General features: G+C 40.6%; 43 protein-coding genes, 1 pseudogene and 1 riboswitch. Of the genes and pseudogenes, 22 read left to right on the top strand and 22 right to left on the bottom strand.

Annotated elements, in window-relative coordinates; genetic code table 11:
• The 9 genes and pseudogenes from ACNAV8_RS08860 to ACNAV8_RS08820 all read left to right on the top strand — a co-directional run.
• Window positions 1–169 (top strand): annotated as a pseudogene (locus ACNAV8_RS08860) (IS1595 family transposase); the annotation flags it as partial.
• Window positions 159–803 (top strand): bacteriophage T4 gp5 trimerisation domain-containing protein, encoded by a 645-nt coding sequence (locus tag ACNAV8_RS08855; protein WP_415777592.1) that lies wholly within the window; start codon window positions 159–161, stop codon window positions 801–803. The pseudogene ACNAV8_RS08860 and the gene ACNAV8_RS08855, both read left to right, overlap by 11 nt.
• Window positions 804–2,228, top strand: a complete 1,425-nt coding sequence (locus ACNAV8_RS08850) for a hypothetical protein (protein WP_415777591.1) — start codon at window positions 804–806, stop codon at window positions 2,226–2,228.
• 916 nt (window positions 2,229–3,144) lie between these two features.
• Window positions 3,145–3,714, top strand: coding sequence for a hypothetical protein (locus tag ACNAV8_RS08845; protein WP_415777590.1), 570 nt, complete (start codon window positions 3,145–3,147; stop codon window positions 3,712–3,714).
• Between the two features lie 862 nt (window positions 3,715–4,576).
• The gene (locus ACNAV8_RS08840) at window positions 4,577–5,134 is read left to right on the top strand and encodes a tyrosine-protein phosphatase (protein WP_103855046.1); all 558 of its coding nucleotides are present in this window, start codon (window positions 4,577–4,579) and stop codon (window positions 5,132–5,134) included.
• 171 nt (window positions 5,135–5,305) lie between these two features.
• Entirely contained in the window at window positions 5,306–6,262 is a 957-nt protein-coding gene (locus ACNAV8_RS08835) for an ABC transporter permease (RefSeq protein ID WP_103855045.1), read from the top strand.
• Complete coding sequence (locus tag ACNAV8_RS08830; protein ID WP_103855044.1) at window positions 6,255–7,223, top strand: iron chelate uptake ABC transporter family permease subunit; 969 nt, start codon at window positions 6,255–6,257, stop codon at window positions 7,221–7,223. Before ACNAV8_RS08835 ends, ACNAV8_RS08830 begins: the two co-directional genes overlap by 8 nt.
• Window positions 7,214–7,987 carry an iron ABC transporter ATP-binding protein gene (locus tag ACNAV8_RS08825; RefSeq protein WP_103855043.1) on the top strand — a complete coding sequence of 258 codons (774 nt, stop codon included), beginning with the start codon at window positions 7,214–7,216 and terminating at the stop codon, window positions 7,985–7,987. Before ACNAV8_RS08830 ends, ACNAV8_RS08825 begins: the two co-directional genes overlap by 10 nt.
• Window positions 7,988–8,001: 14 nt before the next feature.
• A complete protein-coding gene (locus tag ACNAV8_RS08820) occupies window positions 8,002–8,916 on the top strand; it encodes a siderophore ABC transporter substrate-binding protein (RefSeq protein WP_103855042.1) in 915 nt (304 codons plus the stop codon).
• 67 nt (window positions 8,917–8,983) lie between these two features.
• On the opposite strand, the gene ACNAV8_RS08815 is transcribed toward ACNAV8_RS08820, so the two are convergent.
• From ACNAV8_RS08815 to ACNAV8_RS08795, 5 genes are all read right to left on the bottom strand, one after another.
• Window positions 8,984–10,084, bottom strand: coding sequence for a Gfo/Idh/MocA family protein (locus ACNAV8_RS08815; protein WP_415777588.1), 1,101 nt, complete (start codon window positions 10,082–10,084; stop codon window positions 8,984–8,986).
• Between the two features lie 20 nt (window positions 10,085–10,104).
• Window positions 10,105–10,938 carry a carbohydrate ABC transporter permease gene (locus ACNAV8_RS08810; protein ID WP_103855041.1) on the bottom strand — a complete coding sequence of 278 codons (834 nt, stop codon included), beginning with the start codon at window positions 10,936–10,938 and terminating at the stop codon, window positions 10,105–10,107.
• Between the two features lies 1 nt (window position 10,939).
• Window positions 10,940–11,818, bottom strand: coding sequence for a carbohydrate ABC transporter permease (locus tag ACNAV8_RS08805; RefSeq protein ID WP_035685882.1), 879 nt, complete (start codon window positions 11,816–11,818; stop codon window positions 10,940–10,942).
• A gap of 178 nt (window positions 11,819–11,996) precedes the next feature.
• On the bottom strand, window positions 11,997–13,343 hold the full coding sequence (locus tag ACNAV8_RS08800) for an ABC transporter substrate-binding protein (RefSeq protein WP_415777587.1): 1,347 nt from the start codon (window positions 13,341–13,343) through the stop codon (window positions 11,997–11,999).
• Window positions 13,344–13,372: 29 nt separating this feature from the next.
• Window positions 13,373–14,473 carry an ABC transporter ATP-binding protein gene (locus ACNAV8_RS08795; protein ID WP_103852661.1) on the bottom strand — a complete coding sequence of 367 codons (1,101 nt, stop codon included), beginning with the start codon at window positions 14,471–14,473 and terminating at the stop codon, window positions 13,373–13,375.
• 156 nt (window positions 14,474–14,629) lie between these two features.
• Between ACNAV8_RS08795 and ACNAV8_RS08790 the strand changes: the two genes are divergently transcribed.
• Both ACNAV8_RS08790 and ACNAV8_RS08785 read left to right on the top strand, forming a co-directional pair.
• Window positions 14,630–15,346, top strand: a complete 717-nt coding sequence (locus ACNAV8_RS08790) for a FadR/GntR family transcriptional regulator (RefSeq protein WP_103855040.1) — start codon at window positions 14,630–14,632, stop codon at window positions 15,344–15,346.
• Complete coding sequence (locus ACNAV8_RS08785) at window positions 15,333–16,400, top strand: Gfo/Idh/MocA family protein (RefSeq protein WP_103852663.1); 1,068 nt, start codon at window positions 15,333–15,335, stop codon at window positions 16,398–16,400. Before ACNAV8_RS08790 ends, ACNAV8_RS08785 begins: the two co-directional genes overlap by 14 nt.
• 64 nt (window positions 16,401–16,464) lie before the next feature.
• Here the strand turns inward: ACNAV8_RS08785 and ACNAV8_RS08780 are convergent, their stop codons facing one another.
• The 10 genes from ACNAV8_RS08780 to seqA form a co-directional block, all read right to left on the bottom strand.
• Window positions 16,465–17,952: a carbon starvation CstA family protein gene (locus ACNAV8_RS08780; protein ID WP_103855039.1), complete on the bottom strand. Its 1,488-nt coding sequence runs from the start codon at window positions 17,950–17,952 to the stop codon at window positions 16,465–16,467.
• Window positions 17,953–18,224: 272 nt separating this feature from the next.
• Window positions 18,225–20,378: a DNA polymerase III subunit gamma/tau gene (dnaX, locus tag ACNAV8_RS08775; protein ID WP_103855631.1), complete on the bottom strand. Its 2,154-nt coding sequence runs from the start codon at window positions 20,376–20,378 to the stop codon at window positions 18,225–18,227.
• A 21-nt stretch (window positions 20,379–20,399) separates the two neighbouring features.
• Complete coding sequence (apt, locus tag ACNAV8_RS08770) at window positions 20,400–20,942, bottom strand: adenine phosphoribosyltransferase (protein ID WP_103852691.1); 543 nt, start codon at window positions 20,940–20,942, stop codon at window positions 20,400–20,402.
• A gap of 81 nt (window positions 20,943–21,023) precedes the next feature.
• Window positions 21,024–21,980, bottom strand: coding sequence for a lauroyl-Kdo(2)-lipid IV(A) myristoyltransferase (lpxM, locus tag ACNAV8_RS08765; protein WP_103855630.1), 957 nt, complete (start codon window positions 21,978–21,980; stop codon window positions 21,024–21,026).
• A 10-nt stretch (window positions 21,981–21,990) separates the two neighbouring features.
• Complete coding sequence (locus tag ACNAV8_RS08760; protein WP_415777586.1) at window positions 21,991–22,755, bottom strand: TSUP family transporter; 765 nt, start codon at window positions 22,753–22,755, stop codon at window positions 21,991–21,993.
• A gap of 41 nt (window positions 22,756–22,796) precedes the next feature.
• Window positions 22,797–23,654 (bottom strand): penicillin-insensitive murein endopeptidase, encoded by an 858-nt coding sequence (mepA, locus tag ACNAV8_RS08755; protein WP_103855629.1) that lies wholly within the window; start codon window positions 23,652–23,654, stop codon window positions 22,797–22,799.
• Window positions 23,651–24,733 carry a chorismate synthase gene (gene aroC / locus ACNAV8_RS08750; protein ID WP_103855628.1) on the bottom strand — a complete coding sequence of 361 codons (1,083 nt, stop codon included), beginning with the start codon at window positions 24,731–24,733 and terminating at the stop codon, window positions 23,651–23,653. Before aroC ends, mepA begins: the two co-directional genes overlap by 4 nt.
• 20 nt (window positions 24,734–24,753) lie before the next feature.
• Window positions 24,754–28,065 (bottom strand): mechanosensitive channel MscK, encoded by a 3,312-nt coding sequence (mscK, locus tag ACNAV8_RS08745; RefSeq protein ID WP_415777585.1) that lies wholly within the window; start codon window positions 28,063–28,065, stop codon window positions 24,754–24,756.
• 1 nt (window position 28,066) lies between these two features.
• Entirely contained in the window at window positions 28,067–29,485 is a 1,419-nt protein-coding gene (gene menE / locus ACNAV8_RS08740; protein WP_103855627.1) for an o-succinylbenzoate--CoA ligase, read from the bottom strand.
• A gap of 11 nt (window positions 29,486–29,496) precedes the next feature.
• The gene (gene seqA, locus ACNAV8_RS08735) at window positions 29,497–30,126 is read right to left on the bottom strand and encodes a replication initiation negative regulator SeqA (RefSeq protein WP_103855626.1); all 630 of its coding nucleotides are present in this window, start codon (window positions 30,124–30,126) and stop codon (window positions 29,497–29,499) included.
• 79 nt (window positions 30,127–30,205) lie between these two features.
• On the opposite strand from seqA, the gene ACNAV8_RS08730 reads away from it, so the two are divergent.
• The 4 genes from ACNAV8_RS08730 to fur all read left to right on the top strand — a co-directional run bounded on the left by ACNAV8_RS08730 (window position 30,206) and on the right by fur (window position 32,405).
• Window positions 30,206–30,991 carry an alpha/beta fold hydrolase gene (locus ACNAV8_RS08730; RefSeq protein WP_103855625.1) on the top strand — a complete coding sequence of 262 codons (786 nt, stop codon included), beginning with the start codon at window positions 30,206–30,208 and terminating at the stop codon, window positions 30,989–30,991.
• A 126-nt stretch (window positions 30,992–31,117) separates the two neighbouring features.
• Window positions 31,118–31,405, top strand: a complete 288-nt coding sequence (gene ybfE, locus ACNAV8_RS08725) for a LexA regulated protein (RefSeq protein ID WP_103855624.1) — start codon at window positions 31,118–31,120, stop codon at window positions 31,403–31,405.
• Between the two features lie 2 nt (window positions 31,406–31,407).
• A complete protein-coding gene (fldA, locus tag ACNAV8_RS08720) occupies window positions 31,408–31,935 on the top strand; it encodes a flavodoxin FldA (RefSeq protein ID WP_415777584.1) in 528 nt (175 codons plus the stop codon).
• Window positions 31,936–31,964: 29 nt separating this feature from the next.
• Window positions 31,965–32,405 carry a ferric iron uptake transcriptional regulator gene (fur, locus tag ACNAV8_RS08715; protein ID WP_103852677.1) on the top strand — a complete coding sequence of 147 codons (441 nt, stop codon included), beginning with the start codon at window positions 31,965–31,967 and terminating at the stop codon, window positions 32,403–32,405.
• A 777-nt stretch (window positions 32,406–33,182) separates the two neighbouring features.
• On the opposite strand, the gene ACNAV8_RS08710 is transcribed toward fur, so the two are convergent.
• Together ACNAV8_RS08710 and ACNAV8_RS08705 are read right to left on the bottom strand one after the other, a co-directional pair.
• The gene (locus ACNAV8_RS08710) at window positions 33,183–36,200 is read right to left on the bottom strand and encodes a chondroitinase family polysaccharide lyase (protein ID WP_415777583.1); all 3,018 of its coding nucleotides are present in this window, start codon (window positions 36,198–36,200) and stop codon (window positions 33,183–33,185) included.
• Between the two features lie 10 nt (window positions 36,201–36,210).
• Complete coding sequence (locus tag ACNAV8_RS08705) at window positions 36,211–37,275, bottom strand: porin (RefSeq protein ID WP_415777582.1); 1,065 nt, start codon at window positions 37,273–37,275, stop codon at window positions 36,211–36,213.
• 290 nt (window positions 37,276–37,565) lie between these two features.
• Here ACNAV8_RS08705 and ACNAV8_RS08700 point away from each other — a divergent pair, with 290 nt between their 5' ends.
• Together ACNAV8_RS08700 and ACNAV8_RS08695 are read left to right on the top strand one after the other, a co-directional pair.
• The gene (locus ACNAV8_RS08700) at window positions 37,566–38,369 is read left to right on the top strand and encodes a sulfite exporter TauE/SafE family protein (RefSeq protein WP_415777581.1); all 804 of its coding nucleotides are present in this window, start codon (window positions 37,566–37,568) and stop codon (window positions 38,367–38,369) included.
• Window positions 38,370–38,387: 18 nt separating this feature from the next.
• Window positions 38,388–38,936, top strand: coding sequence for a Crp/Fnr family transcriptional regulator (locus ACNAV8_RS08695; protein WP_245872521.1), 549 nt, complete (start codon window positions 38,388–38,390; stop codon window positions 38,934–38,936).
• A gap of 54 nt (window positions 38,937–38,990) precedes the next feature.
• Here ACNAV8_RS08695 and bioB read toward each other — a convergent pair whose 3' ends face one another.
• The 4 genes from bioB to thiB all read right to left on the bottom strand — a co-directional run bounded on the left by bioB (window position 38,991) and on the right by thiB (window position 43,406).
• Window positions 38,991–40,025, bottom strand: a complete 1,035-nt coding sequence (bioB, locus tag ACNAV8_RS08690) for a biotin synthase BioB (protein ID WP_103854970.1) — start codon at window positions 40,023–40,025, stop codon at window positions 38,991–38,993.
• A gap of 39 nt (window positions 40,026–40,064) precedes the next feature.
• Window positions 40,065–40,718 carry a thiamine ABC transporter ATP-binding protein gene (gene thiQ / locus ACNAV8_RS08685; protein ID WP_415777580.1) on the bottom strand — a complete coding sequence of 218 codons (654 nt, stop codon included), beginning with the start codon at window positions 40,716–40,718 and terminating at the stop codon, window positions 40,065–40,067.
• Between the two features lie 76 nt (window positions 40,719–40,794).
• Window positions 40,795–42,366, bottom strand: coding sequence for a thiamine/thiamine pyrophosphate ABC transporter permease ThiP (thiP, locus tag ACNAV8_RS08680; protein WP_415777593.1), 1,572 nt, complete (start codon window positions 42,364–42,366; stop codon window positions 40,795–40,797).
• 35 nt (window positions 42,367–42,401) lie between these two features.
• The gene (gene thiB / locus ACNAV8_RS08675; RefSeq protein ID WP_415777579.1) at window positions 42,402–43,406 is read right to left on the bottom strand and encodes a thiamine ABC transporter substrate binding subunit; all 1,005 of its coding nucleotides are present in this window, start codon (window positions 43,404–43,406) and stop codon (window positions 42,402–42,404) included.
• A gap of 42 nt (window positions 43,407–43,448) precedes the next feature.
• Window positions 43,449–43,537: riboswitch (TPP riboswitch) on the bottom strand.
• 117 nt (window positions 43,538–43,654) lie between these two features.
• Between thiB and glnE the strand changes: the two genes are divergently transcribed.
• Window positions 43,655–46,645 carry a bifunctional [glutamate--ammonia ligase]-adenylyl-L-tyrosine phosphorylase/[glutamate--ammonia-ligase] adenylyltransferase gene (glnE, locus tag ACNAV8_RS08670; protein ID WP_415777578.1) on the top strand — a complete coding sequence of 997 codons (2,991 nt, stop codon included), beginning with the start codon at window positions 43,655–43,657 and terminating at the stop codon, window positions 46,643–46,645.
• Here the strand turns inward: glnE and pepT are convergent.
• Window positions 46,642–47,892 carry a peptidase T gene (pepT, locus tag ACNAV8_RS08665; RefSeq protein WP_103855556.1) on the bottom strand — a complete coding sequence of 417 codons (1,251 nt, stop codon included), beginning with the start codon at window positions 47,890–47,892 and terminating at the stop codon, window positions 46,642–46,644. The genes glnE and pepT overlap by 4 nt on opposite strands.
• A 208-nt stretch (window positions 47,893–48,100) precedes the next feature.
• Between pepT and potA the strand changes: the two genes are divergently transcribed.
• From potA to ACNAV8_RS08645, 4 genes are all read left to right on the top strand, one after another.
• Window positions 48,101–49,216: a spermidine/putrescine ABC transporter ATP-binding protein PotA gene (gene potA, locus ACNAV8_RS08660; RefSeq protein ID WP_103852693.1), complete on the top strand. Its 1,116-nt coding sequence runs from the start codon at window positions 48,101–48,103 to the stop codon at window positions 49,214–49,216.
• Window positions 49,203–50,063: a spermidine/putrescine ABC transporter permease PotB gene (gene potB / locus ACNAV8_RS08655; protein WP_103855555.1), complete on the top strand. Its 861-nt coding sequence runs from the start codon at window positions 49,203–49,205 to the stop codon at window positions 50,061–50,063. Before potA ends, potB begins: the two co-directional genes overlap by 14 nt.
• The gene (gene potC, locus ACNAV8_RS08650) at window positions 50,063–50,830 is read left to right on the top strand and encodes a spermidine/putrescine ABC transporter permease PotC (RefSeq protein ID WP_103852687.1); all 768 of its coding nucleotides are present in this window, start codon (window positions 50,063–50,065) and stop codon (window positions 50,828–50,830) included. The genes potB and potC overlap by 1 nt, the downstream gene beginning before the upstream one ends.
• Window positions 50,831–50,967: 137 nt before the next feature.
• Window positions 50,968–52,044 (top strand): extracellular solute-binding protein, encoded by a 1,077-nt coding sequence (locus ACNAV8_RS08645; protein ID WP_415777577.1) that lies wholly within the window; start codon window positions 50,968–50,970, stop codon window positions 52,042–52,044.
• Window positions 52,045–52,246: the final 202 nt, after the last annotated feature.

Raw genomic sequence — 52,246 nt, 5'->3', positions numbered from 1 at the left:
TATTAATGGCATTGAAAATTTTTGGAATCAGGCGAAGCGGATACTGCGAAAATATAATGGAATTAACCGAAAAAACTTTCCTTTATTCTTGAAGGAATGTGAATTTCGGTTTAACTTTGAGACACCAAAAGAGCAGTTAAAAATATTGCGAAAATGGTGTGAAATTTAGGGCTAATCTACTACAGCCCCATGAGTTATTTGCCCTACACGCTGAAAAGGATATGACAACCCTTGTTAAACATGACCAAAAAAATCACATCGAAAACCACCGCACTTTAACGGTTAACGGTAACCAACGTACTCAAATTGACCAAGGCAGAACCACCCAAATCACCACCGGTAATGACATCAAAACCGTCTTAGCGGGAAACAATCTTGAAACCATCAGCTTACTTAAAGCTATCCAAGCGAAAGAGATTTTCAACTACGCTCACGACCGCATTGAGCTTGAAGTGGGCAAACAAACCAGCCTGACGATGGACAATGAAAAGATTCTCCTTCGCTTTGGTAAAAACACGATTTTGATGAATGAAGAAGGGATTTGGTTGGATGGCGTGCATATTGGGATGCAGGAGACAGAAGTCGAATTAGCCTCAAACCAATCGCAATATCAAGATAAAAAAATGACTTTACAATATGCAGATATCTATGGAAAATCCCCACAAGGAGAAGAAATCACCCTCACCCCCTCTAAATCGGGTCAGTCGCTTCAACTTACTGCAGATAGCCAAGGGAAAATAGAGATAGAAGACACGAGTCTCAACTTTTTTACTGCAACTCAGTCAACAAGGGAGAAAAAGTAGATGTCATCAGCAGCGCATCACAATGAAACTTCAACAAGAAGAAAAGAAGTTCGTTATATTTTCTTACCTGGAGAACCTGTTGAAAAGCTCGCTCGTTCTTGTGATTACACTATTTTATTAGGCTCTGTACAAGAAGTTGTGTTCAACTTCCAAACGAAATTATTTACGGATTTAACCGTTGAAATTCTCCCAAGTGAAAAAGATAGTAACAATTTTAGACTCAATGCCGTTTATGATAAACAAACCAAGAAATTAATACATGGTAACTTCTCTATTTCAAATCAAGGCATTCCCTACCGTGTCCAAGTGAGCCGATTTTTTGATGGCACATTTATTGTTCGCTCAAAAGATAAAGAACTGGGACGATACAAAACCACCAGAATAGGCATTCAGACCGAAGAAATAGAAAAACCAGATTTATGGCTAGAGCCTATGTATATTGGATTTTCAGATGTGCCCGACATTAATCAACTACATGGCATTCATAAGGACCATCAACAAAGTGCTTATAAATGGGTAAAAACGCTTGATCAATTTAATCATCAGGATGTATTTAACCCCCTCTATCAACCTGAACGCGTTCTTCAGGCTTTTGATGAATTATGGAAAGATAATGGTTATGCTTGCATCAAAAATGAACCTGAGGAAGTTGGTGTATTCATTTTTTTAGAACCTAAGAAAATATTCAAAAATAAAATCAATGTTCCTCTATCAATTGATCCTTATGGAAGTATTGCCCATAAATATAAAATCGCTCAAGAGATTTCATTAAATGAATTAGATGAATTGAAACTAATTTTAAAACAAGGAGAATATGATGAATTAGAAAATATTTTGCAATACTATGGATTAATCTATCCGACTATTGATTATCTTTCATCTAATAAAAAGTTACTTTCTCTATCTAATAGAAAAATTCAGATAAAATGGGTTAAAGGATACGTTTGTATTGCATTTAAAGAAAGTATCCCAGCCCCTTTGCCTAGTGGAGGACTATCTAGTAAGAGCTATTCCAGTTTAGGAGGTTTTCATATCAGTAAAAATATGACAAGAACGAAATTCGCATTCCAAGAAGTAACAAATTTATCTAACACATTAAAAGGAACTTTTAGCAAATTGTCGACTCTTGCATTTTTCTTAGATGTATGGGGAGATTATGAAGATATTATGAATTCTCAAGAAGGGTCAAAAAGTATTGTTGAATTGCTTGGAATGGTTGGCATTAATTTAATATCTGCTATTTTAGGATATTATTCATCTTCCTTTATAATATCAACCATTATGGCTGGATTAGCTACTGTAACTACGACAATACCAATATTCTTTGTTATTATGGGCGGCGCACTAATTATAACAGCCATATCTATAATATACTCCAAAGTTTCTAACCAAGGAAAAATCATTCTACACAAAGCATTTGAGTAACATAGTATGAGCAAATCAAAAATAATATTATTACCCCATAATAGAATATCTAAATACTCTTTAATTGCATTTTTTATGATGTTTACATTTGTATTTTCACATCAGTTAATTATATATAATAGCTTTGAACATGGCCGATTAAAGCACATACTTTATACATATGTAACATTTGAGGGGATATACCTTTCATGTTTTTATCTACTACTTAATTTCCTGAATAAAAATGGCAAGGTAATACCCTCCATGATTATAAGAAGTGCATTTTTCAACATGCCAACCACAACTTTCATCTTGTTTTTCCCAACTGTTTTAATTCAGATTATCAACAACAAATATTTTTTAATATTCTTTCTTCTATACTTATCACTCACTCTCTTTATATCTTTTCTCTATACATATGAATATAATGATAACAATCTCATAGAAAGAAGTAAAAAACATTGGTTAAAAAAAGAAGAGAAGAATAACGAGACGCTATTTATAAATGATTACTCATTACCAAAACTACTACAGTGGAATAACATGTTTTTCTTAATTTGGTTTCTTCCATCAACAGCATTAATCCTTTTTTATTTCATAGTGAGATTTAATCAAAAATATGACATCTATTATTCTACTGGCATAATGTTATTCACCACTACCTTTATATATCCAACATTTTGTTACTGGGGAATAATAATAAAAACCTATTTAAACAAAAAGAAAAAACACTAATAAAAAATAATAGATTGAGTTATTTAAAGTCAAAAAAGAGTCTAATCTCTCAAAAATCCCCTTACAATACTATCCTTTTGGAACACCAGTCGAGCGCTATAAAACAGCACAAACAGTTGAAGTAAGGGAATTAGAACATATCCTTGAAGATAAAGAATATAAGGAGCTTATAGAGATTCTCCAATATTACTCTAACGATGACATGACTTTAGTTAAAGATACAATTGATTACACATTAGAAAATAAACATTGGATAAAAGCAATAAATCATAAAGTCGAAGTAAAATGGATAAACGGATATTTAGCCATTGTATTTAAAGGAAAAACTCCTGCTTTTGGATTTAGATATGCGGGATTAGCGCATGAAAAATTAAAAGGTATAACCGGAGGGCTTCATATTAGTAAAAATATTAAACGGGTTTGGCTATCCGCAAAAGAAGTACTATCCATCAAATCATTAGCTAAAACAAATTTCTCCGGCCCATTAGCCGTAACAGGATTCGTGATTGATGTCATTTTGGATTATGATACAGTGATGTTGGATGAATCAGGGAGTCGAGATATTGTAGAGTTATTAGGAAGAATTGGATTATCTTTTTTGGGCGGAATGGCTACTGTATCAATAAGATCTATACTAACACCTTTACTAATAGCGGTGATTAGAACTCCTCATGCTGCAATAGTTTTTCTTATTGGTGGAGCAGTAATAGTTATTACAGGCTATTTTATAAACAAATCAGTTAATCATATTAAGGAGAAAATATGGGAATAAAATATTTTAATAGAGAAAATAAATACATTTTCAATATACATGGAGAAATACCTTTCCCGTTAAAATTTACTTTCCTAGCCTTATTATTTATAATTTTTCTGCACATTATAATGCTTCTTGCTATCGACTTAAATATTCCTAATACAGAGAAAACCTATTTAACTTTTTATCTGGTTATATTTGATTTTTATGTATAGGAGGATATTATTTCATCACCAAATATTTAAAAAGAAAAAAACATATCATTACTTTAATGTATTTACATTCTACTTTTCTTGGCTTTGGCGTTAAATTTATCTTTATGTTCCTTCCGCTACATATTGCTGTTTTCTTTCTACACCCAGAATTATATTTTAATATATCATACATGTTACTTTTTTATTTTTTATTGCAACTGGTTATGTAATAATGATAGATGACGATAAATTTTTTAATGACAGCCTACTAATTTATAAAGAAAAAAAGAAAGATGAAGGTTATAGACTTTCTCTAGAAAACTTATTTACAAACCCAATATTAAAATATATTACTTATGGATTACTCCTATTTTTTTATTTTTCTTATGTTTAAATCAACCCAAAAACGTCATTCCAATGAGGAACTTTATTATGTTCTATATACTGTCAGCATGGCCACTTGTTATATATTATATTCTGAAGTCTGCTATCTATTACTCATAATCAAAATAGAAACAAAAAGATTAATAAAAATATGCAAGAGAGATAATAAAAATTCAAAGATAAAATGAATACTGTAGAAGTTAAAACTTCTATATAAGCCACCTTTAACTAAGGTAAAAAACAAACCAACCAAATTAGGAACTAAAGCATATCTATGAAAAAAAATTTATATAATCATTTTAATGTTACTTATTTCTTCCTGTACAACTACGCCTACGGAAACACCGCAGAATACACAGCATTGGGCTGTATTGCAGAACCAAGAAACAAACCTTTATAACATAGATAATAAATTATTTCGTAGTGAGCAACTCACCTCAGAAAACTATAATTTAATTCAAAAATACAATATAAAAACCATTGTCAATTTACGTTTTTTTAATCGTAATGAAGACAAGAATGCTTTTCAGCATACCAATTTAAAACTTATCAATACACCATTACTTTCTTGGGCAATAACTCCTAAAGAAGTCGCCAATGTACTATGGGAAATTGAACAAGCACAAAATCAAGGCGCGGTATTAGTGCATTGTTATCATGGCGCAGATCGTACAGGTCTAATTTCTGCTATGTATCGAATCATATATCAAAATTGGGAGCTTAACGAAGCAAAACGAGAAATGATTGAAGGTCCGTATGGATTCCACTCAATTTGGAAAAACATCGAAAGATTTTTTACCCCAGATAATATTAATCAAATTAGAGAAAACCTAATTCAATTAAGAATGAATAAAAACTAGCACAAGCTTTTAACAAAAATCTGCACCTTAATAAGTTGGCCTCTTAGTTCAACTTTTGGGGTGCTGATCAATTTTTTACACCGCACTTTGATTTTCCTTTGCAGTACAGCCCTGACGTGATAATATTTGGCATAATTATGCTAATTATTCTCATTTGTAAATTCTATTAATATGGTTAAACGCCGTTATTTGTTTATCTTATTATTGTTGCTTTCGGGTATTTCGCTGTTTTTGGGTGTGAGTACGGTTAATTTGCAAGGCTTGCTGGCCTTTGATTACGCCCAGTGGCAGATCTTTTTAATCAGTCGTGTGCCGCGTTTGGTGAGTATTTTAATTGCAGGATCATCATTAAGTATTTGTGGTTTGGTGATGCAGCAGTTGAGTCGCAATCGTTTTGTATCCCCAACCACAGCAGGCACAATGGACAGTGCAAGGCTTGGCATTTTAATTGCAATGTTACTGTTTCCTTCTGCGTCAATGTTGCTCAAAACCAGCGTGGCGATTCTGGTTTCTTTTCTCGGTACGTTATTGTTTATGACGCTACTCTCTCGCCTCAAATTTAAAGATACCATTTTCGTGCCGTTGGTGGGCCTTATGTTTGGCAATATTATTAGCTCGATCACCGCTTTTATCGCCTACCAACAAGATCTGTTGCAAAATCTCTCTGGTTGGTTGCAAGGGGATTTTTCTTTAGTGATGGCTGGGCGTTATGAAATGTTATATTTCAGCGTGCCAGCACTTGTTCTTGCCTATGTGTTTGCCAATCGCTTTTCTATTGTGGGAATAGGGCAAGACTTTGCCGTTAATCTCGGTTTGAACTATCAGCAAGTGCTGTATTTAGGCTTAGCGATTGTGGCAACGGTATCATCGATCATTATTGTCTCTGTGGGAGTGATTCCCTTTCTCGGGCTGATTATCCCTAATATTGTTACCCTTTATTTAGGCGATAATTTGAAAAAAGTGCTTTCTCACACCGCGCTACTGGGTGCTGTTTTTGTGCTTTTTTGTGATATTTTAGGGCGTTCGCTGATTTATCCTTACGAAATTTCCATTAACGCCATTGTGGGCGTGTTCGGCAGTGCCATTTTTCTTTATATGCTGTTAAAACAAAGGATTCAAAATGGCTAAGCGTTTCTATAATCCTAAAAAATCGTTGATTTTACTCAGTATTTTTGCCTTGCTGAGCGTGGTGCTGTATGTGTTCTATCATCTGCCTAGCCGTTGGGAATATGCCTTATACAACCGCGCCCTTGCCGTGCTTGCCATTGTAATGACGGGCGTGGCCATTGCACTGGCGACAATGATCTTTCAAACTATTGTGAATAATCGCATTTTAACGCCAAGTATTTTGGGCTTGGATAGCCTTTATTTACTTATTCAAACCCTGATTATTTTTCTCTTTGGGTCTAGCACCTTAACCTCAATGAACCCCATTGTGTTATTTTTTGCTTGCACTGGTTTGATGATTTTATTCGCAATGGGGCTATATCATTTTCTATTTAAAACGGAGCAGCAAAGCCTGTTTTTCCTGCTTTTAGTGGGGATCATTTTTGGTACATTTTTCCAAAGCTTAACCTCATTTATGGAAGTGCTGATCGATCCGAATGAATTTCAGATCGCGCAAGATATTGGCTTTGCCAGTTTTAACCGCATCAATGTTGATATTTTATGGATCGCACTGGCTGGCTTGCTCGCCACCATTCTTTATACCCTGCGTTATGTGCGTTATTTTGATGTGCTTGCCCTTGGGCGTGAACAGGCGATTAACTTAGGCGTAGATTATCTGGCGATTACTAAACGGTTACTCATTGTCGTGGCAATTTTGACTTCAATTTCCACCGCACTTGTTGGGCCTTTAACCTTCTTAGGCTTATTGGTAATGAACGTTACCTTTGAATTTATTCGCACTTATCGCCACGCGGTGTTAATCCCCGCAGCAATGTTGATTGCGGTGATCACCCTTGTTTTCGGGCAATTATTGGTTTCCCAAGTTTTCACTTTTAATACAACCCTAAGCATCATTGTGAATTTTGTCGGTGGGGCGTATTTCCTCTATCTGTTATTAAGAGCAAATAAAAAATGGCAATAGAAATTAAAAATATTCATAAAACCTATGGCACGAAAAAAGTGGTGGATAACCTTTCGGTAAGCATTCCGCGTGGAAAAATCACCTCTTTTATTGGCCCAAATGGTGCAGGAAAAAGCACGGTGCTTGCCATTATCAGCCGTTTACTGCGCGCCGATAGCGGTACAGTGAGCCTAAATGGCGTGCCGTTAGATCAACAAAAAAGCAGCGACATTGCCAAGCAGCTTTCTATTTTGAAACAATCCAACCACATTAATTTGCGTTTAACGGTGGAAGAATTAGTTGCTTTTGGACGTTTTCCTTATAGCCAAGGAAATTTAACCAAAAACGACCGCACTTTTATTGATAATGCCATTGAATATATGGATTTAGGCGAGTTTCGTCATCAATATATCAATCAGCTCAGCGGTGGGCAGCGTCAGCGCGCTTACATTGCAATGACCTTGGCGCAAGATACCGATTATATTTTGCTTGATGAACCGCTGAATAATTTGGATATGAAACATTCCGTGCAAATTATGCAGGTGCTACACAAGCTCACCAAAGAATTAAATAAAACCGTGGTGATTGTGATCCACGATATTAATTTTGCGTCTTGCTATTCCGATTACATTATCGCAATGAAAGACGGCAAATTGGTACATCAAGGGGACGTTGCCACAATGATGCAAGAGCCGATTTTAGCCAGCATTTATGATATGCCAATTCCAATTCAACAAATTAATCAGCATAAAATTGCTGTGTATTTTCGACATCAATCAGCTTAATACAGGAGTATGCTATGAAAAAAACCTTATCAACCCTTGCCCTTAGCCTTTGTGCGTTACTCGGTGTTGCCAGCGCCAATGCGGCAGACATCACGGTAGAAAACGCCGCGGGCAAACAAGTTGTGCCACAAAACCCTAAGCGTGTGGTGGTGCTTGATTTTTCTGCGGTGGATACCATTCGTGCCTTAGGGGCGAAAGACAGCATTGTCGGCATTAGCAACGCGGGAAAAGTACCTGACTATTTGAGTGAATTTGGCAAAGAAAATTACCCAAGCGTTGGCGTGCCACCAGAACCCGACTTTGAGAAAATCAATGATCTTCACCCTGATCTGATCATCGCCACAGGTCGCCAAGAAAAGGTGTTGGATCGCTTAAAAGAAATTGCCCCCGTGTTTTTCGTGAAAGTGGATTACGCCAATTTCTATCCAAGTTTTCAACAAAATATCCACGCCTTTGTACAAATTTTTAATAAACAGCAACTGGCCAATGAAAAACTGGCACAGCTAGACAAGCAAATGAAAGCCCTTGCCGAGAAAACCAAAGGCAAAACCGCCCTACTCGCTTTAGTCAATGAAAGCCGTATAAGTGCCTTTGGCGAAAACTCACGCTATGGCATTGTGTACAGCGGATTTGGCTTCACCCCAATTGATAAAAACATCAAATCGTCCACCCACGGAATGAGCATTGGCTTTGAATATGTGCTAGAGAAAAATCCAGATTATTTGTTGGTCGTCGATCGCACCGCAGCCATTACCGATAAAGCCAACAACGCAAAAACCGTGTTAGACAACGCCATTATCCAGCAAACCCAAGCCTATAAAAATAACCACATTGTTTACTTAAACGCAGCAAATTGGTACTTAACTTTCGGAGGGCTGGAAAGTATGGGCATTATGATTGATGAAGTAAAAAGTGCGGTGGAAAAATAAGAGATTTTTCTTATAACAAACTGGACTATATAAATTTCCCCCTTAAAAGGGGGAAATATTTATCTCTCTACATCACTTCTCGCACTTCCACCTTACGATTTTCATAACGAGATTTTGTACAAGCATCCGCAGTGGCAATCGCCGCTCTTGCTGCCTCTCCTGTCAATAATTTCTCAAATTCTTGGCTTGGTTTCATACCGTGCATAATATCGTTTAAGTATTTCATTTCTTTTCGCATGACAGAGTTAAGCCACAGTGGCGTGCGTTTGCCGGGGTGACCGTATTGAATTGCTCCGTCCATTTCGGTTCCCATATAAATACGCGTGCGGTCATCGTCTTCTTCTTGGCTTTCGTGGATTAAGAAATGGCTGTCTTTGCCGTCCACTCGTAACGTGCCGCCACAGTGGAACATATCCAGCTTAATCGCCCCTTTTTCCCCTTGAATTAACACATAATGCTCTCCCCAGCGAAACGCCGATCCCCACTCTAATACCGCAAATCGCCCGTCTTCAAATTCCATATTCACAAATAACATATCATCTTCATCACCAAACCCTTCGCCTTGATGAGCCACGTTACCTGCTGTCATCGTTACCGTTTTCGGCATTCCCCCCATTAAAAACTGCACACAATCTAATTCGTGGATATGATGATACAAATGTCCGCCCGATTTCGACCGCACTTTCTTCCACGACACATTCGGTTGTAAATCTTCCCAACCATTGCGTGCGGTGTGGCAATAAAGCACTTTGCCAATCACCCCTTGATTAATCAATTCTTTGGCATAATGCACGCCATTGAAGAAATTCATAATATGCCCTGCCATAAAAATCACGCCATTATCTTCACAAGCTCGCACCATTTCATCACAATCTTGATAGCTTAATGCAATGGGCTTTTCGCAAAAAACGTGTTTTTTATATTTTGCCGCCAGTAAAACGGGTTCTTTGTGTAAATAATTTGGCGTTGCCACGATGACACAATCCACATCAGGGCGATTAATCGCTGCTTCTAAAGAATGGGCTTCATCACAGCCCAATTCTTGTGCAACGGCGGTTCCGTTTTCAGGATCATAAACCACCGTTACCCGTGCATTTTCGGTTTCATTCATAATTCTGGCTAAATCTGCACCAAAATAGCCGACTCCAATGACTGCATAATTTTTCATATTATTTTCCTCAATAAATGTTATTTGACTGAGCCTTCTGAAAGCCCACCTGCAATTTTGTTTTGAATAAAGGTGAAGAACAGCACTGATGGCAACACAACCAATACGGAAGCCGCCATCATATCGCCCCAATCTAAGATTTCTGCCCCGTTTAATGAACGCAATGCCACTGCCACCGTCATTTTGCTGGTGTCATTGACGAGAATGAGGGCATATAAAAACTCATTCCACGCATTAATAAAGGTGTAAATGGCGGTTGCCACAATGCCGGGTGCAACCAGCGGTAATACAATTTTGAAGAATACGGTGAATTTATTTGCCCCATCAATGCGTGCGGCTTCTTCAATTTCGATCGGTACGGTACGGAAAAAGCCCACCAATAACCACACCGCATAAGGCACACTAAATGAGAGATAGACCACAATCAGCCCTGCCATTGTGTTGGTTAATCCCACTTTTGCCATTGCGATGGAATAAGGAATGGCAAGCAGAATCGGTGGAAAAATATAAGTGGTAACCAACAATTTCGACATTACAGCTCCCAATTTTGGGAAAAATCGTACGATACCGTAAGCTGCCATTGCCGAGATAACAATCGCAATCAGCGTGGTGATTAAGGCGATAAACAGACTATTTTTAATATTAACGATGAAATGTAAGTCATTGATAACGTGTTCAAAATAATCCAACGTAAAGATTTTTGGCAAGAACCTTGTTGGCTCGCTGGTAAGTTCTCCTTTGCCTTTAACCGATGAAATCATAATCCACACTAAGGGAAACACCGCAATAATCGTGGTGATAATGAGGAAAAGATGTGCGGCAATATCACCTAACATTGATTTTTTCGTTTTCATTTTATTCCCCCTCTTTTTCCCAACGGCTAATCACTTTGAAATAGATAAAACAAACTAACAGTAGGAAAAGGAACAACAGCACGGTTACCGCTGAAGAGCGTCCGAGCATTTTAGTTCCCCAGCCCATATTGTAAGCATAGATTGGTAATGTCATTGTTGAGTTAGCTGGCCCACCACCCGTGATGAGGTAGATAATGTCAAAGTTATTAAACACCCAAACCGTGCGTAACACCACTAATAATCCAATCACCACTTTGATATGTGGCAGCGTAATATGGCGGAACACTTGCCACGCATTCGCACCGTCAATCTTAGCCGCTTCGTATTGTTCTTGTGGTACGGTTTGCAAGGCGGATAGAACATTCACCATAATCAGTGGTGCACCAAACCAAACGTTAATAAACACCAAACTGATAAACGCCCAAGTGCTATCAGAAAGAAAGTGCGGTGCAATTTCCATCAGATTTAATTGCACTAAAATATTCGGCAAATAGCCATAAACGCCGTTTAAGATCCATTGCCACGAAAAGGCAATCACGATAGTTGGAAACGCCCAAGGAATAATCAAAAGGATTTTATAAAGCCATTGTAGATGACGAATGCGATGCAATGCCATTGCGAGGGCAAAGCCAACTAGCACTTGTCCCACGAGAGAAAAAAGCGTCCATAAAATCGAATGGGAGAATGCCAGCCAGAAATTAGGATCATTGATCACAGCAATGTAATTATCAAAACCGACAAACTTCCAATTCGGCATAATCAGATTTTTGTTGGTAAAGCTATAAAAGATGCTCGAGAGGAAGGGATACACAAACAGCACCGAAACCACAATCATCGCTGGCAACACAAAAATCCATCTTGTATAGTTTTTTTGATACATAAAGCCTCCTTCTCAATTATTGAGAATGTGCGTAGTCGTTTGTTTTTGTAGTCGTTTAAGTTCAAAATAAGACAAGGCAACAAGCCGTAGACAGTACAAGAGTACAGCAGGGCGAAGTAACGCAGTATTATTTTGAAATCAAACGACTATGAATCGGGCGGCGAACCGCCCCTAATTCTTATTGCGAAATGGTTTCAAATAAGGTGTTGAGCTGTTGCTCTGCTTTTTTCGCTGCCACCATCGGCTCTGTGCCATTCACCACAATATCTTGGAACATCGCTTCAATAATATGTTGGTTCGTCAGCAAGCCTGCATATACATTTGGGCCATACTCATAACCAATCGCAGAACCAAGATTCACCGCCTCTTGGATCACTTTCTCCGCGTGTTTAAATTCTTGGCGAATCGGTAAATCTTTATAGGCAGGGTCGTCATCAACGCCCGTAACCGCTGGCAACATTCCGACTGGCACGGCATTTAAGAACTGAATATAGCGATCTTTTTGGTAAATGCTTTCGATAAAGGCTTTAGCGATCTCTGGGTGTTTTGAGTTTTTCCATACCACAAGCGGAAAACTCAAGGTTTCAGACGCACCTTGCGGATCATTAATATTCCGTTTTGGTACTGGATAGGCATCAATATAAGGCAAAAGATCAGGTGAGTTCGCTTGCACCCCACCAATATGGAAGCCCGAATTGAAATCAAACGCCGCTTTGCCTTGATAATATAAGGTCGCTTGTTGCAAAATGTTGTAGTTTACGGCATCTTTCGGTGAAGTTTCTTTGTACATTTTCACCCAATAATTAATCGCTTCTTGGGCTAATGGGCTAGTCAAATCCACTTTATGATCTTTGCTCAACAACGTACCGCCACCGCTTCGGATATAAAGATCAAGGAAAATTGTTGCCACATAATCATTCGTTCCCATCGGCACAGAAAGCCCATAAACGCCATCTTTGGTTAAAGCTTTCGCCGCTTGATAAAGCTCTTCCCACGTTTGTGGCACGCTCAAGCCATTTTTCTCTAACAAATCTTTGCGAACCCAAAGCACTTTAGCGTGTGAATAAAGCGGAATGGAATAATTATTTTCCCCCACCGTCCCCTCTTTAATCGCATTAGCAGAAAAGCGATCACGCCCAATTTTATCAATCACATCATTAATCGGCGTAAGGGCATCAACATTGATCATTTCGATCACTTGATTCGGCAAGGCGGAGCTTAAATCAGGCACATTGCCCGAAGCTAATCCCGTTGTCCATTTAGTATAAAAATCATTCCACGAAAATGTCTCAATTTTGATCCGCACTTTTGGATTTTTCTGCATAAAGTCATTTGCGGCTTGTTGGATCACTTCTAAGCGTGGGCCTTGTGTAAAAGAATGCCACATCGTGATATTGCCCGCTAATTCAGCAGGATCATTTGTTGCCACCGAACTCGCTACCTGTTTTTCATCTTTACAACCATTTAGCACTAACGCACCTAACACCACCGATGCGGCTACGGTTAATAATTTTTTCAGTTTCATAATTCACCTCATTGTTATCGGAGAAGCAATTAAAACAACGCTTGCTCGCTGATTGGATCAAAAAAATGTGCCCGTTTCATATCAAAGGCTAAAGTAATTTGTTGTTCCATTTCAATTTTTTGTCGTGAATGAACAATCGCTTTAATGGGTTGCTCACCTAGTCGGGTATGCACGATATATTCCGCACCAAGCAATTCCGCCACATAAACGGGAGCAGTTACCCTTGCATTTTGATAAGAGCCAAGCAACAGCGGTTCGTTAGTAATATTTTCAGGGCGAATGCCTAAAATAACCTCTTGATGCTCCTTACCCAATGCCACTAAGTGCTGCCAAATCTCGTCAGGAATGGCTAATTGCTGCTGATCTGCGGTCAAAAACGCCCGATTTTCCAACCGCCCTTTTAAAAAATTCATCGTTGGTGCCCCAATAAAGCCTGCCACAAACAAATTGGCTGGACGATCATAAATTGCTTTTGGCGATCCGATTTGTTGCACTACGCCCGCATTCATCACCACAATGCGATCCGCCATTGTCATCGCTTCCGTTTGATCGTGCGTGACATAAATGGTGGTGGCATTGAGTTTTTTATGAATGCGAATGATCTCCGCCCGCATATTACTGCGTAGCTTGGCATCAAGATTGGACAAAGGCTCGTCCATCAAAAATACTTTTGGTGAACGAACAATGGTGCGTCCTAATGCCACTCGCTGCCGTTGCCCACCTGATAAGGCTTTCGGTTTACGATCTAGTAAACCATCTAGCCCAAGTATGGCTGCCGCTTCACGCACTTTGCGATCGATTTCCGCTTTGGCAACATTGCGTAACTTCAAGGCAAATGCCATATTTTCATAAACCGTCATATGTGGATAAAGGGCATAAGACTGAAACACCATCGCAATATCCCGATCCTTTGGCTCAACCTCATTGACACGGCGATCGTCAATATAAAAATCCCCTTCTGAAATGGCTTCCAGCCCTGCGATCATTCGCAATGTGGTTGATTTTCCACAACCCGAAGGTCCAACTAACGCGATAAATTCTTTATCTGCCACCTCAAGATTAAAATCTTTCACCGCCTCAAAACCATTGCGATAGCGTTTATAGATATGTGTTAGAGAAAGTGTTGCCATAATCTCTCCTTTTGGTTTAATTGTTCAATTATTCACTGACAATGCCATTAAAATAAGTTACTATTTAATCAATTAAGAGATAAGACATCAGATGTCTTAAATTTAGATATATGATGTCTTATTCTGTACAATATTTCTGCGATAGAGATCACAAAAATGACAAAATCTGAAAAAAAAGTGAAAAATCTCGCTTTACAAGAAGAAATTAAGCAACTGATTTTAGATCGTGGCTTAAAAGAAGGGGATTTAATGCCTACGGAAAATGAGCTAATGGAAACCTTAGCTGTTAGCCGTTCTAGCTTGCGTGAAGCGATTAAATCATTGGAAGCCTTGCATATTTTAGATATTCGACACGGTGTCGGCACATTCATTAGCCCCTCTTCGCTCACCCCGATGATCCACAGTCTCGCCTTTCATACTCAGCTACATTTGCAGAATAATATGAAATATCTGCTAGATATTTTAGATGTACGGGAAATTTTACAATACGGTTTTGCTCCCCTTGCCATTGCCCATATCAATGAACGCCACATTGAGGAATTGCAGTCAATGAGCCTTGAGTTACAACGGCTTGCACGCAAAGAGCAATTTTCACTGGAACTGGAATATCAAATTCATCTGCAAACTTATCAAGCCATTAAAAACCCCTTATTGTTGCAATATTTAGATGCCTTTTGGCAAATCTTTCAACAGCAAGAAGCCAATTTACCGCCACCACAACTTTCACCAACGGACGTTGCTTTGCAATATCGAGAATGGGTTGATGCTGTTGAAGCCCGAGAAGTCGATCGCTTTCAGCACGCCCTGTTACGCTATTTCCGAGCCTTACGCCAACGCTTACAACAAAAGGAGAAAGAGAATGGATCAAATTAATGTTGCTTTAGTCGGCTGTGGCTTTTTCGGACAACAGCTCGCCGCAATTTTTAACCAATCCCCAGCCAAACTCGTGGGCGTAACCGATTTGCAAATTGATCTTGCACAAAACTTAGCAGAAAAGCACCGCACTTTTGCTTACGCCGATTTAGCCAGTTTATTGGCTCAACAAAAAGTCGATTTGGTCTTGATTGCCACCTATAATCAAAGCCATCGGCAGCTTGCCGAAATCGCCATTCAACAAGGCTGTGCGGTTTTTATTGAAACGCCTTTTACCATCAACGCACAAGACGCAACGGATTTACTCCAACAAGCCAAAGCCAAAAATGTCCCATTGTTTGTCGGGCATTGCTTACGAGTATTGCCCGGTTTACAACAAGCCAAACAATTTTTAACTCAGCAACGATTAGGTAAAATTACTGTTGTACGAGCCAATCGCCAACGTTGGATCAACCCAATTTATCAAAAAGATTGGTGGAAAAATGATATTCAACTCACTGGTGGTAAACTCTTTCACGAAATTCATGAACTGGATTTATTAGCGTGGCTGATCGGTGAAGTGGACGCTGTTTTTGCTCAATCCACCAATCGTGCCCACCTTGAAACGCCCGATCATCACGACATTATTCAATTATTACTCCAATTTAAAAACGGCGTATTCGGCTCGCTGGAAATGGGTACAGCCTATCGCTTGCCTAAATGGGACATCGCTATTCACGGTGAACTAGGCTCAATGCTCATCAATTTCTTTACCTCAACCGTAACACTCACCTTTGCTAACGGCAACCGAGAGCATTTCAATATGTATAATGAATTTGAAGCCGATCTTTCATTGCGTGAAAGTAGCAAAGGCATTCAAAAATACGGGCAACCAAACGAACATTGCCCTTATTGGATGACCCGTGCGATTGAGCTGGAAGCTGAGAGCGTTCTTCAGCACTTATTAACTGATAAACCTAGCATACTGAGCGAATTGCCTGCAAACGCAGTTTATATTGCCAGTGCGGCAATGCGATCAATGCAAAATAAATCTTTGGTTTATATTGATAGATAAATTTCTCAGAAAAAAAACCGCACTTAAATAAATTAAGTGCGGTTAAATTTTTGCGTATTTTTAATTAGCTTTTAACACTTTCCGAATCAGGATCACCGTTAGCAATCGGTTTTAACAAAGTAAAGAAACAAATCACTGCTAATACTGTTAAACCTGTGCCAACCCAAACAGATACATCGTAGCTTAAGCCTAAACCGATTTTCGCGTAAGCAAGGAAAGTGGCTGATACCATTGTCATAAAGATCGCTGGAATAGTACAAATCCAGTGGAATTTATGATAGCGGTATAAATAAGCGGCAGCTGTCCATAACATTACCATTGCGGTAGTTTGGTTCGCCCAGCCGAAATAACGCCAGATCACTTGGAAATCAAGTTTAGAAATAATGAAACCTAGCACGAATAATGGAATTGCAATCATTAAACGTTTTACTAAGTTTCGTTGATCGATTTTGAAGAATTCAGCGATAATCAAACGTGCTGCACGGAATGATGTATCCCCAGAGGTGATTGGTAAAATCACCACACCAAGAACCGCTAAGATACCACCAAAATAGCCAAGCATATGGGTGGCAGAATCATACACCACTTTTGAAGGCGTACCAGCTGTGATCGCATCATTCATTAATGCTGGGCTATCGTAGAAAGTTAAGCCTACCATACACCAAATTAAAGCAATCACACCTTCACCAATCATCGCACCATAGAAAACAAAACGACCTTCTGTTTCATTTTCCATACAACGCGCCATTAATGGAGATTGTGTTGCGTGGAAACCTGAAACCGCACCACAGGCAATAGTCACGAAAATTAACGGCCAAATTGGTAAATCTTTTGGATGCATATTTTCAAAGAATTTCGAGAAGCTCATCTCACCAACTGTGTGGAATAAGGCTTTATCTTCAAACAATAAGGCAAATAACATTCCGAAAGACATAAATAGCAATAGCGCCCCGAACAGTGGGTAAATACGACCAATAATTTTATCCACAGGTACTAAGGTTGCAATGATGTAATAACCAAAGATGATTGCCGTCCAAACTAATAAGGTGCTTTTCATCTCTAAGTTAAACATTTCACCCACATTATCCACCGTTAGGTTGGTTAATAAGCTAGCTGGTGAAATAACGAATACTACCCCAACAAGAATTAATAATACGAGGGCGAGCGCATTCATAAAATGCTTAACAGGTGAGCCTAAATATTTCCCTGCGAGGTTAGGCACAGATTGACCGCCATTGCGAACACTCAACATTCCGCAGAAATAATCGTGTACCGCTCCAGCAAAAATGCAACCAAACACAATCCATAACATTGCAACAGGTCCGTACAATGCACCAAGGATTGGACCAAAAATCGGGCCTGTTCCTGCAATATTTAATAATTGGATAAGCCAGATTTTCTTTTTAGACATCGGCACATAATCCACGCCGTCTGCCATTGTGTGAGCAGGTGTTGCACGGTTTGGATTAATCTTAAAAACGCGTTCAACCACAGAACCATACAAAAAGTAGCCCAACAAAAGTAAGGCTACGCAAGAGAGAAACCATAACATAAAGAACCTCATAAAAATTAAACATAAAATTTCGTGCGCAAGTTTAACAAGAGTAAATCTAGTGTAAATATATTGTTGCAGTTTATGTGATCTTCCGCACAGTTTTTATGCAGGGATTGAGAAAAAAGATCATCTAATTGGATCTATATACTTATTTATGAGTATTTAGGAGAGTAAATATAAAAAAATAAGGTGATGATTTATTAAACGATAAAAAATATCAGAATTTTTCACCGCACTTTATTTTTAGGTATAAAATGCGTTTCAAATGCTTAAACTGGTCGAACACTATCAAGCTCTAATACGCCACCAAATTCTTCACAAAGGCGTTGCAAACGTTCATCTGCTTGTAAATTTTCTCGCGCTTGATCGCTTAGCTCTTGGTAGATTTGTTTGCGATAATCCATTGGTGTGAGTTGCTGAAAATCGGTATTCACGTCCACAGAAACAGCCATATCTTGCTGATAAAATTGGCTGAGGGCATTTTGTAATTGAATACGCAGTTTTTCATTATTGAGGTGCAATTTATCTTGACGCAAGCCTAAGCGAATTTGCTTTTCATCTTGGCTTAAAATCACGCAATTCATTGCCATTTGCTTTGCCAAGCCTGAAATATCTAGTTGCTCAATAATTTCCGTCCATTTGTCCTGTGCTTTTGCCATTGTAAGCACTTTTTCTTTTAATTCTGGTGTGGTGTTTTCCAAAATGGCTTTGCGGATTTCTGACGGGCTGGCACTATCCTGCTCCTCCGCCATTGCTGGATTGCTCCAATTCCAACGGTAGTTTTCGGGCAAATTGAGATCTTCTTCCTGATCAAGATCAGGAGAAAAATCTGACGAATTTTGCACCGCACTTTCACCCACAGGCTCACTCACTAGCGGAATCATTGCCGCTGATTGAGATGGAGCTTGAGAAATAGAGGAGTGAGAAACAGACGGCTGAGAAACCTGATGAGTAGCTCGTGCCGTATTTTTTTGCTGAGTAAATTTGCGCTCTACCACAGGCAAGCTGATCTCTTGCGAATGAGAAACCGCTGGCTCTGAAATTAACTTTGCGTTATTGGCATTAGTGTTTTTTTTTTCGCTCGTTGTAGGCTTAGAAAGCTGATCTAACGCATCAAGCACATCTAAAGTAGAGTTGCTTACTGGCGAAGATGAATGACTTTGTGTGGAACGAATTGGCTGTCTAGCAGACGGCATTGTTTTGGTTTGTGGCGCTGAATTTGCTTTGATCTGTTGTGATACAACAGGCATCTCCACTAATTTTGCCGGATTTTGCACCGCACTTTGCGCAGAATGATTACGCTCATTCACTTGTTCCACTGGCTGCATAGCAGGAGCTGCTTGGATTAATTTAGGGTGGAAAGCTAAAGCACGCAATAAAATCATTTCCACACCCATTCGCTGATTTGGTGCGAAGGCAAGCTCTTTTTGTCCGTTTAAAATAATCTGATAGAAAAATTGCACATCTTCTGGTGGAAGATGTTTCGCCAAAAAGCCGATATAGCTTTCATCACTAATTTGCGCTTGTGGTAATAATTGACACATTGCAATTTTATGCAGATTTTCGGCCACCGCTTTTAGCAGTTCATTCCAATCGCTGCCTTTTTCCGCCACCGCTTGAATGGCTTTCATTAAGGCTTCACCATTGCCCTGCTGTAACGCGTACAAAATATCAATAGGCTGGCTGTCATCAAGCAAGCCGAGCATTGTATTTACCGCATCAAGACTGATGTTGCCGTTGCTCATTGCAATGGCTTGATCGGTTAAACTTAAGCTATCACGGATACTGCCTTGTGCCGCTTTAGCTAATTTTTCAATGGCAAGGGGTTCAAAGGGGATCTTTTCTTGCTGCAAAATAAAGGACAAATGATCGGCAATTTGTTGCTGATCGAGTGCTTTAAGGTGAAATTGAATACAGCGAGATAAAATGGTGATCGGCAATTTCTGCGGATCAGTGGTTGCCAGCAGGAATTTGACATATTCAGGCGGTTCTTCAAGGGTTTTCAGCAAGGCATTGAAAGAATGGCGAGAGAGCATATGCACTTCGTCAATCAAATAGACTTTATAACGCCCTTGCACCGGTTTGTATTGCACATTGTCGAGCAATTCGCGGGTGTCTTCGACCTTAGTGCGTGAAGCAGCGTCAATTTCAATGAGATCGATAAAGCGCCCTTCTTCAATGGCTTTACAATGTTCGCAAACGCCACAAGGATTGGCCGTTACGCCTTCAACGCAATTTAACCCTTTCGCAAATAAACGAGCAATAGAGGTTTTCCCCACGCCACGCGTACCGGAAAAAAGATAGGCGTGGTGCAGGCGATTTTCATTTAGTCCGTTAGCAAGTGCGGTAAGAACAGGTTTCTGCCCTACCACATCGGAGAACTTTTGCGGTCGCCATTTTCTTGCTAAAACTTGATAACTCATTCCTTGCTCGCTTAGGATAAATTAGTGGCCTTCAAAATTCACTAATGAGAACGGGGTTACCCCTAAATTGCGTAAGCGTTGTTCGCCGCCAAGTTCTGGCAAATTAATCACGAACGCCGCATTTTTCACTTCACCACCAAGACGTTCAACCAACTTCACGGTGGCTTCAACCGTTCCGCCTGTGGCTAATAAATCGTCAATAATCAATACGTTATCGCCCGATTGAATAGAATCTGTGTGAATTTCTAAGGTGTCTTGCCCATATTCTAACTGATAGGATTGCGCAATGGTTTCACGCGGCAATTTCCCCGGTTTACGCACTAATACAAAAGGAATATCTAAGGCTAATGCCACTGGCGCACCAAAAATAAAGCCACGGCTTTCTGTGCCGATAACTTTGGTGATGCCTTTGTCTTTGTATTGTGCCACGATTAAATCAATGGTCGCCTTGAACGCCGCTGGGGTTTCCACAAGGCTTGTAATATCACGAAAGATAATGCCTTCTTTCGGGTAGTTTGGAATGGATTTGATCGATGATTTAATCAGTTCTAATTGTTTGTTCATTTTATTACCTAAAGTGCGGTCAAATTTTCGACCGTTTTGCATAAAAAAGAGCGGCACGCATATTACCACAGATTATTAAATTTAACGATAAATATCCGCACCATCTTTTCGGGTTTTTAATAAACGCAAAATCCACACATACTGCTCTGGCGTTGGGGTAACAAATTGCTCAATTTCTTTGTTCATTTCCCGTGCCATTTGTGCAGGCTCTTCGCTAATTGGCATTGGTGGGTGAATTTCCATTTCATATTTACCACGCTCTGCGTTATAGCGCGGAAACATTGGGATCACCACAGCTTTTGCCAATTTTGCCATTTTATTCAAGCCCGGCAAGGTGGCCTTATAAGTGGCAAAAAAATCTGCATATTCACTTAATTCTTCGCCATAATCTTCATCAGGCAAATAATACCCCATTTCGCCTTTTTTTACTGCATTAAGAAAAGGTTTTATGCCATTTTGTCGAGCGTGCATTTTGCCACCAAAACGCTGGCGTGTCATCGTCCACAGCCAATCGACCAATGGGTTACGGTGGGGATTATACATTGATGTCATTGGCATTCCGTAAGTATGCAAAATGATCCCCGAGGCATCAATCGCCCAGCCGTGCGGCACCATTAAAATAATATTATGCCCCGCTGCTTTAGCTTGCTGAATATATTCAAGGCCGATAAATTCACTGCGTTGTTGTAGATGTTTTTTTGAACGCAACGCAATTTCACCAATGCCCAGCATCACTTGGCTGACGGTGATAAACATCTCATCAATTACTTTTTCGCTCTGCTGTTCTGTCCAATCAGGAAAACAATATTGCAAATTTACCCTTGCGCGATGACGTTGTTTTTTCGCTTTTTGTCCAACGAGCAAGCCTATTTTCGCCGCGATCTTATCCCTTAAGCGAAAAGGCACAAAAGCGAATAGTGCCAAGGCAAAAATACCAAGCCAAACGCCCCAATATTTTGGCAATAAAAACGCCCATTGCCATTTGGGTTCATAGCCCACGCGAGCGGTTAAGCGTACATCATCATTTTGTTGTGTCATAAAACCTCAACTAACCGAACCAGCCTTGATCATAAGCCATTTTGGCAGTCATAATAAAAGACATTATCACCACCATCGGGCGAATTAACTGTTTGCCTTTGCTTAGCACCATTTTCGCGCCTAAATTTGCGCCGATAATTTGTCCTAACATCATTACCAGCCCAGCTTCCCACCAAATTTGTCCACCAATAAGAAATAACAAAAGTGCGGCAATATTTGAGGTGAAATTTAGCACTTTGGCGTGAGCTGTGGCCTTCGCAAGATTAAAACCAAGCAACGTAACAAAAACTAAACTTAGTAATGAGCCTGTTCCCGGCCCGAAGAAACCGTCATAAAAACCAATTCCAAATCCTGCACTAAAGGCAAAAGTGGCGTAAGAAATGCGTTTATGCCGATCTTCATCACCTAAATTTGGGGTGAATAAAAAATACAAGCCAATGGCTAGCACTAAAAATGGAATGACTTTTTTAATCAACGCACTATCCACTAACTGAATAAGGATCGTGCCAAGCACTGCGCCGATAAAGGTCATTAGCACGAGCAGCCAAATTTCTTTTAAATCCACCGCTCTTTTGCGTAAAAAATAAAAGCTCGCGGAAAATGAGCCGCCGCAGGCCTGCAGTTTGTTCGTGCCTAATGCCATTGCAGGGGGAACGCCTGTCATCAATAAGGCAGGAATAGTGATTAAACCGCCACCGCCAGCAATTGCGTCAATAAATCCTGCAATAAATGCCACTAAAAATAATAACGCAATGAGATTTAGGCTGATTTCCATTTTTCGCTCCTATTTTCGCTCTTATCTTGATACGCTAAGGCTTATTCCAACCATTCGCTTTGGTTTGGCGCGTGGCTTACTTGCTGGCATAAAAATGGTTCAGGTGGACGCGCTTTGGGTTTGCTTGTTCCTGTTGAAGGTTTCGCTGGCTTAAACCAAGAATATAGCTCATCACCACAGCCCTCGCCTGCTGGGACGGGCGCTTGATTTTCGCAGTAAGTCGCACCTTTCGGGCAAGTTAAGCGAACGTGAAAATGGGAATCGTGTCCAAACCACGGACGAATTTTTTGCAACCAACTGCGATCGCCGCGCACCGTTTGGCATAATTTCAATTTAATTGCAGGATTAACGAAAATACGCGCCACTTGCTTATCTTGCGCCGCTAAACGAATTAAATTGGCGTGATTGTCATTCCATACGGAATCATCAACACGTTGCGCTTTGCGATCCACCACTAACAAGCCCATTCCCGCTGGATTTTGTGCATCTTTATCGGATAAACGCCCTAAGCGTAACCAAATATCTGCGTCCAAGCCCATTTGGTGGCTGGCGTGTCCCGTTAAAAAGCGTCCGCCCCCCGGCATTGCGATATCGCCGATAAGCATTGTTGGAATGCCTGCTGATTTAGCTTTTTTGCCTAAACGTTGCAAATAGGCAATCATATCTGGGTGTCCGTAATAGCGATTTTTGCTGGTACGGATCACTTGATAACCCTCGCCATTAAAAGGCAAAGGTTGCGCGCCGATAATACAGCCATTGCTATAAGATCCCACTGGGGTTGGCTCGCCTGCAATAGGGCGTTTGACTTTCTGCCAATATTCAGGGCCTGCCATTGCGCTGCTCGCAGAAAAAATTCCGCAAAAAAGCACCGCACTTAATAATTTGGTTAAATTTTTCATTTACATTGTGCCTTAAATCTTAATAGGTGATCGAGTAAAACAATGGCGGTCATTGCTTCCGCGATTGGCACGGCGCGAATGCCAACACAAGGATCGTGGCGACCTTTGGTGATCACTTCCACGGGTTCATTGTTAAGATTGACCGAACGCCCTGCAATGGTAATGCTCGAAGTAGGCTTTAACGCAATGGTCGCAATAATCGGTTGGCCCGAGCTAATGCCGCCTAAAATTCCCCCTGCGTGGTTAGAACAAAAACCTGCTGGCGTCATTTCGTCACGATGCTGTGTGCCTTTTTGCTCCACCACCGCAAAGCCATCACCAATTTCCACGCCTTTCACTGCATTAATGCCCATTAACGCGTGTGCCAAATCCGCATCAAGGCGATCGAAAACTGGTTCACCTAAGCCTACTGGCACATTTTCTGCCACCACGGTTAATTTAGCGCCGATGGAATTGCCTTCTTTTTTTAACTCACGGATTAATTCATCAAATTTTTCCACCGCACTTGGATCGGGGCAGAAAAATGGGTTGCTGTTTACTTGCTGCCAGTCAATTTGAGCAATGTTTTCTACCGTTTTCGGATCAATTTTCACTGAGCCAATTTGCGAAAGATAACCACGCACTTCAATGCCAAAATGTTCACGCAGATATTTTTTCGCGATTGCCCCAGCGGCCACACGCATTGCTGTTTCGCGAGCGGAAGAACGTCCACCACCACGATAATCACGCAAGCCGTATTTTTGTTGGTAAGTATAATCAGCGTGACCGGGGCGGAAACGATCTTTGATTTCACCATAATCTTGCGAGCGTTGATCGGCATTTTTGATGATCATTCCAATGCTCGTGCCTGTGGTTTTCCCTTCAAATACCCCTGAGAGAATTTGCACTTCGTCATCTTCCCGTCTTGGTGTGGTGTAACGTGAAGTACCGGGTTTACGGCGATCCAAATCTGGCTGAATGTCCTGTTCTGAAAGTTCAAGCTCCGGTGGTACGCCGTCCACAATACAGCCCAAGGCAACGCCGTGGGATTCACCAAAGGTGGTTACGCGAAAAAGTTGTCCAATACTGTTTCCTGCCATTATTTTTCCTTATTTATTCCTTATGATTTCGCTAAATTTTCTGACACGATTTTTATTTCTTGCGATGTGGTTGGATTTTTAATGAACACATCAAGCTGATTGAAGGCAATTTCCACATTATGCGCGGCAAATAGCTCATCAATACGGCGATTCACATAATCGATGGTTCGGGTGCGTTCATTTAGGTTACCCACATAAACACGCAGTTCGTGATCCAAGGTACTTGCGCCAAAAGTTAAGAAGTATGCCACAGGCTCTGGATCTTTCAAAACATATTCACATTCATCAGCGGCTTGCAATAATAAACGTTTCACTAATTCTAAATCTGAGCCATAAGCCACGCCTACGCTTAACACCACGCGCGTCATTGAATCAGTCAATGCCCAGTTGATCAAGCGTTCTGTTACGAAAGCTTTATTTGGCACGATCACTTCTTTTTTATCAAAATCGATCAAGGTGGTAGAACGAATACGGATTTTCGATACCGTGCCTGAATATTCACCAATGGTTACCACATCGCCAATCCGCACCGGGCGTTCAAATAAGATGATAATCCCCGAAATAAAGTTGGCGAAAATTTCTTGTAAACCGAAACCTAAACCTACCGAAAGTGCGGCAAATAACCATTGCAATTTTGACCACGACATTCCTAACACGGAAAACGCTGCGCCGCCGCCAATAGCAATAATAAAATAGGTCAGCAAGGTGGTGATGGTATAAGGCGTTCCTTGCGAAAAACTCATTCGTGAAAATACTAAAACTTCAAGCAAGCCGCCAATATTTTTCACTAACGCATAAGTACCGATGATAATAATCAAAGCAAATAATAAATTCAGTAAGGTGATGGATTCGCTCACCGTGCCAGTTTCTGTTACCACCTGTTGTTGCCACAAGGTTACCCCTTCTAAATAATAGGCAACGGTGATGAGATCAGACCACACCCAATAAAATAAGCCAAATAAGGCTAGCCATAATAAGAGATCCACCACGCTTTTCACTTGGCTTTTCACTTGCGAAATAGCTAAGCTTTCTTCGCGTGAATAATCAGAGTTCAGATCATTATTATTGTCTTCTTTTTGCGCTTGTTGTGCTTGAATTTTCTCTTGTAAGCGTCGGTAGGCAAGCCGTCTTGCCGATACAGTAAAGCCACGATACACCACATCGCGCGCAATCATCCAAATTACCAACACAAAATAAGAGGAGATCAAATGTTCCATCAAATTCAGTGCGGTGTAATAGTAACCCATTACGATCAACACGATTAATGCGATCGGTGCGATCACTAATACAATGCGTGAAAACTTGAATAAATAGCTCCGCTCTCCCGCTTGTTCTTGGGTTTTCTGATAAATGCTTACTGCATAGCGTAAACGTGGCCCTACGATGAAAAGAGAAATCACTAAAATTGAGATGGTTAGCACTTCACCAATAACATCATTGGTAATTCCTGCATCTAAATTCGTAAAAATAGATGCATTCAGCCATAACGCATAAATCCAAACAGAACGTTTAGAAACAGAATAAAACAGCTGCACATTAGATTGCGGCATATTAAAGTGGCGATAGGCTAATCCATTAGGACGGAGCATTGCCAAGATAAAAGCAAAAAATAGCCAATACCCCGCCATTCTGAAAGACCACACCCAAAATGGTTCTGGCTTCTCAAAACAGATCGAGGCAATCAGAATTAAGGCTGACAAGAAAATGAAGGTAGAACGCAAGCATAAAATTAGCGTCCAAAAAATCGCTTCTGGTGTATAACGTTGTCGCTCGCCTTTTAACGTGTTGATCTTACTATTGATATAAGCCAAACGTTGAGTGATTTTCTCTTTTCGCCATTGAATAAGTGCGGTGAAAATCATTAATAAAATAACTAACACTGCGGTTGGCAGCAAGTTGTCTTTCCAGTTAGAAAAATTGATTAAACGCTTAATATCTTGCAACTGATATTTCACTTTTGGCAAGAAATTGGTAAACCAATCCATATCCAACGGCGGATTACTTCTCACCCAGAAACTTTGCTGTTGTAATTTTCCCTGCAAGGCATCACTAATTGCGGTAACCTGTTGCTGATTTAATTCAATATTAATGGCTAAATTTAGCTGATTATTCAAATTCGTAATAGAATCTGATAATAATTTACGCCGCTCTTGCAAAATTGTCGTAAGCTGGCTTTTTTCATCATCAGTTAAATGGGTATTCGTGCTTTTTTCTAAATTAGAAATATAACTTTGGGTATCGTATAAATTATCCCGCAACTCTGTTAAATCAAAAATCTGTACGCGTAAATCGGTGATTTGTTTTGGCAAACCACGGATCATTTGATCCTGTGGTAACAGTTGTTTTTGCTTATTAATAATGCGCGAAAGCACCAATGTGCCTTGCAACGCACTAATTTGTTCATTAATGTTCCGTTCTGTTTGTTGCAAATTATCCAGCACGCTCTTTATTCTCAAACTATCTTGTGATAGTGCATTTAGCTGAGCGGTTTGTTTCACCAAATCTTGGCTAATTCGCACATTTTGGTTTTGCTGTTCTACAATAATGGGATTGCTATCTTGTACATTCGTTTGCGATTGCTTTAACTGTTCTGCTTGTTGGCGAGTTTCTTGCAAATTCTTTTCATTAATCACCTCTTGCAACATAGAAAGCTTAGTTTGCAACTGTTGTTGCATCAAATTTTTTTGCTCTAATTGGATTGTATAAAGCGAGGTAAGATCATTGTTGCCCTGCAACAACATTTGGTTATAGGTGTTTTGTAAACCGATCAAGACCAGTTCAGTTTCTAATTTCGTTTTTTCAACCGAATCTGCTGCTGTAATGCCAAATAGCAATTTATCAATTTCTTGTGAACGAATTAAATTTGCACTCAAGGCAGACTGCGCACGCTCTGGTGCAGCTCGCTGACTTACTAACTGCGCATTAATTGCTAGCAAATCCGTCTGGATTTGTTGCAAATTTTGTTGCGTGGCAATAGATTGCGTTTGTAAATCGGTAAGTGATAATTTCTCGAAATCTTGTAACGTAACAGGAGCGGCATTTTTTAATTTATCCACCGCAACTTGTAAATCTGCAACCTGTTTCGGGGCGTTATCCACCAATTTACTTAAAGCAGCGTTATCGGCTTTTTGCTTTTCAATATTTCCAAGCAAAGTGAGCGTTTCCTCTAGGTTTTGCACCAAGATTTTATTATTCACATCACTTTGATCTGACTCTTTCGCCGCAGCAAGCTGTGTTTGAATATCCGCTTCTTTTGGTAACGCCGCCCAACTTGCAGAAGCCCAAATCAAGGACAGAAAAAAGATCGCAAAAATACGCTCAATCAGTTTCATTTTATTTTCCTAGTAATTCTTTTAACGCCATTTTTAACGCATTGCGTGAAATTTTAATTGTTCCCTGTTGCTGGCATTGTGCCACATCTAGCGGAAAATAGTGTATGGGTTGCTTAAATTTTTCTAATCTTGTGGCAAGCCAAATGCGTAAATTTTCCACCGCACTTTGGCTAAATCCATTAGCAAACTCAACCATTGCTGCAGGTCGCTGACCAAATTCACTGTCCTCCACTGGCAAGATAAACACTTGTTTTATTTCAGGATAATGCAAGATTATCCGTTCAATCTCTTCAGGCTGAATGTTCTCACCGCCTGAAATAAACATATTGTCTAAACGCCCTAAAATGCGTAACTCGCCATTTTTCCATTCGCCTAGATCTTTGGTATGAAGCCAGCCGTCTTGTTGCACTAAGGGGAATATTTCGCCCTGTTGCCAATAGCCTAGCCCTAAGCCTGCGCCACGCAAACAAATTTCACCATCAATGAGTTCAAGTTCTCGCCCTTTAAGTGGCAAGCCCACACCATTATATTGATCGCTTTTTTTCGCGCAAACCGTGGACGCCATTTCCGTCATTCCATAGCCTGAATAACAAGTCAGCTGATATTGCGCGGCTTGTTGTGTTAAAGCAAGGGGAATATGGCTACCGCCCAATAAAATATGTTGCGTTTGAATAGTTTGTTCAGGGCGTTGTTGTAAATAAGCGATAAACCGTTGCAATTGGGTTGGCACAAGGGAAAGATGAGAAACGCTAGCCGCTTCCGTATAAAAATCTTCATTTGGTAAATGCAGCCTTGCCCCTGCGTACAGCCAGCGCCACACAATGCCTTGGCCCGAAACGTGATATAAAGGCAAAGAAAGCAACCACGCATTTTCAGCCCCAAACGCCATTAACTCACACACGCCTTGCGCATTATCCAAATGCCCTTGTACAGTATGCACCACGGCTTTAGGGTTGCCCGTTGAACCTGATGTGAGCGTCATTGTAGCTGGGCGGTTGGGATCGTAATCCACCATTGCCTGTTCTTTTAATGCGGAAAAAAAATGTGGCAAGTCCGATGAAATCAAAAGTGCGGTGCAATTTTGCAACGTTTTTTCGCCCTTAGGATCGTAATAAAACGGCACTGCTGCATTTTCACATAATTGCGTGATCTTTTCTGCGGGAAAGGCAGGATTAATCCCCAGCACTCTTGCACCAAGCTGAATCCCTGCCAAATAGGCAAGCAATAAGGCAAAACTATTTTTTCCGCACAATGCGATGCCATCGCCAGCGTTTACCCCTTGCTGAGAAAACGCATAAGCCACAGCATTAATTTTTTCGCTAAGTTGTCGCCAAGAAAAAAGTTCGCCTTGCTCATTACGCAAGGCTACTTTGTGTTGATAATCAGGCTGAGCGGCATAATGTTGCCAAAGATATGTCATTGTAATGCCAATTAATTTGCAGTGAAAAACGACCGCACTTCTTCTATTAATTCTTCTGGCAAGTGCATTGATTGCATCGCCCCTTCCAGCATTAACATCTTGCGCCCGCTGTTCGTATTGGTGATCACCCAATATGGTGTATCAGGGATTTGTTTTGGCTTAGTGTGATTACCCGCCATTAATAACGTACCTTCATCACGTGCAAAATAAACCCGCGTACGGCCTTGTAAGGATTCCGTAGCCTGCGCAAAACTTTCTGGATTGGTGCGATACAGCACACGTAAAATAGCTAAGAAACGTACCACTGCTTTGCTTTCTTGCTGGAAATCGGCAGACTGGAGCAACTCACGAACTTTCCCTACCACTTTTTGGATTGATTCTTGTGGCTGTTTTCTTCTTGTTACTTTTTCTTGCGTTACAGGCTTTTCTTCATTTTTCTCTTTAGATGAAGGTGTATTAGGCATTTCCACCACTGATTGCTTATTGGCGGAAATCGCTGGCTCAGAAGAAAGCCCATTGTCCGCACGCACGCTGGGGAAATTGAGTAAACGGCGTAAAATATCAGACGCACTTTCCCCAATGGATTGTGTGTTACTTGCAATGTACTGATAGAGTTCTTCATCTACTTCAATAATTTTCATTTTTTCACTCCAGTTGCTTGATCTCTTTACGCTTTTGCAACATTATAGCGATTTATTTCCAAATACTCACGCAAAAATTATGTCGCAAACACAATTACTCAATTTTCAATTTCATCAATTAAAACAACCTACTAGCAACCCTACCTTAGTTTTTATTCACGGCTTATTTGGCGATATGAATAATTTAGGGGTGATCGCACGTGCTTTTTCGGAACATTACCCTATTTTACGTGTAGATTTACGCAATCACGGACAGAGTTTTCATTCTGAATCAATGAATTATGAATTAATGGCAGAAGATCTATTGGCGACCATTGAACATTTAGAGCTAAAAAAAGTGATCTTAATCGGCCATTCTATGGGCGGAAAAACCGCAATGAAAGCCGCCGCACTTCGCCCTGATTTAGTGGAAAAATTGATCATTATTGATATTGCACCCGTGAAATATGGCGAACACGGCCACGATAGTATTTTTGCTGGATTATTTGCGGTTAAAGCCGCGCAACCTGAAACTCGCCAACAGGCCAAACCAATTTTAAGCCAACATATCCCGCAAGAAAGCATTCAGCAATTTATGCTGAAATCTTTTGATGGCCAATCAGCGGAAAAATTTCGCTTTAATTTAACCGCACTTAAACAAAATTATGCCAATATTATGGATTGGCAAACTTGTTTTTACCCCAACCCTACCCTATTTATTAAAGGTGGGCAGTCGGATTATATTCAGCCAGAATATAGTGAGCAGATTTTAGCACAATTTCCGCAAGCCACGTCCTTTACCATTAACGGCAGCGGACATTGGGTACACGCGGAAAAACCAGAAGCTATTATTCGCATTATTCAGCGTTTTTTAGATAGCCAATGACAATCTCACCAATCAAAGGTTGAGGGTTTTAATCAACTATGAATTGTGATATAGTTCGCGGTCATTAGTAGTTGTAGCTTATCATTCTCAATTAGCTACATTTTAACCAGTTCAGTGATTTGAAAAATGGCAAAACAAGATGCAGATTGCATAACCTTAGATCTGTTTGCTAACACACCCAAAGTGGGACGCCCAAAAACAAATCCGCTGACCAGAGAACAGCAGCTCCGTATCAACAAACGCAACCAGCTTAAACGGGATAAATCCTGCGGGTTAAAGCGTGTTGAATTAAAATTACATACGGACATTGTTCAACAATTAGAAGATTTAGCGTCTGTACAGCGTGTTAGTCGTTCAGAGTTAATCGTAACGATTTTACAAGAATATTTTAAATTTCAAGAACATAGGAAATAAAAATGGCTATCGTTGGTTTATTTTATGGTAGTGACACGGGCAATACTGAAAACATTGCACGAATGATTCAAAAACAATTAGGCTCAGAAGTGGTGGATATTCGTGATATCGCCAAAAGCACAAAAGAAGATATCGAAGCCTATGACTTTTTAATGATTGGTATCCCAACTTGGTACTATGGCGAAGCACAGTGCGACTGGGACGATTTTTTCCCAACCTTAGAAGAAATTGACTTCACCGATAAATTAGTGGCCATTTTTGGTTGTGGCGACCAAGAAGACTATGCCGAATATTTCTGCGATGCAATGGGAACGGTACGTAATATTATCGAACCGAAAGGCGCGATTATCGTAGGTCATTGGCCAACAGAAGGTTACACCTTTGAAGTTTCACAAGCATTAGTTGATGAAAACACCTTTGTTGGTTTATGTATTGATGAAGATCGTCAGCCAGAACTCACCACAGAACGTGTTGAGAAATGGACAAAACAAGTTTTTGATGAAATGTGTTTAGCTGAGTTAGTTGAATAACCCACCAAGAGCAAAAGAAAGGAAACATTATGTCTGAAGAAAATATCAAACTTCTTAAAAAAGCGGGGTTAAAAATCACCGAACCACGCTTAACGATTTTAGCGTTAATGCAAGAACATAGTATGTCGCATTTTTCTGCAGAAGATGTTTATAAACTATTGCTTGAACGTGGTGAAGATATTGGCTTAGCCACCGTTTACCGTGTGCTTAATCAATTTGACGAAGCAAATATCCTGATTCGCCATAATTTTGAAGGAAATAAATCTGTTTTTGAACTTGCACCGAGCGAGCATCACGATCACATTATTTGCGTGGATTGTGGCAAAGTGTTTGAATTTAATGATGAAATCATTGAACAACGACAAAAACAAATCAGTGAACAACACGGTATTAAGTTAAAAACCCACAGTTTATATCTTTACGGAAAATGTAGTGATATTGATAACTGTGATGAAAAAGAGAAAAAATAATCTCGTTTTCTCCAAAAACTTACAAAAAAATCACCGCTCTTTGATCTGCTCCCAAAAAGTTGGATATCATCCACGAATTAAGGAGCAGATTTTTTATGAGAAAACATTATTCAACAGAATTTAAACTATGGACGATTTCCTTAGCCTCTGAGAAAGGCATGAGCCTCCATCAGGCAGAGGAATATTGCAGTCTTTCCAACTATCCATAATCAAATTGTGATTTGGTCACTGCTCATTAAAATATGGTATTAATGGGCTAATTCGTCAGCTAGAAGTTATAATATCTTTCGCCAATGATGGATTTGGTGAACCATGAGATTATTGCCTACCAAATCGGGCGGCCACAAAGTTTTGGCTTAGTATCGAAAATACTTAAAGAAGCCTTGTTAAGCGAGTTTCTGGCGCGGTACCGCTGATTTATAACGACTAAGGTTGTCTTATCAACTGGCTGCTTAGTGAGAAATATTGGTGGATGAAAAGGGAGTACCAAAGGCGATTCAGGGTATGAGTTGTAAGGAAAATTGCTATGATAATGCGGTGATAGAAAGTGTTTTAGCATTGTGAAATCAAAATGTTTTTACCCGAATCGTTTTGCTAATGTCCCGGAGCTAAAGGTGGCACTGCAAGTATATTCACTATTATAATGAGCTACGGATTCAACCACATTAAACAAATTGAACTCTGTATAATACAGAGCTCAATATTTAAACTTCCTAGATGTCTAGGATTTGGGATGCAGATCAAAGTGCGGTATTTTTTTTCGTAGATTTTTAGCTGTTATTTCATAGCAATCAATCTCACTTTACAAGGGGTTGCGTCTGTGGTTTGGGTGGAAACTAAGGTGTTTTCCCCTTTCACTTCAGCTTTGGCGCATTGGCTAGCTTGGGTGAGTTGCCATTTGCCTTTTGCCGTTACACTAGAATGCTGTGGTTGAGAAGGGGTTTTACGCCAAGTGCGAGAATAAATGCTCACTTCCACTTGTTTGCCGTCTTTCACTTGATCTTCTTCCGTGCCTTGATAGAAAGCAAAATCAGGGTTCACAATAGATAGATCAAGATAATCCTTGCCTGCTTCGTTGCCTTGTTGAGCCATTGCCATTAGCGGTTGGCTTGCCCCAAGCAATATGCCGCCCACGTCTTTTTGCTCTGCTTCAAAATAGGCATAGCCTTCTTGACCACTACGCTTATCACGCACTGCGTGTAATTTGCTGCTGTGGGATAATTTTTGGTAATCCACTCCTTCATCAGCGTTTGGTGCAATGAGTACGGCATATTCATATTGCCCATTTTCTGGAGCTTTGCCGTGATCTAACACTGCACTAGCAAATTTGCCTTGGGTTGGTTTATCGTTGCGATCGTCAACAGATTCTTGTTCTTGATAACGCACCGTCAATTTTTGCCCTGCGCTCACATAATAGCGGTTGCCCGCAGGATCTGCCAAAGTAACAGGGCCGGATAATTCTTCCACTGTCCCTAAGGTTGCCAATGGTTTTCCATTGATAAACATTGGTTTAAGATCTGCGACATTATGCTGGAACAAGGTGGTTTCCGTTGCGTGCTGTTTGTCATCATTACGAATATCCGATCCTAAGGCGATAATTTGATTATCAAAAAGGAAGTAGGATTTTTTCGCGAACAAGGATTCTTGCTGATATTTGCTATGGCCGCGCAATTTCATTGCATACATACTATTGTTATGCAGATCCGTTCCACCTGCGTAGGTTTCGGTAGAAAGCAGCATTTCTTCCAATCCTGCGGCTGGGAGCTGTGATAATTTGGCTCTTAACTCAGGGTATGGCAGATGAATGGTTGTGGTGCCAGGGAAACGATTCCAGTCCCAACCGTCATAGCGATAGCCACGATCATTGAAATGCTCAGGAATGATTTCTAACGCACCGTAGGACATATAACGTCCATACAGATTGTTTTTTTCGTAGGATTCATTGCCAACTAAATAACGACTAAATCCTCGTGCAATGGCAAGCCAAGAAAGTTTTGGATCATCTTGGTGACGACGCTGAACCACCATCGAGGCGTAATTCATTGCCCAGGCTCCAGTAGGCTCTGCTGCGGCTGGCACACCTTCAAACTCTGCTTTATGTTCAAGCGCGGCATAAATGGCGGCAAAAGTGCGGTTGATTTTTGCCGAATTTTTTTCATCGCCCGCTAAAGCAAACCATTTATAAGGCGCAGAGGCAATGGAGAATTTCCCTGTTGGATGGCGGCCACTAATTACAATAGGGATATGCCCTTCTTTGGTATAAACCCACATTTTATACAACACATCATCAAGACGTTTTTTCGCCTCTTGAGTAAGTGCATAAGGTGTTCCACTAATTGCATAAACAACAGGAGAAAGCCCTGTAAACGCATCTTTTCCATAGGCTGTATAATGCTGTGAATGGTGGAACATTGAACCATCAGGCTTAAACCCACCGGCAACCCCTTGAGATTGTAAAACAGTCGTACTCAACCAATGTGAAAACTGTTTTAACAGCCCAGCACGTTGATTTTCATTCGGTAATAATAAAATACTTTTCAACATCCATTGCAGTTGCGTATTAAGAATATCTACATTCGCTTCTACAATACTGCTATCTGGTTCAAAAATACGTCCAGCCCCACTAAACCACGCCATTGCACCTTGAGCTTGTTCCAGCAATCCTTGCTGAGATAACAAATCTCTCATTAAGAACCAGGCATCAAAAATTTCTCGATTTTGATACCCCATATGGCTCACAATTTGAATACTACTACCTCGTACAAAACCTTGATCAAATAAATAACGGGTGGCGAGTAAGAATTGTGCTTCCAGCTGTTGGCGTTGTTCATCTGTCAGTTTGCCTGTACGCAAGGCTTTTGCACTTTCTAACATCACTTTGCCCAGCTCGCGCATTGACACAGAACTCAGTAGAAACGCTTGATCTTGTTTGCTAAACACCTGTGCGTTCTTCATAAATTTTTGTCGCGCAGGGAAATCCAGCATCGCGCCTTGGATTACGCCATTTTTTTCACTAATATTAAACGCCTGATATTTCTGCAAAATTTGTGAAAAATCCACCGCACTTGGTTTATCTGCAAACACATTTAGCACTTGTTCAAAGCGTTGATAAATGCTTTCGCTTTGCGGATCAGAATGAAAGCTCGTATTAAAATCAAAATGTGGGTAATTTTTGCTTAGCATTCGATCATACATCAGCAAGCCATTCCAGTTTTTATTCACCGCCGTGCTTGCCGCTGGGTTCACAAAATCCGCTTGATAATCTGGAATTGGGTAACGATTATCTACTGGTACGTTGAATAAAAGCTGATCTAAATAAAGCGATCCCGCTTCATCAGGCGCTTGGATCACCAATTTATCTAGGTTTGTTACCTTTTCGCCTTGCATATCACGAAATGGCACGGCAATACCACGCCAGCCGACAAAATCTAAATTAATTTTAAAGGATTTTTTCACCTGGCCATTTTGTTCAAAGGCAAATTGCAAAGGCTGCTTTAAGGCTTTATCGTTATAAAGCCATAGCATAAAGGTCTGCGGTAAAATATCGTCATTTTGTGAAAAATCTAAATTTTGCGCAAAAACCAACCGCCCTTTCGGCTCGAATTGCCAATGCAACGCCTGCTTACCGTCCTTGTAATGCAACGTACTCGGCGCAACCTGTCCATTGGTTACCGTTAAATAAGCTGGTGGCTGTGCATTTTCAAAAAAATCCCACGCATAATTCGCCGCATTAACACTGCCTGCAATAACGCAGGCAGTTAATAGGCTCAGCTTTGGAAATAAGCTCGCTTTCATAGGTTCTCCCTTAGAATAAGAAACGGAAGCCCGTGTAGTATTGGTTTACATATTTATTATGTACATTTACGTTGCTGATATTGCGATCACGCCCAAATTCGATAAAGGTGATCAAGTTTTTGATTGGACGATAATCCAGCCCTAAGGTGTAACCGTGATTTACATTTTCACCACGTTTTTCATAACGGAATTGGCTATAACCTGCAAATTTTGGCGTGATGAAATATTTTGCTGCGAGGAAATGTCTTTTTTCTTTTACTGCATTAGTGTCAAGATAGTTCGCGCGTTGTAGATCTTTTAATTCACCATAGTTATAAGCAACTTCCAAATTACGGTATTTCACTTCACCTGCCACACGCCACGCAGAGCGGTTTACAGCTTTTTCAATCCAAGATTTATTTGCTCCAGTGCTGTCTGGTGCTGAGAATTGGTGGCTATCGTAGTTATCACGAGTGTACCCTGCTCTAAAACGGACACGCCAGTCATCATTTAATTTATTCGTATAATATAACGCAAGCCCATAACCATTTTTTAAGTGCTTAGGTGAGTTATCAACGCCTTTTTCAGATGAACCAAATAAATAATCAGCACCAAACTGGAAACCAGCAAATTCCACGGTTCTGAAATGTGCCCCTTTCTCAGTGGAAGCGGTAAGTGGGTTACGTCCACTTCCCCCTAATTGCCAGTCTCCTAACATAATGGCATCACCATTGGTTGGTAGGCGACCTAAATATAAACGCCCTACGGATTTGTGTTCTACACCAAGATACAGTTGTGCAGTACGCGGCTCGCCAAAGCCTGAATGATTGCTACCGTTAGCATCTTTCCCATTAAAAACAATTCTGGTTTTACCGATCAATCGTAAATCTTCTGTCATTTCTTGTGCAAAGATAAAATCCACTCGCGAACCACGATCTCGCAAGTCTGAGCGTTCTCCTTCCGTATGTGCAAGCATTGGTCTAAATTGCCCGTTGAGCTGCACGCTCGTGCCATCTTTTTTATAAATTTCTACCGCACTTGCTGTGCTTGTTGCTGCGAGAAGTGAAAGCGCAAGAAGAGAAAGTGATTTTTTCATATAGCAATAATCCTTATTATTCATTGTGAAAAGACACCTCAAATTAAATACGATTAATCTGAGCCATTGCGATGTTCAAGCTGGTTAAATACAACACAAAAGTAACTAAAACTGATCATTCGTTATTATGATAGGCAAATATTTCAATGGAGAAAAGCATAATATTTCAAAAACAAGATCAAGATCACAAAAATATTGAAACAATGTTTTGATAGTTATTTTTATGATACCGATCATAAGGATTCTTGGTTTGATTATTCATAATAAAGAAAAAATCATAAGGATCGCCTATGACATTTTCTTTGATCATTATTCTTATTTTATGCGGTATATTGACTAACCTGATGTCAGCCATTTTTGGTATTGGTGGTGGGGTGTTGATGGTGCCGATTTTGCACACGCTTTTTCCGCAAATGCCTATTCAAATGATTTCTGCCACATCGCTGACTATCGTGATGGGATCAGCGTTAATTAATTTATTTTACTTTCATAGACTTAAAATTCAGATCGATAAGAAAAAATTGCTACTTTGGTCGTTAAGTATGATCCTTGGCGTACAGCTTGGATTTCATCTTAGTTTTGAAGTTTCCGACAACGTGATTATTGGGGTATTTGTGATTACGCTAACGGTGCTGGCATTGAAGACGTTTTTACATCAGCGCAATGAGAAAAAGCAACAAACACAGAAAAATGATAGTCTGCGTGGTAGTCTTTTCTGCTTTTTTGGTGGAGGAATCGCTGGAATTACTGGGATCGGCGGCGGTTCGATTATGTCGCCATTAATTAGCCAGTTGCCGAGTGTAAACATTAAAAGTGTAGCGGTTTACACTAACTATATGATGGTGATTGGGGGTATTGGCAACCTGTATGGCTATTTAGCCAAAACGCCCGAGGTAGTGATTCCTCATTCCTTGCAAGTTGGCTATGTGAGCTTCTCTACTGTGTTGATTGTAGTGCTAAGTTCTTTTTTTATGAGTTTTGCCAGTATGAAAATTCGTGGCATTATCAAAGAAGACACGGCGCGCAAATTGCTCGGTATGATCTTACTTTTTATTGCCTGCTATATGCTAATATTGCGCGTAATACAAGGATAAATCTCATAGGATATGAAAATGCTTGAACAGATGAATTTAAAAAATTGTCAATATAATCATTTAGTTGCCCTTGAGAAAGGCACACAAATCTATCGCCAAGGGGATACCGCACAGTCTTTTTATTTTGTCAAAAATGGGCTAATCGGGTTGTATCATACCCTTGAAAATGGCAAAGAAAGCTTGGTCAGAATTTATAAAGCGGAGGATTATTTTGGTTTTCGCACGCTTTTTGGCGATAAAAAATATCACTGCACTGCGAAAGTGCTAATGGAAGCTGAAATAATCAAAATCACGCCGCAAGATGTTGATTTATTCTTTTTAGATAATCCTGAAACCATTCGTTTATTATTCCAAATTTTATCCAATGAATTACGAGATGCGGAAGATCGCCTTGCCAAAAGCGCTTATTTAAAAAGCCTTGATCGAGTGATTGATGGCATTTATTTCTTAAAAGAAAACTTCCCTGAATACCGCTGGACACACCGTGAAATTGGTGAATACGCTGGCTGCGAAACAGAAACCGCTATTCGTATTAGTCGGGATTTGCGTAAAAAAGGGTTGTTATAAGGTATAAAAAACGGCAGCTTTCGCTGCCATTGATTTTTCTATTCTAGTTTACTATTACATCACTTCTTTAAACAAAGAGGGTTCTTCTTTTAACCCGCGATTTTCTTCCGTTTCTGGCTCAAGATCGAGTTTTGCCATAAGCAGTTGATCGCCGTCTTCCTCAGGGTTTTCAGTAACGAGCAATTTATCGCCGTAGAAAATGGAATTTGCCCCTGCCATAAAGCACATTGCTTGCATTTCTTCCGACATTCCTTGACGACCTGCGGATAAACGCACATAGCTTTTTGGCATTACAATGCGAGCCACGGCGATGGTGCGAACAAATTCTGTCCAATCTAATTCTGCCGCTTCTGCCAATGGCGTGCCTTCCACTTTCACTAATTGGTTGATTGGCACAGATTCAGGTTGTGGATCAAGATTCGCAAGGCTGGCGATAAAGGCCGCGCGCTCTTTGCGAGTTTCGTCCATTCCAACAATCCCGCCACAGCAGACTTTTAAGCCAGCTTTACGCACTTTGCCAAGGGTATTAATGCGATCATCAAATTGGCGTGTGCCGATGATTTTTTCGTAATGTTCTGGCGCAGTGTCGATATTATGGTTGTAATAATCTAGCCCAGCTTCTTTCAGATCTTCAGCCATTCCGTCTTGCAATAAGCCAAATGTGCCGCAGGTTTCTAAGCCAAGCGCTTTCACCGCTTTGATAATGGTGGTGATTTTTTCAATATCTTTTGGCTTTGGCCCACGCCACGCCGCCCCCATACAAAAACGGCTTGCGCCACGAGATTTTGCCACTTTCGCCTTTTCCACAATTTCATCAACATCAATCAGTTGCTGATTTTGCACGCCCGTTTGATAACGCGCCGATTGCGGACAATAACCACAATCCTCTGGGCAGCCACCAGTTTTAATCGACATTAAGGTGGAAAGCTGAATCGCGCGCGGATTGAAATTCTCACGATGAACCTGTGCAGCACGGAACACAAGATCTAAAAAAGGCGTTTCAAATAAAGCTTCCACTTTACACACTGACCAGTATTCCAACGTTGGGTGCGGTGTTAAAGAGGGAATTTGAATGTTTGTGGTTGTCATAAATTATCCTTGTTGTAAAAAGTGCGGTCTATTTTAGACTTAAATTTTTAATTCGGGTAATGGTTTATCACTAATCCTACCATTTTCAACCACCAAAAGGCGATCAATTTTTCCTGTTAATTCATCAGGTTGATGCGTCACAATAAGCAAAGTCAAGTTTTTCTGCTGGCATAACTTATCCAATAAATGCAACATTTCTTGGCGTAAATGAGGATCAAGGGCGGAAAAGGGTTCATCAAGCAATAAAATAGGTTTATCGCGCAACAGACAACGCGCCAAGGCGACACGTTGTTTTTGTCCGCCTGAAAGGGCATTAGGCAAGCGATTTAAAAACTCCCCTAATCCCACCGCACTTGCCACTTTCGCCACCTTAGCTTTTTCTAACTCGCTAAGATTTAGACTTGGTTTTAGCCCTAAAGCAATATTCTGCGCTACCGTCAAATGAGTGAACAAATTATTCTCTTGGAACAGCATTGAAACAGGGCGTTGATGAGGGGCGCTAAAGGTGTGATTTTGCCCGTTGAGCCAAATTTCCCCTTTGTCCGCCAATTCAAATCCTGCAATGAGGTTGAGCAAGGTGCTTTTTCCTGCCCCACTCGCCCCTACAATGGCCGCCCGTTGTCCTGCGGGGATATGCAGCTTAAAGTGCATTGGTTGATTGGGGTAATGAAAATAAGTATCCAGTTTAATCATCGTGTTGCCTAAATCATAAAACGAAAGAATGTGGTAAACATACCAAAATGCAAAGATAAAGTGCGGTGCAATTTTTTCAAATTTTATCTTTGCCCTGCCTTTGCGAACGCTCAATCAGCACGAATAATGCGCCACATAACAATAATAAAATCAAGGCGGTAACGCTCGCTTCTTGCATACGATATGAGCCTAATTGCTGATAAAGCAAATACGGCAGAGAGATAAAATCTTGATTGCCGAATAAAGCAATAGCGGTGAAATCTCCCAAAGATAAAGCACAAGCCAAGGCGAAAGCATATCGCATTGGGGTGTTGATAGCTTGCCATTCCACCCATTTCCAGCGTTGCCAACCTTGCACGCCGAGAGATTGGCAAAGGCGATCATATTGCATATTTTGATACATTGGCACAGAAAGCGTGCGGATCACAAAAGGCATCGCCAAAATGCCATTACAAAATGCCACAATCAGCAATAAATGCCACGGCTGAAAATCCATTGCTTGCAAGCGAATAAACAACCCTAGCGCCACCACCAAGGTGGGGATCGCAAGCACGATCATTCCCATATTGCTAATTAAATTGGCGCAATAGCGGTGATGTTGCCAAGCTAAACGGCGAGCCAAAAAGAGCAATGCCATTGAAAATAAAATCGCAAATAGCGCAGAACATAAGGCGATACTTAAAGAATAGCCTAAGGCGCGCCATAACTGGGGATTGGCCGCCACTTTTTGCCACGCTTGCCAATCTAACCCTGCCACCACCATATAAAGCAGTGGGGAAAAGAGAAAAATCAGCACGCTGCTGACACAAAAAACTTGCCAAATTTGCACCGCACTTGTTTGTTTTTCTCGCCAAAAATGACGCAAATTAAGCTGGCTCGGATCTTTGCTGTTAAACAAACTGCTAAGCGCAAGCAGTAGTACGCAAAACCCGCATTGCAATAACGCGAGCATCGCGGCTTTCGGCAAATCAAACTCAAACAAAATGGCTTGATAAATTGCCACTTCTAAGGTGGTGTAAGCCGGACCGCCGCCAAGGGTTAGCACAATGGCAAAACTGGTGAAGCACAGCATAAAAATTAAAGTAAACGCTGGCAAAAACTGTTGGCGTAAGTAAGGTAATTCGATCAAACGGATAAATTGCCAACCACGGATATTTAATTGTGAACTGAGCTGCCGTTGCTGATTGGGAATACTTGAGAGCGCTTGCAAAAATAAACGGCTGGCAAGAGGGATATTAAAAAATAAGTGCGCAATTAAAATGCCACTCAAGCCGTAAATATTAGGTTTCCAATCAATCTCAAGGGTGGAAAGTAAGCTTGCCAACCAGCCTGAATGTCCGTAAATCCCGAGCAAACCTAGCACCGCCACCAAGGCAGGCAACACGAAAGTGAGAGAAAATAATTTTAAAATCAGTGATTTGCCACGGAAATCTTGGTAAAAAAATGCGCGCGCAAAAAACAGCCCAACCAGTACAGATAAAAACGCCGATAAAAAGGCTTGCCCAAAACTAAATGCGATAACGTGACGCACATAGCTATCTTGCCAAAGTGTCGTCCATTGATGATCATTGCCAACATTTAACACCGCACTTAAGGCAAACAGATAAAATGCGCCTAACAGCAAAATCACGCCAATTCCCCCAGCCATTGACGACAAGGGGAATTTTTGCAAGTTACGGCGAATTATTGTGTTAAGCTGGCTTGCCAAGTGTTCGTCCATTGTTTTAATTGCTCTGCATTGACGCCACTACCCAAGGTGGTTTTGCTCTGCTGCGCTTGTTTTAAGGCATCAAAGTGCGGTTCAATTTTTTCATCAATTACGGCAAACATCACATTTTTTTGTGAAATTTGGCTTTGTGCCTGCGGTGAAATCAAAAATTGCATAAAGGCATCTGCACAAGCATTTGGGTGATTTGCCATTCGTGCCGCGGTTTCAATTTGTAATACTTGCCCTTCCGCAAAATCAGTGGCGGCGTAATTGGCATCTTTATCATTTAATAAGTGATAAAGCGGTGATGTGTTATAGCTAAACACTAAATCCGCTTCGCCTTTTAAAAATGCGCCATAGGTTTCCGACCAGCCTTTGCCTACAGTAACGGTGTGGCTAGCGAGTTTTTTCCACGCTGCCGCCACATCATCACCATAAACTTCATTCATTAAGATCACTAAACCACGCCCCACACCACTGGTGCGCGGATCTTGGTAAATGACGCGAAGTTGTTGGTTATCCACTAATTCTTTTAGGCTTTTTGGTGGATTTGGTAATTTTTCTTTATGATAAACAAAGGCATAAGCACCAAAATCATAAGGTAAGAACACCTTGTCTTGCCACTTCACTGGCAAGGAAAGTTGTTCCGTTGGTACGCTATTTTCGGCAAATAATTGTGTTTTTCTTGCTTCCTCAAGCATTGTTTGATCTAAGCCTAGCACAATATCTGCTTTGCTCTTTTTTCCTTCAAGACGAATGCGATTAAACATCACGCCTGTGCTATCAAAAGGCACATAATTTACCTGACATTGCGGGTGAGCTTGCTCAAACAAGGCTTTCACTTTCGGGCCTGCGCCCCAATCTGCGCTAAAGCTATCATAAGTGTAAACTTGCACATTTTGCGGGCTTTGTGCCGCCATAAGGTGGGTACTAAAAAGTGCGGTAAGAAAAGTAAGAGAAAAAGATTTTTTGAATTGCATAGTGTTTCCTTCCATAAAAAACGACCAGCAATATTGACGCAAACAGCAAAGAAATTAGTTTCCTACGTCAGTATTAACTGTATCAGGTTCACGGGTATGATCTCAGCTATCAAGCACCCCGACTAATCTGAGCCTTTAGCTCGGCTTTCAGTGTAGTAATTTTCCGTTGCCAATGCAATCTATGTGTTTAAAAATTCTCAAAATTTCTTTATAGTTAGCAATAAGTTAATCATTCATAAGGATAGGCTATGGCATTTTCTGTTCCCCACCTTGAGGATACCTTGCAAGCACTGGCAGCGAGTTTAATTCAACACTTCCCCGAACAGTATAATGAAGAAATTTACACACAAATTGCTGTGCAGAAAAATGATCCCACGAGCCCGATTGGCAAGTTGGCGCAAGGCATTGCAATGTCTGATTTTGTGGCAGAAACCTTAAAAAAACAACCGCACTTTTTGCACCGATGTTGGCAGCAGATCCCCACTTTAGAAAATAAGGACTATTATCGCCAAGCCTTGCAAGATTTGCTTGAAAGCATCAATGATGATGCCCAACTGTATCGCCAACTGCGTCTGTTTCGCCACCGTGAAATGGCAAAACTGAGCCTGTGTCAAAGCCTAAATCTCGCCACCGTAGAAGCGGTTTTTGTTCGCCTTTCTCAACTGGCAGAAGCCATTATTATCGCTACTCGCGATTGGCTTTATCAGCGCACTTGTGCAGAAATGGGAACGCCAATGGACGCGCACGGTGACCCACAACAACTTTATATTTTAGGAATGGGAAAATTAGGCGGATTTGAACTCAATTTTTCGTCTGATATTGATCTCATTTTCACCTACCCTGCCAATGGGGAAACCCAAGGGGCAAGGCGTTCCATTGAAAATAGCGTGTTTTTCACTCGCCTTGGGCAGCGCCTTATCAACGCCCTTGATCAATATACGCCCGATGGTTTTGTGTATCGCACGGATATGCGTCTACGCCCTTTTGGGGAAGCCGGTGCATTGGCGCTAAGCTTTACCGCGATGGAGCAATATTACCAAGAACAAGGGCGCGATTGGGAACGCTATGCGATGATCAAAGGGCGAATTTTGGGGGCTGATCCGCAAGATCCGAATGTGAAAAACTTGCAAAATTTGCTCCGCCCTTTTGTTTATCGCCGTTATATTGACTTCAGTGTGATTCAAGCGTTACGCGAAATGAAAGGTAAAATTGAGCGAGAAGTGCGCCGCCGCGGTTTAGTGGATAACATTAAACTTAGCGCAGGGGGGATTCGTGAAATTGAATTTATCGTGCAAGTTTTCCAGCTGATTCGTGGTGGTCGTGAAATCAAATTGCAGCAGCATTCTCTGCTTAATCTCTTACCAGAATTAGAAAAATTAGGCCTGCTTAGCCCAAATGAAAAACAAGATTTGCAACAAGCCTATGTGTTTTTACGCCGTGTGGAAAACGTGCTGCAAGCCATTGATGATAAGCAAACGCAACTTTTGCCAGAAAAAGAACTGGATCGCCAACGCCTGATTTTTGCGGTACAACATTACCTTCAATGGAACAATGAAAAACAACCAATCATTGTGGAAAACCATCTCACCAGCTGGGCAGATTTTTATGCGTTATTGCAATCTCACCAACACAAAGTGCGGTCGGTTTTTTCCCAATTAATTGGCGAAGAAAATGATAAGTCCACGCCAGAAAATAGCCAATGGGACGATTTTTTAGAAACGGATCTCAATGATGAAGACATTCAACAGATGTTGCAACAAAATGGCATAAAACTGGAAGAAAATGCACCGCTCTTACAACGCCTTGCTCAGTTCCGCATCGAGCTAGCGCGCCGTCCTATCGGCACAAGGGGGCGTGGTGTATTGGCGCAATTAATGCCAATGTTGCTGACACAAATTTTCCAGCATCAGGCCTATGAAACCTTGCTGCCACGAATGTTGGATATTGTGGACAAAATTCTCACGCGCACCACCTATTTGGAATTATTAGTAGAAAATCCACAGGTGCTAAATCAGCTCATTGAGCTGTGTTCGCAGTCGCAACTGATTGCGCAACAAGTGGCGCGCTACCCGATTTTGCTTGATGAATTGCTAGATCGCAACGCGTTGCTTAATCCTACCCATTTTAGCGAATATCGCAGCGAATTAAAGCAATATCTGCTCCGTTTACCGCAAGATGATGAAGAACAATTTATTGATGCCCTACGTCAATTTAAGCAAAGCACCTTGTTGCGCGTAGCGGCTGCCGACATTTTGGGAGCGTTGCCTGTAATGAAAGTGAGTGATCATCTCACCTATTTAGCGGAAGCCATTATTAATGCGGTGGTGAATTTAGCGTGGCAACAGGTTTCCGCACGTTTTGGCGTGCCAGAGTTTCTCGCTCCGAATGAAAAAGGCTTTTTGGTTGTTGGCTATGGTAAATTGGGCGGGCTTGAGTTGGGCTATAAATCTGATTTGGATTTGGTGTTCTTGTTTGACGGCAGCCAAACCGGGCAAACCCAAGGCGGCAGAAAAGTGATTGATAGCAATCAGTTTTATCTCAAGCTTGCTCAAAAAGTCATCAGCATTTTTAGTATGAATACGAATGCGGGCATTCTTTACGAAGTGGATATTCGCCTACGCCCTTCAGGTGATGCGGGATTGCTTGGCTGTTCATTGAGTGCTTTTGAAAATTATCAGCTGAATGAAGCTTGGACCTGGGAAAAACAAGCCTTGGTGCGCAGCCGTGCGGTTTATGGCGAGCCTGCCTTGCGCCAACGCTTTGAGCAAATTCGCCACAAGGTGCTGACTGCACCACGGGATCTTGAGCAACTCAAGGAAGATGTGAAAGCAATGCGCGAGAAAATGTATCAACATCTCGCCAATAGCAATCCTGATGAATTTAACATTAAAACCGATAAAGGCGGCATTACAGATATTGAATTTATCGCCCAATATTTAGTGCTGACTTATGCGCCGAAATACCCGAGCTTAACCACTTGGTCGGATAACGTGCGGATTTTTGAGTCAATGGCGGAAATTCCTAATACGGAAAACCAAAGTACGGAACACCAAAGTGAAGAAAATACAAGTGCGGTGCTAAATTTTGAAATTTCTGAGCAATTAAAAAATGCCTACACCAGCCTGCGCAACCGCATTCATCAGCTAAATTTACTTGGCTTGCCTGTTGTGGTTAGCCAAGTAGAATTTCAATCTGAACGCCAATTCATTGAAGAAATTTGGCGGACGTTGTTTGATTAGCTACGCATTTTATTGGCTAACTCAACAATTTTCACGATCACCCTTGTGGCGTCCCACATTCCTTCAAGGGTGGTCAATTCTTGCTTGCTATGAAAATTATAGCCGCCAGTAAATAACATTGGACAAGGAATCTGTTTTTCTGCCAATTTCGCACCGAGATAACCTGAGCGAATTGGGGTGAGAATTGGCTCAATATCACATTGTTTCATTGCTAAATCGGCAAGCTGAATAGATTTTGGTTGCTGTTTGATAACTTCGCCCATATTGCCATATTGATCTTCAATGCTTAACTGTGCTTTTTTTCTTAAACGTTTTTTGCGATTAAAATCCACAATCATCATTGCCAAAAATGCTTTACGCTGTTCAAAACTCACCGCATCAAAATCACAAATTAAGTAGCGCATTTCCACTTTCTCAATGTCGCCCGTTAGACTTTCTAAATGGAAAAATCCCTGCTTACGCTCTGTTTTCTCTGGCACTTCTTGCGCTGGTAGCCCCTTTTGAAATTCACAAGCTAAAGTGAGCGCATTACGCATTTTGTCTTTGCCTACGCCAGCTTGAATATTGCGTCCATAAAGGGTTACAGTAGCGGTGGCGACATTAACATTTTCATAACCCAAACTGCCCACACCCTCTCCAGCAAGGCAATATGCCCAATCACAAGTAAATTTCTCAAAAGGAAAATGTTTCATTCCCTGCCCAGTTTCTTTGTCTGGCACAAAGGCAAGGCGAATGTTGCAATGGGAAAGATGATTTTGCTGCAAAATATGAAGTGCGGTCAGAATTTCTGCTATTCCTGCTTTGTTATCTGCCCCTAACAAAGTTTTTCCGTCACCAACCACTAAAGTTTTTCCAATCAATTTTTGCAAAAATGGGTGATATACCGGGCTGATAAATTCTTCCCCTATGCCAAGAGAAATATCACCGCCACGATAATTTTCAATCACTTCAGGCAAGGCGTGTTTGCTGCTACATTGTGGTGAAGTATCAAGCTGGCTAATAAAGCCAATGGTCGGCATTTTAGCGCTAACATTGGAAGGCAAAAATGCGGTGAGAATACCTTGTTTCGTTAATTCAATTTGTTGCAAACCGAGTGCAGAAAGCTCTTGTTGCAGAAATTTAGCCAACTTTGCCTGCCCAGTGGAGCTAGGAATAGGCTTGGTATTAAATTTCCCTTGCGTGTCAAAACTCACATAGTTCAAAAAACGTTCTAATAATCCTTCTTGATATTGTGTGCTGTTTTCCATAATCATCTTTTCGTTTGCAAAAAATCGTTGCGTTTTATTCTAACTAGACGCTTAACTTGAGGTATTGATATATAACAAAATTCAACGCAATTTTTTTAGTCAAAATATGATTAATTGCTTTTCATTATGGGGCGTTCGCTATATCATTAGCACTTATTTCTATACATTGATTGTTCAACCAATTTTCTTAGGGAGAAAACCAAAGCTAGTGGAAAATTCAGTTCAAACCAAGCCGATTATTGAGCTTCGTTCTTTAACCAAATCTTATGGCGACAAAACGATTATTAATGGTTTAAATCTTACCATTAACAATGGCGAATTTTTGACAATTTTAGGGCCATCAGGCTGTGGTAAAACCACGGTGTTACGCTTGATTGCAGGATTAGAAGATCCTAACGGCGGTAAAATTATTCTGGACGGTCAGGATATTACTGATGTGCCAGCAGAACGCCGTTTTGTGAATACGGTATTCCAAAGTTATGCCCTGTTCCCGCATATGACGATTTTTGAAAACGTGGCTTTCGGTTTGCGTATGCAGAAAGTGCCAAATGCGGAAATTAAACCGCGCGTAATGGAAGCCTTGCGTATGGTTCGTTTAGAAGAAATGGCGGATCGCAAGCCTAATCAGCTTTCTGGTGGTCAGCAACAACGTATTGCCATTGCAAGAGCGGTGGTAAATAAGCCAAAAGTGTTGTTATTAGACGAATCGCTTTCCGCATTGGATTATAAATTGCGTAAAGAAATGCAAAATGAACTGAAAGCCTTGCAACGTCAATTAGGCATTACCTTTATTTTCGTTACCCACGATCAAGAAGAAGCTTTAACAATGTCTGATCGTATTATCGTGATGAACAAAGGGAATATTGAGCAAGATGGTACACCACGCGAAATTTACGAAGAGCCGAAGAATTTATTCGTGGCGCGTTTCATTGGCGAAATTAATGTTTTCAACGCTAAAGTGATTGAGCGCGTGAGCGAAAAAACCGTAAAAGCCAACGTGGAAGGCCGTATTTGTGAGATCTATACGGATTTACCAGTTCAACCTGATCAGCATTTGAAAGTGCTTTTACGCCCTGAAGATATTGTGATTGAAGAATTAGACGAAAATGAGCAATCCAAGGCCATTATCGGACACGTTTCTGATCGTAACTATAAAGGTATGACGTTGGAATCTAGCATTATTCTTGATCATAACAATATGAAAGTGTTAGTTAGCGAATTCTTCAATGAAGATGATCCGCACATTGATCACTCCGTAGGACAAAAAGTTGCCCTAACTTGGCACGAAGGCTGGGAGGTTGTGTTAGACGATGAAGACAGCTAATTCTGGATTTCAAAAAATCACCATTACCACCATTTTTGCGTGGTTAATTTTCTTTGTGCTTGCGCCAAACTTATTGGTGCTTGCGGTGAGTTTTTTAACCCGTGATAGCAGTGATTTTTATGCCTTACCATTTACCATTGAGAACTACACGCGTTTATTTGAACCGCTGTATGCGCAAGTGGTGTGGAATTCTCTTTATATGTCGGGCATTGCGACCATTATTTGTTTAATCATTGGCTACCCTTTTGCCTTTATGATTAGCAAAATTAAGGAAAAATATCGCCCGATTTTGCTCTTTTTAGTGGTATTGCCATTCTGGACGAACTCATTAATTCGTATTTACGGAATGAAAATTTTCCTTGGTGTAAAAGGGATTTTAAACAGCACCTTGCTTACCCTTGGCATTATTAATGAACCAATTCGTATTCTTAATACGGAAGCGGCGGTGATTATTGGTTTAGTCTATCTATTATTGCCATTTATGATTTTGCCATTGTATGCAGCCATTGAAAAGTTAGATTACCGCTTATTAGAAGCAGCGAAAGATTTAGGCGCGAACAGTTTCCAACGCTTTGTTAAAGTGATTATTCCACTCACAATGCCAGGCATTATTGCAGGCTGTTTATTAGTGTTATTACCTGCAATGGGAATGTTCTATGTGGCGGACTTACTCGGCGGTGCGAAAGTATTGCTTGTGGGTAATGTAATCAAGAGTGAATTCTTAATTTCTCGCAACTGGCCATTTGGATCAGCGATTAGCATTGGTTTGACTATTTTGATGGCGTTACTCATTTTTGTATATTACAAAGCAAGTAAATTAATGAATAAGAAAATGGAGTTGGAATAATGAGCCGTTTACTACGTAATGTTTTTATGTTGGTGGTGTACGCTTATTTGTATATCCCAATTATCATTTTGGTGACCAATTCGTTTAATGCAGATCGCTACGGATTAAGCTGGAAAGGCTTTAGCTGGAATTGGTATGAGCGTTTATTTAACAATGATACCCTAATTCAAGCCGCGTTCCACTCTGTAACTATCGCCTTTTTTGCGGCCACTTTTTCCACTATTTTGGGTGGCTTAACGGCGATCGCCTTGTATCGCTATCGTTTCCGCGGTAAACAGGCGGTGAGCGGAATGTTGTTTATCGTAATGATGTCGCCGGATATTGTAATGGCAGTGTCTTTGCTTGCCTTATTTATGATCGTTGGTATCTCACTCGGATTTTGGTCATTGCTTTTAGCGCATATCACTTTCTGTCTGCCTTATGTTGTAGTAAGCGTGTTCTCTCGCTTGAAAGGATTTGACGCAAAAATGCTTGAAGCAGCGAAAGATTTAGGCGCAAGTGAAGTAACCATTTTGCGTAAAATTATTTTGCCACTGGCACTTCCTGCCATTGTTTCAGGCTGGTTATTAAGCTTTACTATCTCTCTTGATGATGTAGTGGTGTCTTCTTTCGTAAGTGGCGTAAGCTACGAAATTTTACCACTGAAAATTTTCTCATTGGTAAAAACAGGGGTAACGCCTGAAGTTAACGCCCTAGCCACCATTATGATTATTTTCTCTCTTGCTTTAGTGGTATTAAGCCAAGTTGTGGCGAAAAAAGATAAATAGCCCAAATGGGAAAATAATACTTCACAAATAAGCATAGACAAAATAGAATACGCCTTGACGCTGTCAAGGCGTTTTTTTATTCATATTTTGCCAAAACAAAATATGCCCCTAACCCTCTTAACAGGAGAATGATAGAAATGAAAAAATTTGCAGGTCTTTTCACAGCCGGAATGATCGCAGTTACTTTAACAGCTTGTAATGATAAAGAAACAAAGAATGCGGACACCAAAGCACCAGCTAACGATACCGTATATCTTTACACTTGGACAGAATATGTTCCAGATGGTTTATTAGACGAATTTACCAAAGAAACTGGCATCAAAGTCATTGTTTCAAGCCTTGAATCTAACGAAACAATGTACGCGAAATTAAAAACACAAGGTGAAGCCGGCGGTTACGATGTTATCGCACCTTCAAACTACTTTGTGTCAAAAATGGCACGTGAAGGTATGTTAATGCCATTAGATCACAGCAAATTACCTGTTATCAAAGAATTAAACCCAGATTGGTTAGACAAACCTTACGATAAAGGCAACAAATATTCTTTACCACAATTATTAGGTGCGCCGGGTATTGCCTATAACACCAATGATTACAAAGGTTCTGACTTCACCTCTTGGGGCGATTTATGGAAACCTGAATTTGCAGGTAAAGTACAATTACTTGATGACGCGCGTGAAGTGTTCAACATTGCCCTATTAAAATTAGGTCAAGATCCAAATACTCAAGATCCAGCAATCATCAAACAAGCTTACGAAGAGTTATTAAAATTACGTCCAAACGTGCTTTCTTTCAACTCTGACAACCCAGCTAACTCATTCATCTCAGGTGAAGTGAACGTGGGTCAATTATGGAATGGTTCTGTGCGTATTGCGAAAAAAGAAAATGCACCTTTAGATATGGTATTCCCGAAAGAAGGCCCTGTGCTTTGGGTTGATACCCTTGCAATTCCTGCAACAGCGAAAAATCCAGATGGCGCGCACAAACTTATTAACTATATGTTAGGTGCGAAAACAGCAGCGAAATTAACAGAAGAAATTGGCTACCCAACATCAAATGTTGAAGCGTTAAAATTACTTCCAGATGAAATTACTAAAGATCCTGCTATCTACCCAACACAAGAAGTGTTACAGAGCAGCTACTGGCAAGATGACGTTGGCGATGCTGTTCAGTACTATGAAGAGTATTACCAAAAATTAAAAGCAGCGAAATAATTTCTTGCACAAATAAACCTCGCTAAATGCGAGGTTTATTTTTTCCTATATTCAAAAACTTATTAAAATTCCACCGCACTTATTCTTTTTTATTGCTGAATAGAATAGTTTAGCTCAGTTAAAATAACGCTGATAAAAATAATTTCTTATAATCATTTTTTAATTTTTATATGGTAATAATTACATAACTATAATTGAATAC

This window comes from Avibacterium endocarditidis (assembly GCF_965138825.1).
GTDB classification, from domain to species: Bacteria; Pseudomonadota; Gammaproteobacteria; order Enterobacterales; family Pasteurellaceae; genus Avibacterium; species Avibacterium endocarditidis.
The sequence above is the reverse complement of the archived record's forward strand: the minus strand, read 5'-3'. Positions and strand labels throughout refer to the sequence as shown.

What these genes read in the sequence shown, in the direction of transcription:
- lpxM (WP_103855630.1), bottom strand. Translation starts at nt 21,980, where the DNA reads ATGACACAACAAAATGATGATGTACGCTTAACCGCTCGCGTGGGCTAT.
- potC (WP_103852687.1), top strand. Translation starts at nt 50,063, where the DNA reads ATGAGCCGTTTACTACGTAATGTTTTTATGTTGGTGGTGTACGCTTAT.
- ACNAV8_RS08760 (WP_415777586.1), bottom strand. Translation starts at nt 22,755, where the DNA reads ATGGAAATCAGCCTAAATCTCATTGCGTTATTATTTTTAGTGGCATTT.
- ACNAV8_RS08825 (WP_103855043.1), top strand. Translation starts at nt 7,214, where the DNA reads ATGGCAATAGAAATTAAAAATATTCATAAAACCTATGGCACGAAAAAA.
- ACNAV8_RS08805 (WP_035685882.1), bottom strand. Translation starts at nt 11,818, where the DNA reads ATGTATCAAAAAAACTATACAAGATGGATTTTTGTGTTGCCAGCGATG.
- ACNAV8_RS08695 (WP_245872521.1), top strand. Translation starts at nt 38,388, where the DNA reads ATGCTTGAACAGATGAATTTAAAAAATTGTCAATATAATCATTTAGTT.
- ACNAV8_RS08785 (WP_103852663.1), top strand. Translation starts at nt 15,333, where the DNA reads ATGGATCAAATTAATGTTGCTTTAGTCGGCTGTGGCTTTTTCGGACAA.
- ybfE (WP_103855624.1), top strand. Translation starts at nt 31,118, where the DNA reads ATGGCAAAACAAGATGCAGATTGCATAACCTTAGATCTGTTTGCTAAC.
- thiB (WP_415777579.1), bottom strand. Translation starts at nt 43,406, where the DNA reads ATGCAATTCAAAAAATCTTTTTCTCTTACTTTTCTTACCGCACTTTTT.
- ACNAV8_RS08850 (WP_415777591.1), top strand. Translation starts at nt 804, where the DNA reads ATGTCATCAGCAGCGCATCACAATGAAACTTCAACAAGAAGAAAAGAA.
- ACNAV8_RS08810 (WP_103855041.1), bottom strand. Translation starts at nt 10,938, where the DNA reads ATGAAAACGAAAAAATCAATGTTAGGTGATATTGCCGCACATCTTTTC.
- ACNAV8_RS08835 (WP_103855045.1), top strand. Translation starts at nt 5,306, where the DNA reads ATGGTTAAACGCCGTTATTTGTTTATCTTATTATTGTTGCTTTCGGGT.
- ACNAV8_RS08790 (WP_103855040.1), top strand. Translation starts at nt 14,630, where the DNA reads ATGACAAAATCTGAAAAAAAAGTGAAAAATCTCGCTTTACAAGAAGAA.
- ACNAV8_RS08780 (WP_103855039.1), bottom strand. Translation starts at nt 17,952, where the DNA reads ATGTTATGGTTTCTCTCTTGCGTAGCCTTACTTTTGTTGGGCTACTTT.
- aroC (WP_103855628.1), bottom strand. Translation starts at nt 24,733, where the DNA reads ATGGCAGGAAACAGTATTGGACAACTTTTTCGCGTAACCACCTTTGGT.
- fur (WP_103852677.1), top strand. Translation starts at nt 31,965, where the DNA reads ATGTCTGAAGAAAATATCAAACTTCTTAAAAAAGCGGGGTTAAAAATC.
- ACNAV8_RS08730 (WP_103855625.1), top strand. Translation starts at nt 30,206, where the DNA reads ATGTCGCAAACACAATTACTCAATTTTCAATTTCATCAATTAAAACAA.
- mscK (WP_415777585.1), bottom strand. Translation starts at nt 28,065, where the DNA reads ATGAAACTGATTGAGCGTATTTTTGCGATCTTTTTTCTGTCCTTGATT.
- ACNAV8_RS08830 (WP_103855044.1), top strand. Translation starts at nt 6,255, where the DNA reads ATGGCTAAGCGTTTCTATAATCCTAAAAAATCGTTGATTTTACTCAGT.
- ACNAV8_RS08815 (WP_415777588.1), bottom strand. Translation starts at nt 10,084, where the DNA reads ATGAAAAATTATGCAGTCATTGGAGTCGGCTATTTTGGTGCAGATTTA.
- bioB (WP_103854970.1), bottom strand. Translation starts at nt 40,025, where the DNA reads ATGACAACCACAAACATTCAAATTCCCTCTTTAACACCGCACCCAACG.
- dnaX (WP_103855631.1), bottom strand. Translation starts at nt 20,378, where the DNA reads ATGAGTTATCAAGTTTTAGCAAGAAAATGGCGACCGCAAAAGTTCTCC.
- ACNAV8_RS08710 (WP_415777583.1), bottom strand. Translation starts at nt 36,200, where the DNA reads ATGAAAGCGAGCTTATTTCCAAAGCTGAGCCTATTAACTGCCTGCGTT.
- thiQ (WP_415777580.1), bottom strand. Translation starts at nt 40,718, where the DNA reads ATGATTAAACTGGATACTTATTTTCATTACCCCAATCAACCAATGCAC.
- mepA (WP_103855629.1), bottom strand. Translation starts at nt 23,654, where the DNA reads ATGAAAAATTTAACCAAATTATTAAGTGCGGTGCTTTTTTGCGGAATT.
- ACNAV8_RS08700 (WP_415777581.1), top strand. Translation starts at nt 37,566, where the DNA reads ATGACATTTTCTTTGATCATTATTCTTATTTTATGCGGTATATTGACT.
- thiP (WP_415777593.1), bottom strand. Translation starts at nt 42,366, where the DNA reads ATGGCTGGGGGAATTGGCGTGATTTTGCTGTTAGGCGCATTTTATCTG.
- pepT (WP_103855556.1), bottom strand. Translation starts at nt 47,892, where the DNA reads ATGGAAAACAGCACACAATATCAAGAAGGATTATTAGAACGTTTTTTG.
- ACNAV8_RS08845 (WP_415777590.1), top strand. Translation starts at nt 3,145, where the DNA reads ATGACTTTAGTTAAAGATACAATTGATTACACATTAGAAAATAAACAT.
- ACNAV8_RS08705 (WP_415777582.1), bottom strand. Translation starts at nt 37,275, where the DNA reads ATGAAAAAATCACTTTCTCTTCTTGCGCTTTCACTTCTCGCAGCAACA.
- menE (WP_103855627.1), bottom strand. Translation starts at nt 29,485, where the DNA reads ATGACATATCTTTGGCAACATTATGCCGCTCAGCCTGATTATCAACAC.
- fldA (WP_415777584.1), top strand. Translation starts at nt 31,408, where the DNA reads ATGGCTATCGTTGGTTTATTTTATGGTAGTGACACGGGCAATACTGAA.
- glnE (WP_415777578.1), top strand. Translation starts at nt 43,655, where the DNA reads ATGGCATTTTCTGTTCCCCACCTTGAGGATACCTTGCAAGCACTGGCA.
- ACNAV8_RS08800 (WP_415777587.1), bottom strand. Translation starts at nt 13,343, where the DNA reads ATGAAACTGAAAAAATTATTAACCGTAGCCGCATCGGTGGTGTTAGGT.
- apt (WP_103852691.1), bottom strand. Translation starts at nt 20,942, where the DNA reads ATGAACAAACAATTAGAACTGATTAAATCATCGATCAAATCCATTCCA.
- ACNAV8_RS08645 (WP_415777577.1), top strand. Translation starts at nt 50,968, where the DNA reads ATGAAAAAATTTGCAGGTCTTTTCACAGCCGGAATGATCGCAGTTACT.
- seqA (WP_103855626.1), bottom strand. Translation starts at nt 30,126, where the DNA reads ATGAAAATTATTGAAGTAGATGAAGAACTCTATCAGTACATTGCAAGT.
- ACNAV8_RS08820 (WP_103855042.1), top strand. Translation starts at nt 8,002, where the DNA reads ATGAAAAAAACCTTATCAACCCTTGCCCTTAGCCTTTGTGCGTTACTC.
- potB (WP_103855555.1), top strand. Translation starts at nt 49,203, where the DNA reads ATGAAGACAGCTAATTCTGGATTTCAAAAAATCACCATTACCACCATT.
- ACNAV8_RS08795 (WP_103852661.1), bottom strand. Translation starts at nt 14,473, where the DNA reads ATGGCAACACTTTCTCTAACACATATCTATAAACGCTATCGCAATGGT.
- ACNAV8_RS08840 (WP_103855046.1), top strand. Translation starts at nt 4,577, where the DNA reads ATGTTACTTATTTCTTCCTGTACAACTACGCCTACGGAAACACCGCAG.